Origin of the sequence: Archaeoglobus fulgidus DSM 4304 (assembly GCF_000008665.1) — an archaeon.
GTDB classification, from domain to species: Archaea; Halobacteriota; Archaeoglobi; order Archaeoglobales; family Archaeoglobaceae; genus Archaeoglobus; species Archaeoglobus fulgidus.
Genome location: NC_000917.1, coordinates 1,263,620 through 1,321,290, shown reverse-complemented (window position 1 = coordinate 1,321,290; position 57,671 = coordinate 1,263,620). Strand labels below are relative to the sequence as shown.

The following is a 57,671-nucleotide window of genomic DNA, read 5'->3' as shown; positions in this document are numbered from 1 at the left end:
CCACAGGCTGAGGGAGGTTTACAAGCTTTCCGACTATAGGGGATTCCATTTCTTCTCGAACACCTTCCTCTTCCTCGGCCTCGCCTACTTCCTGAGATTCGTTGTTCTCCTGCTCTCCGCATCGGGAGTAATGTTTGAGGAAATCAGTCTGGAAGGATTGAGGGGGATTATGGCCTTCAGCATGGCCTTTCTCGCTTACTCAGGATCAGCTGCCATCCTTTACACAATTTACAGCCTTCTCTGGAGGTGGCTGGAGAGGTTTCCGGGCGAGGTTGTGATAAACGGAGTTGCTCTGGTCATCGCCCTGACTTCGCTCCTTTCAAGGATGCCCCTCGTCTTCCTGATTTCACAGCTTGCGCTTGTTTTCCTGCTTGTTGCTGCGATATTCGTTAATTACAGCCATTTCCGACATGAGAGCAGGTCGAAGAGAGCTTATCCCCTCTACATCCTGCTTTTCGTCTTCTGGCTGCTCAACATCTCCCTGACCTTCAGATTCCTGCCATTGGAGTTCAGATTTGCCATCTACACTCTCTCAGTTGCGGTAATCCTCATAATCGCATACAGAGTGCTCAGAAAGCTCTGAGGTGGTCAAATGACGAGGAGAGACAGGCTGGAAATCATATACGACATTCTCTCAATCATAAGGAAGCACGGCAACTCCATCCTCCCTACACCTTTGCTGCGATTCTCAAACCTCTCAACGCAGAACTTCAACCGCTACATGGACGAATTGGTTAAGAAAGGGCTTGTCAGGGAGATTCAGGACGAAAGCGGGAGGAGGTATTACTCCCTCACCGATAAAGGCTTCAGGTTTCTGGAGAAGTATCAGAAGATAAGGGAGTTCATAGAGGAGTTCGGGCTTTGATAGGCTTTAAAGCAGGTTTATCCTGCCTGAGAGATAAATCCAGCGAACTGAAAATAAAGCAAGCCACGGCCGGGATTTGAACCCGGGACCTCGTGCTTACCAAGCACGCGCTCTTCCTGCTGAGCTACCGTGGCCTGAAATGCTTTAACCAAAAAGTGAATTAAAAGCTTTCGCTATCGTAAAAACCCGCCTCACTGTAGGGTGTGGTCATAACACGCCTTATCCTCTTTGCAATTTTCTTCCCAACCTTCGGCACCTTCGCCAGCTCCTCCTCGTCTGCCGTTGCAATGTTCTCTATCGTCTGGAAGTAATCCAGAAGATTTCTGGCTATTACGTTACCAACGTTCGAGATTGCCGAAACTATGTATTCCTGCTCGTCTTTAAGCGTTCTTTTTGTTTTTGCGGTGTGCTCCACAACTCCCCTCTTCCTTTCCTCCTGCTCCCTCCTCGCCATTGCGAAGATCAGCTCTGCTGTTTCCCTAGCATTGCTGCTCCTCAACACCGGAATTCCGAAGTCGATAATCAGCGATGCAATGGCCCCTCTCACAGCATTGGGATGCACACCTCCCCTGTAGAAGTTCTCGCCCTCGATGATTATTACCGGCCTGCTGTACGCAGACTTTAACCTTGCGACCTGTGAAAAGAGCCTTTCCTTCTGAATAATGCTGTTCAGGAAGTCCTCCACCGTTTTCCTCTCCACCGCGACTCTGTCGCTCACAACGTAATCCGCGACCTCGAGATTTCTTATTTCGATCTTCGCTCCAATCTCCCTCAGGTGCTTCACGACTTCCGACCTAAGCTCCCTTGAATCCACAATGACCTTTATTCCAGTCTCCTCTGGCAGAACGTAATCCCCAATGCTCCTCTGCTTTCTGTCGATTATTCTCTTTATCTCAAGTATTTTGTCGTACATCTTTCTTTCCTTCTTCATGCTGGAGTAGTAGTAGGCCTCGTCCCTAGTTCCCTTCGTAACCAGAACGACGATTCTGCCCTCTCTCCCCCTTCCCGTCCTTCCTTTCCTCTGAATTGCCCTGATTTCTGACGGCACCGCTTCGTAGAAAACCACCAAGTCGGTAGATGGGATGTCGAGCCCCTCCTCTCCCACTGACGTTGCGACGAGAACCTTGTACACCCCTCTCCTAAACTTGTCAATGGTTTCTATCTGCTCCTTTTGCCTCATTCCCTTGTCGTTGTCTCTGCTCGCCTGTCCAACGAACTTAGCAACGGGGAAGAGTGGTGAGAGCTCGTTTACAAGCATCTCTGCAGAATCTCTGTAGTTTGTGAACACTATAACCCTCGAATCGGGATTTTTCTCAAACTGCTCTTTGAGGATTTCCTTCAGCTTTTCGAGCTTTGGATGCTCGACCTTGCATTTCGAAAGAGCTATAACAGCTTTTTTAAAGATTGGATCGCCAACGATACTCTTTGCCGCTTTACTCCCCCCCTTCGACGTCGCCTCCCTTACGAGCTTTCTGAGGTAGCTTTTTACCGCCTTTACCCCCTGAGTTTCTATGAGCTCAACGGCATGCTGGAGCTTCATTATCTCGGCCAGAATCGACAGAGCCTCAAAAATCTCTGAACTCTGACTGCTCGCAGCCTCTGCCTGAAGGGCTTCCTGAAGGGCAAGAAGGTCCCTCTTTGACGAGTTTTCAGGCACCTCTATCCAGAGTTCCCTCAATCTCTTGAATCTGATTTTTATGCACTCCTTAAGCCTCTCCTTTACTTCCTTCATCTCCTCCGGAATGTCCACCTTTATCCATTCAATCCTCTTCTTTCCAACGTAAGGTGCAACGTCACTGTCCCACTCCGTTCTAACTTCAATGGCTTCTATGCCGAGGTTCTGGATTACCTCCATTATTCTCTCCGGATCGCTTCCCGGAGAGGCTGTCATTGCGAGAATTAGCGGCTTTTTGGCCGTTCTGAGGTACTCTTTGGCGATGAAAACGTACGCGTAGTTTCCAACAGCTCTGTGAGCCTCGTCAAAAACAACGAGTATAACATCCTCAAGGCTTATTCTGCCTGCGAGAAGGTCATTTTCAACAACTTGGGGAGTTGAAACCACAATTCTTGCCTTTTCCCACAACTCCTTCCTTTTTTCTGGAGGAACTTCGCCGCTGAGAGACACTATTTCCTCAACTTTGAGCACCCTCTTCAGAAACCTCGCATGCTGCTCAACCAAAGGCTTGGTAGGTGCGAGGAAAAGCACCTTACCATCTTCGTTCAGCAATCTTGAGGCGATAACAAGCGCGGCAATCGTGGTTTTCCCCAATCCCGTTGGAATCACAACCAGCGTGTTTTTGGTCAGGGCGGTAGCTGCTATCGATATCTGATACATTCTCCTTTCAATCGTATTCTCCTTTATCAACGGATGCGTTACGTACTCCACAGAACCTGTTTATTCTGGTAAATAAAAACATACCTTAAATCCCACAAATTTAGAAAAAAGATATATAGTATCAGCACACATAAACTAACAATGGACGCGAGGGACATCGTGCTGTCGGTCATTAGTGTGTTCTCGGCAGCGGCACTTGTGTACAGGTGGCTTTCACTTTACGACCGTGTCGACATGACCGTGATTTTCTTTGCCACATTGCTCATAGCATCATTAACTTTACTCCTGATCAGCATAGAACTGAGAATGCAAAGGATTATGGACGAGTTCAAAAGTGTGAAAAGAACTATAGCCGTAAATTCTGACGACCTCGAAGGAAGAATAGAGAGACTTTTCATAGAAAAAGTGAGAGACCTGGAGGATAAGCTGGAGTCCATAGAGAGGAGAATGTACAGATAAATCCGCCAAGCTCAATTTTTTACCGCTTAGTAGTTACCATCACCAACAGCAATCTTTAAATACAAATTTGAACCTACTCCTTATCAAGCCAGGGTGGCAGAGGGGCTATGCGGCGGACTGCAGATCCGCTTTACCCCGGTTCGAATCCGGGCCCTGGCTCTCTTTATTTGGTATAACTCCATACCACTATCGGATTATCGTCTCTTGTTAAATTCTGACAGCTTAACCTGTTTTGATCAGGATCTCTACCCAACTGAGGACAAGGACATCAGGGTCATTCAGTGCTGCTGAAGGTGAAAATTGCAAAAATACCGGGCATCAGCACGAAGACGCTCTACGGGAGGCTCAGAAGTGAGAGAGGCTGCCGAGCACTTTTTCAGGTCAAGTCCTCAAAGACTCTCCGAAGGCTCGAAGGAGTCCTGACAGACTTCGGCGGGTTCGCTCTGCAGAAGCTTGAGGAGATCGTGTGCGGATACCGAAGGAGATTCGAAAAATGATGGAGAAGATGAAAGACGTAAACTGGCAGGAGGAAATACGAAAGATAATAATAGAGAGGGTTCGCAGAGAGGCGAAGAAAAGGCTGCTCGAGGAAACGAGGAAGCTGAGGATGGAGATGAAGAGCTCAAAGATTGCCGAGATGATAAGGGAGGACAGAGATGCCAGATAAAATCGTTGTCGTGTTTAAAATCGACAAGCGGGAGAGAGTTTACGATCGGGTTTAGCACCAAGCATTAGCCTCCTCAGCACCCTGCAACGTTACGATACATGCCCGCTTAACCAGCTTCTTGATTTCTTGGTGCATCTCTCCTGGACTCTCACTATAACGGTCCAAGAAAAAGAACACATACTGGACTACATTGATCTCATTTCACTCAGGATATTGCAAGGTCTTCAAAATTGTGTTAAGACATTTTCATAATTGGACGAAATTACCACTGCTCTCAGCCACAAATTTCGACAAGCGCTTTGAGGAACTCATAAACTAGGGACTTTAAAGAAACTCTTGCAATGACTAGAAAAAGCGTGCAAAGAAGATGTATGCTTCTACCAACAGGGCACTACATCCTTTTAGCTACTCGAGGAGATTGAGATGGTTTACGAGGAAGGTTTTAGCTTGGAGGAAAGGAGCTGAAATGTGCTGAAGAAGAAATCAGAAAGATGAAGTCGAAAAAGTAAACTTAAAAGTAATCAAAAATCAAAGAGAAAGATTTAAGTAAGTTCATTTCTATGATATGTCACGGAATAGTCGCGTCGGAGGGTTTTAGTTGGGCAAGAAGAAATCATCTAAAAAACATAAGAAATTCAAGAAGACTAAACCTTTCAAACCGAAGAAGAAGCCTAAGACTAAATACAGGAAAAAGAGGAGGTCGAACTGGCTTCCTGTTCTTTCGCTCTCTGCTGCTGTTGGATCTAGCTATCTGAGGTATCAGTTAAATCTTGGGTATCTGGTAGGTGTTAGCGCCATCTTTTGGACGATCTTCATGCTTTCGCTCTACACGAGACTCTTAAGGCGTATAAACAGAATAGATTTGAGAGATGACTTAAATCTCTGGGGCTTGAGGATTGCTGGAGGGTTGATGATAGGTGTTGGTCTGCTCTTTGGTGTATTCATGGCTTCAGTGAGCGCAGTTTTCGGTGAGCCCTTTATGCTTGGTATCTCGATCTTGATCGTGGGTCTAGTAATACCTGGGGCCTTCGCACTCTTCAGAAGTACGAGGAGGTATCCGATAGTTCATATTGGGTTTCTGAAGTAAGATTTTAATCTGGAGGAGAAGGAGGGGAGGTAGACTTATGAAATTCAGAACTCTTTTCAACCTCTTAACTGCTTGCATTCTCCTCTTTGCTGATGTTCGTGCTGACACATTTCAGGTTGATTACAAAATTTACGAGAGCAATCAGGGGTGTGGTGGAAAGTCGAAATACGTCGTGGAATTCCATGTGCTCTACCCTACTGAAAAAAGAGTTGGCTTGCTCCTTCTTTCATACATCTGGGCGGGAAACGAGGCTATCACTCCTTGTGAGCCATCAAGCTGGAGAGATTTGGTAGAAGTGTCGCCAAACCAAGCGGGAACTTCGAAGTTCTACTATGAAAAATTGCCAGAATCGGGAAACATTTACCTTAAAATCTCATCTGGAAAAGAGGAACAGAAGTACCTCTTTCCATTTGCTCTTCAGGGGGCAACAACAATAACAGCAACCGCATCACAGGCACCTGCAACCTCACATCAAGTAGATCTTGCCACCCAAATTAACTCTGCTGTTTACAGTCTTTACATCCAGTTAGGTCTTCGAAAATTTATTCCATATGAGCACTTTCGTGTTGTCCTCATCTTGGTTCCAATACTCATCGTAGCAATCTCTTACTGGGTTAAAAAGAGGAGTAAAAAGAGATTAATTGAAGTAGAAGGTGTAGAAATCGAGGGACCTTATAAAAAATCCATAACCAAGCTCTTTGCAAACTGCCATAAGTGTGGTAAGAGAGAGTATCTGCCTTATCAATGCAATTATTGTGGTAATTACTTTTGTGGAGAACACATTCTTCCGCCAAAGCATGATTGTCCTGGAGAGAAGGAATGGAGAAGCAAAGCCCCTCTTCCTCCAGGAGTTGTTTGGGAGTATAGGAGTGATGGAACTACTTATCGGAAGTATTAAACGATGCGCTATAGGCATTTTTGCCGTACAAAATCCAATTCTGTATACAATAGAATATTTATAAATTTGTAAATTTGATAAAATTGACGACACTATTGACCCCATCTTATCTGAGGAAGCTTTAAAAGGAAGGTTGCTGCGAAGAAAGGATGAAGTACAGACCCCTCTGGTGGCTGATAATGATTGTGAAGTGACCGGGTCTTTGCTCATCCTTAGCCTTGAACCTGCTCGAAATCGCGTCTATGATAATCTTTGAATAGTTAGCAAACCCTCGTCCCGGGCTCAACCTCCTTCTCAGGGGTCAGCAGCACTGCTTTTCCATCCTTCTCAGCAGCGAGAATCATTCCTCTGCTCTCAACGCCCATGAACTTTGCCGGCTTTAGGTTCGCAAGCACCACGACAAGCTTCCCCTCAAGCTCTTCCGGAGTGTAGTCCTCTGCAATTCCAGACACTATTTGCCTCTGCTCGTCGCCTATGTCAATAATGAGCTTGATGAGCTTCTTGCTCTTTTTCACCTTCTCGGCCTTCAAAACTCTACCAATGCGGATGTCAAGTTTCTGGAAGTCCTCTATGCTTATTTCCTCCTTCTGCTCCATTTTCTCTCCCTCTCCCCTGAACCTCTTCTCCATCACCTTCTGCAGCTTCTCGATAACCTCATCCTCCACCTTGGCGAAGGGCACCTCAGGTTTGCTGAGCTTCATGACTTCATCAACTTTGTAAGCGTCGCTTAATCTTACATTCTCCAAATCAAGGCCTATTGCTTTTGCCATCCTCTCCATGCTTTCCGGCATTACCGGATATGCGAATATTATGAGAGCTTTGGCAAGCTGAAGGCACGAAGCAACAGCCCTTCTTGCTGCCTCCTTGTCAGTCTTTATTAGCTCCCACGGCTTGGCGTTCTGGAAGTAAACGTTTCCGTAAGTGGCAAGCTCCATGAAGGCATCACTCGCAGCTTTAAACTCCCACTCCTCAAGGGCTGAGAGAATTTTTTGCTCGGTCTCCCTGATTTTCTCCAGAACTTCCTCGTCAACGCCCTCCATCCTTACTTCGCCAAAGTTTTTCCACGCAAACAGCAGCACTCTGTAGAGGAAGTTTCCGAGAGTGGCGATAACCTCGTTGTTGACCTTCTCCCTGAAGACCTCCCATGAGAAGTTCAGGTCCTTCTGGTGGCTGGTGTAGTTTACAATGTAGTATCTCAGATAATCAGGGCTCAGGCCCGACTTCAGGTAGTCCTCCTCCACCCAGACAACGTAGCCCCTCGACTTCGAGAAGGTTTTGCCCTCAACCTTGACCATCCCGCTCGCCACCACCGCTGAAGGCAATGCGTAGTCAGCTCCTTTCAGCATCGCAGGCCAGAAAATGCAGTGGTGGTAAACGATGTCGAGGCCTATAAAGTGGATAATCTCAGCATCGCCATCAATCCATATTTTCCGCCAGTCACATCCCTTTTCCTCACAAGCCTTCTCAGTAAAGCTGATGTAGCCTATGGGGGCATCAACCCAGACGTAAACCACCAGATTCGGCTCGCCCGGAAACCTTACCCCCCACTCAAGGTTTCTGGTTATGCACCAGTCCCTCAGGTTCTTAACCCAATTTCTGGCGTAGTTCAGAGCATTCTCAGTGCCCTTCAGTTTGGACAGATAATCCTCCAGAAAGTCCTGAAACTCGGTCAGCTTGAAAAAGTAGTGCCTCTGGCTCCTGAACTCGGCCTTGCTGCCGCAAATCTTACACCTCGGCTCCTTAATCTCCCCCGGCTCCAGATGCCTTCCACACCCCTGATCACACTCATCTCCCCTTGCCAATGCACCGCAGTACGGGCAGATTCCTTCAACGTAGCGGTCAGGCAGAAATCTCTGGCATTTGGGGCAGTAGGCAAGCTGAATCTCCTTGGGGTAAACATAGCCCTTTTCGATTAGCCTTTTCACGATCTCAGTGGTGCGGTGGTGGTGGTAATCGCTGTCCGTTCTGCCGTAGAAGTCAAATTTTATGTTCAAAGCGTCAAAAATCTTGATGAAGTGCTCGTGATATATATCCACAAGTTCCTTTGGCGATAAACCCTGCTGCTCGGCATTCACAACAATCGGCGTGCCGTGACAGTCGCTCCCGCAAACGAAAACAACCTCTTCTCCCGACATTCTGAGATATCGGACGTAAACGTCAGCGGGAACGTACGTCCTGAGGTGCCCGACATGAGCCTTGCCGTTAGCGTAAGGTAAGCCGCAGGTGACGAGCTTCATGGAGGGAAAAGGTTGCGAGGGGTAAATAACGTTTTACCTAAACCGCCTTAAACCTCACCTCAAAAATGGTCCCGCTCGGCTCGTTGTCGTAAACGCTTATTGCCCCGCCAAGTATGTCGGTGAGCTTTTTGACGATGAAAAGACCAATCCCAGTTCCACCTGTCGTGAAGCCCTCCTCAAAAATCCTCTGCTTTATGTGGTCCGGTATTCCCTTCCCGGTGTCGGCCACTCTCAGAACTCCCCATCTACCATCCTTCTTCACCTCCACCCTCACCTCCCCACCTGAGTGCTGAATTGCATTCTGGATGAGGTTGAAGGCAATCGTTCTGAGGCTCTCGTTGGCCATTACTGTTACTTCCTCACCCTCAAACTCCACTCCAAAGTTCTCTGCAACCTCCCTGACCAGTTCGTCCATCTTCGTCGGTCTTAGCTCCTCAAGAGCGGATTCGAGGCCAGCAACCTCTCTGATGAGTTTGACAATGTGGTCTACTCTCGCAAGAGCCTTATTTGAAAGCTCATCCTCTCTCTCCTCCAGAACAGCCCTTACAAGGACGAGAGCGTTGGCGATGTCGTGCCTCAAAATTTTGTTGAGAAGTCGGAGGTAGTCCTCGCGCATTCTCAGCCTCTCGTTGAGCTCGTGGATGGAAGTTGTGTCAACCACCGTAGCCGCTACCGCCGGCCTCCCTTTGTAGGTGATTCTGCTGGGCCTTGCCGTGAGCCATCTCACCTCTCCCCTTTTTGTTATTATCCTCCAGCTGTATACGTCCACATCCCTTTTTCCCGATTCTCTCTCGATGTACTTCGCATAAACCCCTTCCCTGTCCTCCGGATGAATTATGAAAAACGGGCTTCTCCCCACAACTTCATCCTTTGTGTAGCCGGTGAACTCCTCGAAGGCCCTGTTTACGTAGACCATTTTTCCTCCCTGAATGATGTAAACGGGAGTCAGTGAATCCTCTATCAGCGTTCTGTAGAACTCCTCACTCTCTCTCAGCTTCTGCTCCAGATCCTTCACTCTCGTTATATCAATCCAGTTCCCGAGAACGTACTTTTTGCCGTTAACCTCAATCGGGCGTGCAAATCCCCATGCCCACCTTACCTTTCCATCCTTTCTAACGTAGCGCGTTTCGTAAAAGACCTCCTCCCCCGAAAGGGCCCTTTTAGTTGAGTCGATTAAAACCCGTACATCATCATCGTGGGCCAGATTCAGAACGCTCATACCAATTAGCTCATCTTTGGAGTATTTCGTGGCTCTAACAACCATCTCGTTAACGTAAGATATTCTGAACTTTTCATCGTGTATGTAAATACCGGAAAGAGACTTCTCCGCAACTTCCTCAAAGTTTATCCGCATAGGCTATTGCCTATCTTTGTAAATAAAAGCATTTGGCCGATTATTCAGATGCAATCCATTCCAAAAAACTGCCGCCAGCAAATACGCTTTACAGGTAACCAAAACAAAAATTAAAAATTAGAACTCAGGCATTTCGGGCATTCCACCCTCTCCGCCTCCACCCTTCTCCTTCTCAAGTCCCTTGGCAGCGATGATGTCGTCGATTCTCAGAATCATCACCGCAACCTCAGTGGCGGAGCCGATGGCCTGGGTCTTGACTCTCAGAGGCTCGAAGACGCCCCTCTCCTTCATGTCCACGACTTTTCCGGTGTCAACGTCAACTCCTGCATATTTCTGTCCCTTCTCGTGGGCTGCCTTGAGCTCCACAAGAACGTCAATCGGGTCGAGACCAGCGTTCTCTGCCAGAGTCCTCGGGATGATTTCGAGGGCTGTTGCGAAGGCCTCAACTGCCAGCTGCTCCCTGCCGCCGAGTGAAGGAGCCCACTCCCTTAGCTTCAGGCTTACCTCGATTTCTGGAGCGCCAGCGCCAACAACAACCTTGCCGTCCTCAACTGCGCAGGCAACTGCCCTCACCGCATCCTCAATACCTCTTGCAATCTCCTCAACGACGTGCTCTGTTCCACCCCTCACAAGAATCGTGACCGCCTTGGGGTTCTTGCAGCCGGTGACGAAAACCATCTTCTCGTCGCCAACCTTCCTCTCCTCGACGAGTGCAGCCTCACCGAGGTCCTCGCTGCTGATGTCTCTCAGGTCTGTCAGAACCTTCGCTCCGGTTGCCTTGGCCAGCTTCTCCATGTCGCTCTTCTTCACTCTCCTCACAGCAAGCACGCCAGCCTTTGCGAGGTAGTACTGGGCAAGGTCATCGATACCTTTCTGGCAGAAGACCACGTTGGCTCCGGCGTTGACAATCTTGTCAACCATTTCCTTCAGCATTGCCTCCTCCTGCTCGATGAACTTCTGGAGCTTCTCCGGGTCGGTGATTCTGATCTTGGCGTCAATCTCAGTCTCCTTAACCTCCAGAGCTGAGTCGAGCAGCAGAATCTTGGCGTTCTCAACTCTCTTCGGCATTCCCGGATGGACAACCTCTTTGTCAAGGACGATGCCATCTACCAGCTCAGTCTCCTCAATGCTTCCTCCCTGCCTCTTCTCAATCTTGATATAGTCCGTGTTGACCTCAACTTGGCCATTTGACTCCTCTGCAATCATCTTAACCGCATTTACTGCAATCTCGGCAAGCTTGTCAATTGCCACCTCTGCACCCTTGCCAGTCATTGCAGTTGTGGCAATCTTCTTCAAAATCTCATCATCATCCTTGCTGATTGGGATTGCAATCTCATTCAGAATTTCAAGAGCTTTTTCTGCAGCATACCTGTAACCGTTTGCGATTATTGCAGGATGAATCTCCTGATCAAGAAGCTCCTCAGCCCTCTTCAGCAGCTCTCCGGCAAGAACTACTGCAGTTGTGGTGCCATCACCAACCTCATTGTCCTGGGTCTTTGCCACCTCGATAATCATCTTCGCTGCCGGGTGTTCAACATCAATCTCCTTCAGAATTGTCACACCATCGTTTGTAATGACCACATCTCCAAGGCTGTCAACGAGCATTTTGTCCATTCCCTTTGGGCCAAGAGTGCTCCTCACTGCCTCAGCAATAACGCGAGCGGCCATTATGTTCATTCTCTGGGCATCTCTGCCCACAGTCCTCTGGGTACCTTCCCTCAATATCAGCACAGGTTGACCCTGTAACGTTGCCATTTCACATCACCTCCTATTGCAGAAATTGGTGGATTGGTATTTCTATATAAGCTTTTCTATCACGAATTTAAATTGCAAGCATTTGTTATCAAAAATATCCTCCAACGGTCACTTCAAATCCCATAGCTTCGAGAGCTTCGGAAAAAGCTAATGCGATGCTTCTCGCCTCATCGCCGATTTCGGGCATCAACCACTCCCTGCCCAGCCATCTGTACTTGTCCTTAGCCAAGGAATGGAAGGGCAGGAGGTCAATCCTTCTGCAGCCGAGCTTTGCCAGAATCTCAATGTAGCTATCGAAGTCCTCGCTAAAATTGTAGCCCGGAACAACCGGAATTCTCACGACCACATTGTTGCCAGCATCAAGAAGATTCTTCAAATTCTGCAGAATATGTTCATTGCCAACTCCGCAAAACCTTCTGTGCCTCTCGCTGCTGTAGTCCTTCAGGTCGTAAAGGAAGAGGTCGGCAAATTCCATCGAAGTTTCAATGACCTTCCAGTCGGTAAAGCCCGAGGTGTCCACTGCTGCGCTTATCCCCCTGTTCCTGCACTCCTCAAGCAGAGAGAGGAGGAAGTCGGGCTGAAAGTATGGCTCCCCGCCGGAAAAGGTCACCCCACCGCCCGAATTTTTGTAAAAAACTCTGTCTCTCTCGACAATTTCCATCACATGGCTTGCAGTGACATCCATGCCGTAAATTTCGAGAGCCCCTGAAGGGCAGGCTTCAACGCATTTGCCGCATCCATCGCACTTCTCTCTCAGCACTGAAATGCCCTCACTTGCTTCAATCGCACTCCTTTCGCACGATTTAAGGCATTCGTGGTAGCCGAGACATCTCTCTTTCCTGTAGCCAACTTCCAAGCTGAAGCTTTGCGACTCCGGGTTGTGGCACCAGATGCACCGAAGGGGACAGCCTTTGAGAAAGACCGTAGTCCTTATGCCCGGCCCGTCGTGGATGGAGAACCTCTGTATTCTGAAAATTCTCCCCTCTAAATCCTGCATGATATTCTCCTTATTACTTCCTCCTGCACAGGCCTTGACAGCTCAACAAAGTAAGCGCTCCAGCCTGCAACCCTCACCAGCAGCCACCTGTACTTTTCCGGCTCCTGCTGCGCTTTTCTCAGCAAATCCTCCTTCAGGATGTTGAACTGAACGTGCATCACGCCAAGCTCCATCGAGCTTTTAATCAGAGCCTCTATAACTGCATCTCCCTTCTCTCCCAGCACGTCGCTGCTTAGGTTTATCGTCAGAGACGCACCGTTGGGAAGATTCTCGTAGCTCAGTTTGGATGCCGAGTTTATCACAGCCGTAACCCCTTCCCTGTCCATTCCCGTTGATGGACTTACTCCCGGATTCAGCGGCTCTCCGCTTTTTCTTCCCGATGGTAGGGCGGAGGTGAAGAAGCCGAACCCGACGTTAGTCGTCATGGGGTAGCAACCTGCAGCAAACTTTCCGCCTCTGAAGTTCCTGTGCCTGTTTACCTCCTCACAGTACCATTCCAGAACCATTTTTGTGTACTTATCTGCAGCATCATCGTCATTTCCGTATTTAGGACTCTGAAGAAGGAGTTTGTGCAGCTTTTCGTAGCCGACAAAGTTTTTCCTACACGCCTCAACAATATCATCCATTGAGTAACCGGCGTTCAAAGCCCCCTCAATGGCTACAAGCGAATCTCCAACGTCAGCAATGCCAACAGCCTGTATTCCCGTGAAGTTGTACCTCGCCCCTCCTCTCGAGACATCAACTCCCTTTTCAAAGCAGTCCTCAACGCAGAGAGAGAGCAGAGGAGTTGGCTTAACCTCCGCGTTCGCATAGCTGAGAACATTGCTCCCTCTAACAACCAGCTTTACGATGTGTGAAACCTGCTCCCTCAACTTTTCCAGCAAGTCTTCCAAGAATTTTGGTTTTTCGGTTTTGGCACCAAATTCGTAGCCGAACTGCAAGTCCACCCCCTCGTTCAGAGCGTACTCCAGCGCCTTTGCGACGTTTATCAGCGCCGCATCGCTGGAAGTGAAGCTGTTGCCAAAGGGCGCAATTTCCACACAGCCATCGGTGGTGTAGTTCAGTGCGTCTCTATCGTCCACTTCAGCGTTTTTCAGGGCTTTAACGGCAGCATCATCAAAGAAGAGGGCGAGGTTGTTGCAGCCTGAGGAAATCGCCTCGGCCAGCCTCTTGAGAAAGCTTTCCGGAGATCCCTTGTTTATCCTCACGTGAACATTGGGCTGTCTGAGCCTCAGCCTGTCCGTAACCTCAAGCATCAAGTAAGTTAGCTCGTTCGTCGCATCATTTCCGTAGATGTCGCAGCCCCCGATCGTTACGGCCTGGTTTGTCGCCTGACCGCTGAAATACTGCTCAAGCAGGGAGTCAAATGCTGGAACGATTTCATTGGTCTTTATCCAGAGATTGGCTAAGATGTCAAAGGCCAGCTCTCTGTTTATCCTGCCCTCCCCAATGTCTTTCTTGAAAAAGGGGTAAAGGTACTGGTCTATCCTTCCCATCGAGATTGCCTGCTCGTAATTTTCCTGATGCAGAGCGCTTTGAACAAGCCAGACAAACTGAACGGCCTCCCAGAAGGTTTCAGGTTTTTCTGCGGGCACTTTTCTGCAAATTTCAGCAATCTTCAAAAGCTCCTCTCTCCTCTCTCCATCCTCACTTTCCGCAAGCTCCTCAGCGAGCTTGGAGTACCTCAGACCGTAATTGATAACAGCCTCGGAAACGATCTTTGCAGCCTGATAAAATGAGTACTTTTCTCCTTCATAAACACCACTCTCTTCAAGGGCTCTAATTCTTCTCTCGCTTTCCTCCAAAAACCACCTGAACCCCCTCCTCAGAAGGTAGGGATAGTTCACGGCAACATGGGAAATTCCCGCTATTTCCGTGAGAACGAAGACCGAGCCCGTGTATAGAATTTGCATTATGTCCGGCATGAGGGGAAAGGCAAAGGCCTCAATCGTTTTTCTCTGCCAGTAAGGAGCAATCTCCTCTCTGAGAACCTTTGCGTCTTCTTCATCAACCATCAGCCTGTTCGTTTCCCTATTCGGCAAAGAATCAAGCTCGTTTATGATTCTGAGCCCAACACCTTCGGGAAAGATTATTGCTCCGGGAGGATTGGGCAGCATGGTTCCAACAATCAGCTCGGAGTCGAGAATCTGGATTGGAATGTTTTCAAGAACGTGCTTGAGGGCTTTAGCCTGCCTTATAATCATCGGCTCTCCTTCGGTCTGCTTCATCGACTCGGTGTAGAGCCTGCAGCGCTCCACGCTCAGCCTCGCAGGTTTGCTAACTTTTTTAATGAGCTTTTCAATTCTGTCCATGCACATCCTTAAAAACCTAATTAAAAAAGATTACGATTTTTACAGCCTGCCCCTGTAGAATTTCGTTGCAGGACAGCCTAAGCATCTGTTTGATTCATACCTGTAGCAGTCGCCGCAGAATACTCCGCAAGGGGCATCCTCTCTCTCCTTCTCCGCAACAACCTTTATGTCGAGATAGCTGTCGTAGAAGATCTCCTGGATTGGGAAAATGTCGTACCTCCTGATACCCGGCTGAGACCTGAGAGAGCACTTCTCCAAAGTTATGCTCTCCAGCGAGTGGTAATCTTCGGCATAGATTAACGCGAACAGGTTGTAGCTGCCTGTTGTGACGAAAAACTTGATTATTCTGGGACAATCCCTGAATTTTTCGATAATCTTTCGTAACGCATCAGAGCTTTCAACCTCCATCGCAACGACGGCAGTTATTATACCTAGCTCCTCAACGTTCAGCAGGGGAGTGAGCTTAATTTTACCCTTCTCCAGCTTGTCAAGCCTCTTTTTCACACCCATTGCAGACATTCCCATTTTTTCGGCTATCTGGGAGAGTGTAGCTTTTCCGTTTTGCTGAAGGATTGAGATGATTTTTCTATCCTTTTCGTCCATGGTTGGATTGTAACACTTTCATTGTAAATAAAGTTTACCTTATAAACTGACGTTGGAGAGCATGCAGTATGGATAAAGACAGCTACTTCAATTACAAAGAAAAGACTGTCATTATTACTTTTTAAGCAAAAACAACTTTCCTTCGTGAATTCTGGTTCTTGCCTCCACGCAAATGACTTCTTTAAAGTTCGTGTCCAAAACCCACCTGTTCACTCTTAAAAATTCCTCAAAAGCATCTTCTTTCGTCAAGCCTTCAGCCCATCCAAGGACCTGTAAATTATCCACATCTGGATAAATCCCTTCACAACTGGAGTACGTCATCCCATCGGGTGTCAGAAAAATAAAGAACCTCTTTTTCACACCACCACCTCCAAACGGAGTAACTCAAGAAGTTTTTCGAAAGCATACTCCCCTTCAACATCCAGATCATCGAAACGATAATTAACAAAAACGACTCCATCCGCATTTGCTTTTCTGGGAAAATCTCTTGCCACCAGCACTCCACCTACTGCTTCTCTACCGTATTCGCTCATATACTCTAAAAGCTGTCTTATGTCCTTTCGTTGCGCCTTTCCCGTTTTAACTTCGACTAGAATGTACCTGTTTGATGCTGTTGGATGCCTAAGTTTTATGAAAATATCCACGTATCCTTCAGGAAGGGCTTTCTCCCCCAGTACCTCAAATTCTGAAGCGTTCTGCAACATACCAAAGCGCTCCAAAATTTCCCCCAATATGGTGTTGGGGATTTTCTTCCGAACCAAAGATTGCAGTATTATCTCTCTGAAATAAAACTTCTCCGGTATAGTTTCATTTTCCTTCTTGAACACTATTTTCGGCTCAAAAGTTTCCGCCTCCAAGTGTAAACTTTCATTTTCCCCCTCGTAGGGCATTCCCATCTGGGAAATATTATAGAACGTGATTGAGTCTGCATGAAAGTGTGTTTTTCTGTATCCACCCCTCAGAAGCAAATTCTCGGCGACGTAGGAAAACTCAGGCCTAACCATGGGCTCATCCAAAAGGCGCTCTTGTGAGAGAAAAAGCCTGAAAGGAAAGTAGTAGGTTTTACCAGACATCTTGAAAGTAACAGGAGGCCACGGAGGTAATTTTTCAGCGTTTTTGTAAGCCTTCTTTTCCACCACTTTGTATAAGTTCCTGACCCTCGCACCATAGAGAAATGAAACGTAATCTCCGACATCAATGTCGAAAAACGTCCAGAGTCCGTTTATGCTGTTTGTGAACCCCGCCATAGCATGCTTAATGCACAGCTCAAGGTTTCGACGATTTGAGACTGAAACCAAAAAATAATCTGGTTTTTTTTGTTTATCGCTCTCACCACCCATTCTGCTCCACCTTCGAAGTAATTGGATTTTTCCCTCTTAAAAACTTTCACCAGTACACACTCAATGCTCAAACACACGAAAAGCAAGCAACCAAAACTGAAATATAAACCTTCAACAATTATTTCAACAATGGACTACATATTCGAAGAGGTAAGAATAAAAAGAAGTAACGCTCCCAGGTTCGTTCTCAACGGCGAGGAGGTTGACATCTGGGATAAGGAGCTTATAGACTACCACTCGAAGAGCGTTTCCGAATACGTGAGGGAGAAGCTCCTCGAATTTGAGAAAAGAGGTCTCGACCCATTTGAAGAAATAATAGGAAAGGAGAAGGAGAAGGAAATGGTCAAAACAGCCCTGATGAGCGGGTCGAACATCCTTTTCAAGGGGAAAAAGGGTTACGGGAAAACAACCTTCTCAAAGGCAATTTCAAAGCTTTTACCCGACAAAATCCTCGCCATCAAGGGGTGCAGAATTCACGACGACCCGACGCAGCCGACGTGCTTCTCCTGCAAGAAAAAGCTCTTGGAAGAGGATGAGGTTGAGCTCGTTTTCGTCCCGAAGAAGTGGATAAGGATCGCCGGAGACCCAATGATGACGACGAGGCAGCTCATCGGCGGAATCAGCCTTCAGAAAATAAAGGAGGGCTACGAGCTCGACCACCCGGAAGTCTTCACTCCCGGAAGGATTCTCAAGGCACACAGGGGCATCGCATACTTCGACGAGCTCGGTTCAATCCCCTCAGCTCTCCAAACTCTCCTCCACGAGCTTCTCGAGGAGAGGCAGGTCACCACACCCGAAGGAGACATAGTCCCCATGAAAATCGACACGCTCGTCATAGCATCAACTAACCCTGCAAACTACAAGGGAGTTTCGGACATTAAGGAGCCACTCCTCGACAGGATGGAGCAGATAGACATCGGCCCTCCCGAGAGCATAGAGCACGAGATAGCGATAGGGCTGAGAAACATGGCCTTGGATGGCTCAATAATTCCAGAGTGGCATCTCAAGATAATCGCCTCTGCCGTCAGATGCATGAGGAGCAGCAACTGCAGATACTCGGCAAGAATTGAGGTTGAGCCGAGCTGCAGGGCAACAATAAAGGCTTTTGATCACGTTGCCGCCTCAGCCATGCGAAATGGCCGGAAAGCGGTGATGTTCGCGGACTATGGAAGAGATTTCGCCAATCTCAGCCTTGCTTTAAAGAGCAGGTTTGAGGTGGATTACGAGGAAGAGCTTAGCAAGGACGAAGTGGTGAGGGAGGTTGTCAATGATGCAATCGATACCGTCTGCGGGGAAATCTACGCCGCAATACCGAGAAGCATATTCGGCGGAATGATGGAGGAGCTATCTGAAATTGGGGAGATTAACGTTTACTCCGAGAACGGAATTGAAAAATACAAGAATCTGTGGGCTTTTGTGTCATCAATCTGCAGGAGAAGGGAGGAGGTTAGCTCAGCACTTGAAATCACGCTTGAATCAGTAGCGAGATGTACGGGCTTGCTGGAGAGAAGAGAGGTTGGAGTTTATGAGTACCTCGCCTACGACAGATAAGCCCGAATGCGGGCTGTGCCAGAGGAGCGAGGGCGGGCTGGAGAAGATAGCCGAAGACCTGCTTTACTCTATTTTCAATCCCTACCACAGAGACTCGGGAGATTTTGACGTCACCGAGCTAATCAAAAAGCACCTGAAGCCTGAGATGGCAAAGGACTTCGAAATGTACTCCTCCGTTTTCAAGGACCTCATGAAGACCTTCGGATTCATGAGCAACCACTGGGTGGAAAAAAACCAGGAGATTAAAGAGGCAAAGCAGAAGGCGTGGGAAGAGCTGAAAGACATGCTAAAAAAGGGCGATATCAGCAAAGATGAGCTCAGCATGAGCCAGGTTGTTGACAACTTCTTCGACGAGGTTGTTGACGAGCTGCAGGAAATGGGATACGTCGAGAAGGTCGAGACCAGGTTTCACAGAAAGATAATTCACTACACCGCCAAAGCTGAGAGCGTTCTGGCTGAGAAAGTTCTCTCTCTGAGCCTTCAAAACCTCGACAAGAGAAGCTACGGAGAGCACGAGACCGAGAAGCTCGGACAGTCGATCTTTTCCAGCGAGAGGATTGTGGACTACGACCCATTCACACACAGCTACGACAACATCGACCTCGTCGAGAGCCTGATTGCCTCCGCGATGAGGGGTGAAATCGAGCTCAACGAAAACGAGATGGTTGCGAGGCAGCCTAAGCACACGGAGAAATGCGTTTACGTGATGCTGATAGACGTGAGCGATTCGATGAGGGGGAGGAAGATCGTTGGGGCGATCGAGGCTGCCCTCTGTCTGAGAAAGGCCATAAGAAGAGCTGGAAGCGGCGATGAGCTGAGGGTGATAGCCTTCAACCACAGGGCGCATGAAATCAAGGAGGGCGAAATTCTCAACCTTGAGGCAAGAGGAAGGACGGACATCGGGCTGGCACTAAAAAGGGCGAGAAAAATACTGAAGGGCAGCTCAGGAACCGGTGTCGTCTTTCTGATTTCAGATGGAGAGCCCACGTCAAGCTACAACCCCTACCTCACACCGTGGAGATGCGCTTTAAAGGAGGCGGAGAAGATGCGCAACGTTGACGCAAGGCTTCAGATCATAATGTTTGGCAAAGAGGGAAGATTCCTCGAGCTATGCAAGAATATGGCCAAACTGAGTGGAAACGCAAACCTTTTCCACTTCTCCGACCCGTTGAACCTGAAAAATTTTGTGGTGAGCCGCTTCCGCTAAGCGAACACTTCCTCCTTAGAATAAACCACAATCCCGTTCTCAGTTATCTCGAACGGATGGATCTTGCTGCTGTGGTTCGTCCCCCTCATTTTGAAGATTTCGATGCTCCTTACTCTCGTGTTCTCTATTCTCGTGTAGTAGAGGACTATCGTCCCCTCCACAACGAAGTTCTCAACTCCGAATCTGCTAATCTTATCTCCACCACCTTCAACGACCTCGCAGGTCAGTATTGAGGTGAGGCCGAGAATTTCCATTGTCGTGGATATCTTCAGTAGCTCAACTCTGAACTTCGCTGGGTCCGAGATCGTAAAGCCGATGGACGTTGTTGAATCCACAACCGCTCTCCTCGCTCCGATCTCGTCCTGAATGGTGATTATCTGGTCAAGGAGAGAGCGGGTATCGAAGGGCCTGACGTCTATGTACCTCTCATCCGATGGCAGGCCGATTTTTGTTGAAGTTGCGTCAACTATTGCAAGCATGTTCTCGTCTTCGTACTTCTCCAAATCCCAGCCGAAGGTCAGAAAGTGCTCTCGAAGGTGCTGGGGTCTTTCTTCTGTTGCAACGAAAACTCCGGGCTCGTTGTACTTCTCTATGCCGTTTACAAGATACTGCATTGCGAAAATTGTTTTGCCGGAACCCGACGGGCCGGAAACAAGGTAACTCCTATCCCTCAACAATCCACCACTGCAAAGTTCATCAAACCCCGGTATCCCAGTGGGCACACGCTCCAGCATAGTTATCACGTCTTTCTATCATAAACCTTAAAGTTTAAATTGTTTACGCATCATCATCTTATCATGAGGAAAGTAACCGTTTCTCTGATAAAAGCGGATGTTGGTAGCGTCGCTGGGCACACAACGGTTCCCGATGAGCTGAAAAAAGCCGCTGAAGAGAATTTGAAAAACGCTGTTGATTCTGGCCTTATTATTGATTTTAGAGTATTCAACGCTGGAGATGACCTCGAACTGCTGATGACCCACGATAAGGGCGTTGACAGCGAAGAGATCCACAGGCTCGCATGGGAGACTTTTGAGAAGGCTGCAGGCATTGCAAAGGAGCTGAAGCTTTACGGTGCGGGACAGGATTTGCTCAAGGATGCCTTCTCGGGCAACGTCAGAGGCTTGGGGCCAGGAGTAGCAGAGATGGAGTTCACAGAAAGAAAGGCGGAGCCAGTAATAGCCTTCATGATGGATAAAACCGAGCCCGGAGCCTTCAACATGCCAATCTTCAGGATGTTCGCTGACCCCTTCAACACCGCTGGTCTGGTTATAGACCCCACAATGCATCAGGGCTTTGTATTCGAGATATGGGATATCAAGGAGAGCAAGAGGGTTTTCATGAGGACTCCTGAGGAGATGTACGACATTCTCGCCCTGATTGGAGGGAAGAGCAGGTTTGTAATCAAGAGAGTCTATCCAAAAGAGGGCGGAAAGCTTCCTGCTGACGAGCCCGTTGCGGTAATCAGCACAGAAAAGCTCTACGAGGTTGCGGGAGAGTATGTTGGTAAGGATGATCCTGTTGCACTGGTGAGGGCTCAGAGCGGGTTGCCTGCAGTTGGAGAGGTTCTTGAGCCCTTCGCCTTCCCCCACCTCGTGAGCGGGTGGATGAGGGGGAGCCACAATGGGCCGATCATGCCAGTGCCCTTCAAATACTCCAAATGCACGCGCTTTGACGGCCCACCTCGCTGTATAGCCGCAGGCTTCCAGCTTGCCAATGGAAAGATTATTGGCCCGGTGGACATGTTCGACGACCCGGCCTTCGACTACACGAGGCAGAAGGCAATGGAGATTGCCGAATACATGCGCCGCCATGGCCCCTTCGAGCCGCACAGACTGCCGAGCGAGGATATGGAGTACACAACCCTCCCCAAAGTTCTTGAAAAGCTGAAGGGGAGGTTCGAAGAAGTCTGATGAAGCACATCTTCTGGCACGGAATGGCCGAGGAGGAGAAAATAGATTACCTACGCAAGTTCAGCGTAGCCGTTGTTGGCAGCAGGATGCTAATGGAAATACTCTGGAGGAGCGGTGTTGGCTGCATCAGGTACATCTCCGACTACGTTTCTCCAGTAGACTCAAGGCTTGACTGCACCATCGACCCCCTTGAGGCAAACAACTACGACGTAGTGCATCCAATGTCTTCAGACTCCTGCGTTATCTCCTACCTTTATCCAGAAAGCGAGTCAGAGCTGAGAAAGCTTCTCAGGGGCATTGACGTGGTTGTTGCGCACAAGAACATCGAGGTGATGGCGGAGATAGCAGAAAAGATAGGTGCGCCTTTCATTCCCGACATCATCACAACTTTTTTGCCGGATGGGGTTAAATTCTGGGAGGTTGAGTATCCGGAGGTGAAGAGAGACCCCATTTCGTACGCTTTGACGTGCAGCATTCAGGCTGGGGAGGTTTTGAGGGTGTTTACAGGCTACCATCTTCCCACAATAGCGCCTGAAGCTTACGTGGTGGATGTCAGAAGTGAGAACTACCTCCGAAAGATTACGCTTAAGGTGAGATGATGGATTACAAGAAGCTGGGACTTAAGGTTGGAATTGAGATTCACCAGCAGCTCGACACAAAGCACAAGCTCTTCTGCCTCTGCCCTACCCTAACGAGGGAGGTTGAGGAGTCTAACTTTGAATTTTTCAGGTATTTGAGGCTGAAGAGGAGCGAAATTGGTGAAGAGGACAGGGCGGCAAAGGAGGAGGTTGAGAGGAGCAGGAGGTTTATTTACAAGTACTATGACACCACATGCCTTGTCGAGGCCGACGAGGAGCCGCCGAGGGAGGTAAACAGAGAGGCTCTGCTTATAGCCATTCAGGTTGCGAAAATGCTGAACATGGAGGTAGTTGATGAAGTGCATGTGATGAGAAAAATTGTCATCGACGGGAGCAACACAACGGGCTTTCAGAGGACGGCTCTGGTGGCATTTGGTGGTTTTCTGGAGGTTGACGGGAAAAGGGTGGGTGTTGCCACCCTCTGCCTTGAAGAGGAAGCGTGCAGGAAAGTTGAGGACGGGGAGGGTTATGCTGTCTACTCCCTCGACAGGCTTGGAATTCCACTGGTTGAGATAGGCACCGAGCCAGACATCGATTCGCCAGAAATGGCAAAGAAGGTTGCAGCGAGGCTCGGGATGATTTTGAGGTCAACGGGAAAGGTTAAGAGGGGCTTGGGGACGATAAGGCAGGATGTAAACATCAGCATAAGGGATGGGGCGAGGGTGGAGATAAAGGGCGTGCAGGAACTCGACATTCTCGACAAGATTGTTGAATACGAGGTTTTGAGGCAGGTCAACCTTCTCAAAATAAGGGAGGAGCTCAAGCAGAGGGGAGCGAGGGTAGAGGAGAAGGTTTTTGATGTCACAGACGTTTTCAGCAACACGAAGTCGAAGATAATCAGAAACAAGACGGTGAAGGCAATTTTGCTGAGAGGTTTTGGAGGAATTGTCGGGAGAGAAATCCAGCCCGGAAGGAGGCTCGGAACGGAGTTCGCAGACATCGCCAAGACCTACGGGCTTGGGGGAGTATTCCACACTGATGAGCTGCCTGCTTACGGGATAAGCGAGGAAGAGGTGAGCAGGCTGAGAGATGCTGTGGGCGCTGAAGACGGCGATGCGGTTGTAATGGCGGCAGGAGATGCGGTGAGAGTTGAGAGGGCCTTGAGAAGGATAATAGAGAGGGCAAAACACTGCCTTGTTGGAGTTCCTGAGGAGACAAGGAAGGCTAACGAGGATGGGACGACCTCTTACCTCCGCCCATTGCCGGGAGCGGCAAGAATGTATCCCGAAACGGATGTGCCTCCCGTCGTTGTGACCGAGGAGATGCTGAACGTGGAGATTCCAGAGCTAATAGAGGAAAGGGCGAGGAGGTACGAGAAGCTCCTGCCAAAGGACCTTGCATGGGAGATTGCAGATTCGCCATATTATAGAGTTTTTGAGGAGTATTCTGAGAAGCTGCAGCCAACGGTTGTTGCGAGGGTGCTTTACCTTGCACCGGCTGCACTGAGGAGAGAAGGAGTAGAAATTGAAAGGCTTGAGGAGAGGCATTACAGGTTAGTTCTCGACATGGTTCTTAGAGGGGACATAGCAAAGGAGGGAGCGGAGGAGGCTTTAAAGCTCCTCTGTCAGAATCCGGAAATGTCTGCTGGGCAGTTGAAGGAGAAAATAGGTGCTGCAGAGGACATCGACGGCTTCATTGCAAAGCTTATTGAGGAAAAGGCCGATTTGATTGCTGAGAGGGGAGAGGGGGCATTTAAGCCTCTCATGGGACTCGTGATGAAAGAGTTCAGGGGCAAGGTCGATGGAAAGGTGGTGGCTGAGAAGCTGAAGAAGGCCCTGAAGAGCGCGCTCTCTCAGTAGTTTTTTAATAACTCATAGTTGAAGGGTATCCGTGGCGATATACGCATTCCCCGAGTTCGACGGAGAAAGCAGAAGAGCGAGCAGAATTTACGCAAGTGCAAGATATCCATCAAGGCAGGAGGGAAACGTCTTCTTCGACTCGGAAGAGGTTCCGAATCTGAAGTATGCGGACGAGATGCCTCTTAAAATCAGAAATTTTTACTCAGTTGTTGCCTTCCGCCCGTCCCACATTTTTCTTTCCAGAGACGTGCTCGGCGGGAGGCCCCTCTACTACGGCAGCGACATGAGCATTTCGTCCTTCAAATCCTACATTGACGGAGAGGTTTACGAGGTGATGCCGGGAGAAGTGGTCAAGATGGACTATACCGGCGAAATTCTGGAAAGGAGAAAGTATGCCTTCGAGGACGTCTTCAGAGTTGGCCGGGAAGACGTTAACGAAATGGCAGACAGAATTCTGAACTCCCTTAGCAGCTACAAGCCGAGAGTTGGGTGCATAGCCTTTTCTGGAGGGGTTGATTCATCCCTGCTCGCCGCTCTTTACGATGCCCCACTCGTTTCTGTAACAGCAAGCGATGCAGAGGAGGAGTGGCTTAAAACCGCCGCAAGAATGCTCGGAAAGGAGATTGAAATACTGAAGGTGGGAGAGAGTGCGATAAGGGAAGTTGTGGATACGGTGAGAAAAACAATAGAGACGGGCGATTTTCTGCAGCTTTCCATAGCCGTTCCGGTTTACCTAACCATGCAGTTCGCCAAATCCCTTGGCTTCACGGAGATCATTTTCGGTCAGGGAGCGGACGAGCTTTTTGGTGGGTACAAAAGGTACGAGGGTCTGAGTGAGCACGAGCTTGAGGACGCCTTGGTGAAGGACTTGAAGTCCATTGGTGAGTCAAATCTCGTGAGGGATTGCAAGCTGGCTTACAAGAACGAGATCAAGCTGGTAACGCCTTACTTGTGCTGGGATGTAATTGATGCGGCCCTGAAAATTCCTCCTGAGTACAAGGTCAGAAGGGAGGGTGGGAAGGTAGTCAGGAAGTACATTCTGAGAAAAATTGCCGAGAAATTCCTTCCGGAGGAGATAGCGTGGAGGGACAAGAAGGCGATTCAGTACTCAACAGGAATAGCGAAAATTCTGAAGAAGTGTCTGTGAACTGCTTCGACGGCTCTTCCTTCTGCGGAAAATGCTGCTACGAGACGGAGATGCCGCTTACAGAAGAGGACATTGCAAGGATAGAAGCTTTGGGCTATTCGCGGAGCGATTTCACGGTTAAAGACGGAGAAATCGTGAGGCTGAGAAACGTAAACGGAAAATGCTTCTTCCTCGATTCCGAAAACAGGTGCAGAATATACCAGCACCGCCCCGAAGGCTGCAGAATCTATCCTGCCGTTTTCGATGGGAGGGATGTCATCGCTGACCGCTTCTGCCCAAAATGGAGGGAGGTTAATGTTGAAAACGTCAGAAAGAGCCTTCTTAAGCTGATTGAGAGGATTTACGGAAAGGAGTTTTTTGAGAAACAATCATAAAGCCAGAGGCGAAGGTTTGGCATGTTCTTCACAGACTGGGAGGGGCCATGGATACTAACGGACTTCGCCCTCGAACTCTGCATGGCGGTGTTCAACAATGCAAGGTTTTTCAGCAACCTCAGCGAGTACGACGACTATTTGGCGTACGAGGTCAGGAGAGAGGGATATGAGGCTGGATACACTCTCAAGCTCCTCACGCCGTTTCTTGCTGCGGCAGGTGTGAAAAACAGAGATGTTGAAAGGATTGCTGAGCTTTCGGCGAAATTCGTGCCCGATGCTGAGAAGGCGATGGCCACGCTGCAGGAAAGGTGGACACCTGTAGTCATCTCAACCTCTTACACGCAATACCTAAGGAGGACGGCGTCAATGATTGGAGTAAGGGGGGAGCTGCACGGTACAGAGGTGGACTTTGACAGCATAGCCGTTCCAGAGGGCTTAAGAGAGGAGCTTCTGAGCATCATTGACGTAATAGCCTCGCTAAGTGGTGAGGAGCTATTCAGAAAACTCGATGAGCTTTTTTCCAGGAGTGAAGTTCGAAAAATTGTTGAATCCGTTAAAGCGGTAGGGGCAGGGGAGAAGGCGAAGATTATGAGGGGTTACTGTGAGTCGAAAGGCATAGACTTTCCCGTGGTCGTGGGGGACAGCATATCAGACTACAAAATGTTTGAGGCTGCGAGGGGCTTAGGAGGAGTGGCCATAGCCTTCAACGGCAACGAGTATGCGCTAAAGCATGCGGATGTTGCGATAATCAGCCCAACCGCCATGAGCGAGGCGAAGGTGATTGAGCTGTTCATGGAAAGGAAGGAGAGGGCGTTTGAAGTGCTTTCAGCAGTAAGCATTCCCGAAACCGAAATATATATAATGGAGAACTCCGATTTTGGCGAAGTTCTCGAAAAGTCGAAGAGGATGAGGGTCAGGCTAAGGGGGCTTGCCGGAGAACTGGGGTAGGTGGTGCGATGAAGGCTGTCGGTATTCTCGGCTCACCGAGAAAGTACGGAAATGCATCCAAAATGCTCGATGCTGCACTGAAGGAGCTCGAAAATAGCGGGTTTGAGGTCGAGAAGGTGCACATTTCCTCGAAAAAAATCAACTACTGCACTGGTTGCGGCACATGCCTGGCAAAGGGGGAGTGCGTGCAGAGAGACGACATGGACGAGTTGAAAAGGCTTGTTGAGGAGAGCGATGCTGTAATCCTTGCCTCTCCTGTTTATTATCTCAACGTAACAGCACAGATGAAGACCTTTATCGACAGAATGCTCCCCTACGGCCACAGGCCGACACTCAAGGGCAAGTACGGGGGGAGCATCGTTGTCTATGCAGGAGTTGGAAAACCCGAAGAGGTTGCGGGCTACATGAACAGGGTGCTAAAGGCTTGGGGGATAGTGCCAGTTGGCTACGCAGTGGGATTCGGCGTGATTCCGGGAGAGGTTGGAGATGAGGACTTGAAGAAGGCTTCCCAGCTCGGCTCTAAAATCGCCGAGGCTTTTGAGAGCAAATACAGAATGGAGCCGAGCGATGAGGATTTGGAGCTTCAAAAACAGCTTTTGACTCTGATAAAGAACTACGGACACCTGATGAAGGCAGACTACGAGTTCTGGAAGGAAAAAGGATTTATTTAATTATTATTTTGTTCCCCTCAAACTTCACAACCTTCCCCAAAAAGGTGTTTATCACGTAAGCGTTGCTCTTCTGATGCATTGTAACCTCGCTTGTGGTGTACTCTGTCCTACCTCTGGCCATCGCCGCAAAGGGCATAACCTGGTCGGCGAGGTGGGCATCAAAAGCCGCGTCCGACATGAGCTCTCTGTAGAGACTCTCCGCAGCCTCCTGGCCAACAACTTCTGCCCTCTTCCCCCTCTCCCCCAGAGCACTACCCCCCTTGTATCCGCTCCACAGAACTATCCCGCTTCCCGTGGATAGCCCCTTAAGCACCTCTGTTCTTATCTCCGCCCTTATCCCCCTCTCCTCCAAGAAGTTCCTGGCGGAGCTTGCCTGCCTCTCTGCAACATGCCCTGGAAGGTTTTGGCAGTGGCTTACGCCCCTCACAATTTCGTCAATCCTTTCGTAAACCACCCCTTTCATCTCCGCTGGCCTTACCGTCAGCCTCACCATTCCCCCGCCTTTGGGGTAGTAGCCCCTTTTCAGAACTTCAAGCTCGCACTCAGCCCCCATCTCCCTCAAAGCCCTCAGGGTAACGTTTTTGAAGTAATCAACAGGCGGGGCCCACGCAACGTCCGTCCCGCCTGTGACGGTGAGAGTGCTATCTCTGTCGGCAAACAGAAGCGGGAGAAGCACTGTCTGGAAGATAAGCGTAACGCTCCCCGCCGTCCCAATATCAACTCTGAAATTTCCTCCCCTCACACTGCCTGGATTGAAAACGATTTCAGTTGAGCCGATGCGAAGCCCCTCCACCTCGGCATTGCTGATGATTTTCGCCGCCTCAATCCCCTTAAGGTGCTGTGCCGCCAGTCCGGGCTTGGGACGGTTGGCCCTGATGTTTCTAATCCTCACAGCCTTTCCTGTAACGCACGAAAGGGCAACGGCCGTTCTAAGTATCTGCCCTCCACCTTCCCCGAAACTCCCGTCTATCTCAATCACAGAGTTTAGTTGGAGTGCAGGCAAAAAAGGTTATTCTTCCTCCTCCCGCTCCTCTTTGTAAGTAACGTACTGTGTGATGATTCCGGTCAGCACAAGCGTAAACCAGAGAAGGTCAAAGTATGCGTTTGAGAATATCGCGTCAAAGACCTTCTTTGGGTCGTTCAGAATGTCGTAAATATGTGTACCTGTTATCCCCATGTGCACGGCTAAGGCGATCGCTGAGGCACCGATGACAGAGGTGATCAGCACAGTTAGCGGCTTCTCAATAAACAGGTTTATCAGCGCGAACAATGCTGCAAGCACGAAGGCGTAAACCTGATACTCCGGGAGAAGATAAACTCCTACGAAGTAACCAAAGGCCGCACCTGTCACAATAAGCCCAAGCTCATCGATGAGGGCGAACAGCAACGCTCCCACAATAGCCGATGCAAGTATAACTATAAGGGCATTTTCGTAGTAGTTTATAGTGATGTAGATGCCCACAAGCTGACCGATAAAAAGTCCTATCACTGCAGAGTAAACTCTGAAAATCTTGTATCCGATAAAGCAGAGTATCAGGCCTATAACAACCAGAGATGTCAGAACCGCAGCCTGACTGGTGAGCAGTTCTGCAAGTTCGATTGGTTGCATGGCATCAGTACAACTGTAAGTTTATAAACTTTGGCAAATCACATTCACGCTTTCCCTCTGGATTCTCCATGTATGATTGCGGATGCTACTAAATGGGATATTCGAACGGGTTCGGGCATGTTTCCCTTGATCAGAGATGCTTTAACAAGCTTTTCAGCTTCTGAAGGTGTCAGGCCAGCGGTTTGAATGTAAATATCTCCAATTCTGTGAATTTCACCCGCAACCTCGACAATCTTCCTTCTTAGCTCATAATTTTCGAGATTCCTCATTGCGGAATCGAACTCCTCCATGTCGGGCTTTCTGCGCATTACGACAACAACCGGGATTTTAGTTTCTCTGTAAACCCGCTGAATGTCAACGAGGTTGAAGCCACCAAGCGTTATTCCCGGCAGAAAAATGCACTTGATTTGCTCCCTGAACTTCGACCTTCTCACCATTGAAATCAGCTTGTCCGTAGCATCAAGCCCGTCTATATCTATTTCAGTGTAAAGGAAGCCCTCCACGTAACCGCCACAGGTAACGCATCCTACAACGCAGCATTTTCTGTCGTCAAAGCTGTCATCGATGCCAAGAAACCTCCACTTTTTCATAAAGCTTATTGGCAATGTGCATTATTAAGCCTATGGATGACGTCGTTAAGTTCATTCACGAGGTTGGTTCGCTCAAGCTGACTCCGAGATCGGGCTGGCTGAAGCTCGGTATAAGGCTGCCGGAAAGCGTCGCGGAGCACAGCTTCAGAGCGGCAATCATAGCCTTCATCCTCGCATTAAAAAGCGGTGAGAGCGTCGAGAAGGCCTGCAAGGCAGCAACCGCCGCCCTTTTCCACGACCTGCACGAGGCGAGGACGATGGACTTGCACAAAATAGCCCGGCGATACGTTAGCTGCGATGAAGAAGGAGCAAGGGAGGAGCAGCTCTCCTGGATGGAATCCAAGCCCGATTTTTCGGACGTTGAAGTTTACGTTAGCGATGCGGACAAGCTTGAGCTTGCGTTTCAGGGAGTAGAGTACTCGCAGCAGGTAAGCTACGCGATAAGGTTTGCCGAGAACGTGGAGCTCAAAACTGATGCAGCGAAGGAGATTTACAGAGTGCTCATGGAGAGGAAAAATCCGGTATGGTGGAGATGAAGTTTCTGACCGACAGAATGCTCGGAAGGCTGACGCGGTGGCTGAGAATCTCAGGCTACGATACTGTAAGCGTTTCCGAGCTTGAATTTGATGAAGAGGAAGATGAGTTCATGCTGAGGAACTTGAGGGATAGGATTCTGCTCACCAAGGATAGGGAGCTCTACAGAAAAAGCGTTAAGGAGGGGAGAAAAGCCATTCTGATAAGGTCTGACTCCTTAGAGGGGCAGATGAGGGAGCTGATGGAGAGAGGTGTGAAGTTCCAGATTGTCATGGACAGGTGCAGCCTCTGCAACACTCCGCTGAGAAAGCCGAGCAGGGAGGAGGCAATGGAGGTCATTGAGAGGGAAAAGCTGTCCGAAGACATGCTCGAATTTGAACTCTGGTACTGCGAGAAGTGCAGAAAGCTCTACTGGATGGGGGGACACTGGAAGAACATGACGAGGTTCTTAAGAAAATTTGAAAGTTAATTACCTTCCTTTCCTCTCCTTGGATTTCGGCCTCAGTCCCTTGTAGCCGCACTTCCTGCAAACCCTGGCCTTCATTGGGTTCCGAGCGTTGCATCTCATGCAGATTTTCACGTTGAAAAGCCTTGCTTCCGCCTCCGGGAATCGTGCCATGTTTCATGCAGCGTTTAGCGTTATTTAAACTTTATTGGAGAAAGGTTTATGAGCAGAAAAAATCACGATATATATGTATCTTCTCAAAGTCAGGGTGGACCAGCATCGGTGCTCCCTTGCTGTCGCAACCAAAAGGTGCCCGGTACGGGCTGAAATAATCTCTTACATACTCCTGAATGACGAGGATGCTCTCTTTCTGGTTAAAGTTGTTGACGCCGAAAATGTTACAGACTACATAAAGGAGGTTGAGAGACATCCGAACACGAAGTTTGTTCAGATTCTTGAGAAGACCCCAATAGAGGCGAGCTTTATCGCAGTTGTAAGCGATACAACAGGTATTAAAGCTTTTGAGAGCTCATACTGCTTTATAAAAACTCCGATACTCGTTGAAGACGGAAGCAAGATTTACGAAATCATAGTTCCGAGCACGAGCTACCTTCCGAAGGCGTACGAGAACCTGAACAAGGTTGGAAACTGGAAGGTGATCGAGATAAAAAGCATAGGAGAGAGGAAAGCAGGCCTAACAGAGGCGCAGAGGAGGGCTTTAAAAATCGCCTACGACCTCGGATACTTCTCGGAAAAAAGGGATGTGACAATTAACGACATCGCGATGGCTCTGGGAGTTGCGAAGAGCACTGCACACAAGCACCTTAAAATTGCGATTTCAAAGCTCGTAGAGAGGTACATTCAGGAAAAGGAGCTCGAAAAGTCGGTAGAATTGTTTTAAATGATAATGATTTAATTATGACCCGGTGGACATGTCCGCGATTTTTACCCTACCATTTGTCGTTCAATTCTTTGGAGATGTCCATCCCGCCGGGCTTACATGTACGCCAAAACAGTGATGGTCGATTATGACAATTATACCTCATGGCAGAGGAAGTAATTGAGAAAATGGTTAAGGAAGCCATGGCCGCCCAGTGGGCGGATGTGAATGTGATTAAGGAGAAGAGAGGAAAAGAGTTCGTCATAGACGACGTGAAGCCCTACGTAGATGCAGTAAACCAGATGAAGGCAGTTGGAAATCAAAGCAAGGCAGTTATAAGGCTGCATGTTGACAGCGTAAACGCGCACTACGAAATTCTTAGGAGTCTCACGAAGACAGTAAGGCCAGAGGACGACCCCTTCGTGGAGCACTACCAGACCCCAGCCATCATGGAGATTCTGTATGAGGAGGACGAGAGCTTTAGGAAGAGCGTTGAAAAGTTCATCGAGGGAATTGAGAAAGCCGAGGCTCTGATTGGTCTTGAGGTGGTTAGGAGATACGGAGGCTTTTACGGCCCGACTTGTGTTGTTGACTTTGCCCTTATTCCGGGAAGCACGAGCAACATCGTGAACAGGATTTTGAAGACGGTTGACATTCCCAAGGAGCACGCTCAGGCAATTCTTGCCTCAAAATCATGGGGCATGAACACTTCCTACGGCTTTGGTGAGGTGTTTGCGAAGGAGATTGAAAACGGTGCAACGCTGAGCGATGCCATTAAGAAGGAAATTGAGATGATAAAGCTCGTATACGACCAGCCAACTGAGGCACAGGCCAAGCTTATGGACGAGCACGGCCACCAGAGCTTTGACGTGAGAAAGTACATGTCTGAGTACAAGAGCAGAATGAAGGGGGCGGTAAAGGAGGCAATGGATGACGGCGTGCACTACGGGAACATTGTAACCGTGCCAGCATACTGTGTAGGAGATGCAGCCCACCACATTGCCCAATCAACCTTCAACATGTGCAAGGACGACGTTGTTATGGCAGTCATCGAGGCAACGAGCGCGGTGATGGACTCAACGCTGAATGCAAACCTTGACAAGTTCAAGAGCGAATACCAGCCCCTCAGCGTCGCTACGGGTGCGGGAGCGGTAGCGGTAGAGTACATCCTTGAGCTTGATGGGTTCAACGCACCCATGATTGTTGATTTGCTGACTAAGAGGTTCCACAACTACGTCCAGCTTTACCCGACGAGGGGTGGTGCTGCAGAGCTTCACAACCACGACTTCATGGACATGATTTACAGAGGATGGAAGTATCTCGATAAGGCGAGAAGGGACAGAAATGGTGTTGAAACGAAGCTTGTTCCGAAGGTTGGCGGATTCGAGGTTAACCTCGACCCGATACACGAGAACGAAGTGCTCATGAACCCGCAGCGCTATGCTTATCCGGGATGCGCAATAAGCGTGAGGTTCTCCGCCCTGATGAGGCTCGCAGACTACCCGTGTCTGCTGACGAGCGAGCCCGTCACTGCGACGATGATGACCAACATCATAGCTCTGCACAAGGAGAGTCCAGCATCACCCGCAAGGGTCTGCAAGGACTGCGCAACAGCAGCGCTTGTTGACTTCAGACATGCGTACTGCCAGTGGAAAGAGGCAGTTTAATCTATTTTTTTTATTTTTAGGTGATGAAAATGAAGTGCTACATCTGCAAGGAGCAGGGTAAGGATACTGATGCCGTTGCCATCTGCATAGTCTGCGGGATGGGAGTCTGCATGGAGCATCTTGTGAGAGAAGAGGTTCCTCTCTGGAAGGGAGACTATCCCTTCCCCGCAAGGAAGATGAAGAAGACCGTGCCGAGAATTCTGTGTGTTATCTGCCATGAAGCTTACCAGGAGGAGTGACTATGACTCTTGCCAAGCGCTTTACCGCTGAGGTTGTTGGAACCTTTATCCTTGTCTTCTTTGGCCCTGGTGCGGCAGTAATTACGCTGATGATTGCAAATGGGGCAGATAAGCCCAACGAGTTCAACATCGGCATTGGAGCTCTCGGCGGTCTTGGAGACTGGTTCGCCATAGGAATGGCCTTCGCTCTGGCGATTGCAGCAGTCATCTACTCTCTCGGAAGAATCAGCGGTGCTCACATCAATCCGGCAGTGACGATAGCTCTGTGGAGCATCGGGAGGTTTCCGGGGAGAGAGGTGGTTCCATACATAGTGGCACAGTTTATTGGTGCAGCACTTGGAAGCCTGCTGTTCCTCGCCTGTGTGGGGCCTGCAGCAGCAACGGTTGGAGGCCTGGGAGCGACTGCACCATTTCCGGGAATAGGCTACGGACAGGCGATACTGACGGAAGCTATCGGAACTTTCCTGCTGATGCTGGTTATAATGGGAGTTGCGGTTGACGAGCGCGCCCCTCCGGGATTTGCCGGGCTTGTCATAGGTCTGACGGTTGGAGGAATCATCACGACCATCGGTAACATTACGGGCTCATCGCTCAACCCCGCGAGAACCTTCGGGCCATACCTTGGAGACTCGCTGATGGGGATAAACCTCTGGCAGTACTTCCCGATTTACGTCATCGGGCCGATTGTTGGTGCTGTAGCTGCGGCATGGCTGTACAACTATCTGGCCAAAGAGTAACCTATTTTTTTATAAGTAAGTCCATAAGCCTTAAACCATCCACAAGGCCGAATTTTCCCCTTCTGCAGCTTTTTTCCGTGTAAACCTTAACCTCATCTCTCCCCCTGCCGTATAAAGTAAAGGGGACTGGTTCAGCAACGTGCGTTTTCACCTTAACTGGAGTGGGATGGTCTGGGAGGAGCAGTATTCTTGTCTCATCCAGATCAACTTTGTTCAGCAGCTTTCCAACAATTTTGCTGTCGTAAAGCTCAATCGCCCTAACCTTCAGCTCAGCATCGCCCTCGTGTCCGACCTCATCAATACCCTCTGTGTGCAGTACAACGAAATCATGCTCCTCCAGTGCTCTCGCAGTCTCCCTCACAAGCCCCCTGTAGTTGGTGTCGATGTAGCCGGTAATTCCCTCAACCTGCACGACTTCCATGCCCATGCCCCTTGCTATGCCCTCAAGGAGGTCAACCTCCGTAATCATCGCTCCCCTCAGCCCGTATCTCTGCCCGAAGTTCGGGAAGGATGGCATCCTCCCCCCACCCCACGGCCATATCATGTTGGCCTTATCGGTAATTTCTGGCAAAATCTCTGCCGACCAGCCCATCAACTCTTTAAGAAGCTCTGCAAGCTCTCCACCGGAGGGCAGGTGCTTATCAATCTCCTTACCGGTTATGTCGTGCGGCGGAAAGGTTTTTACGTCATCCCTGAAATCTTTGTTTATAACCAGCAGGTTTCTGTAGCTTTTGCCGGCGTAGAACTTCACGAAGTCGTAGGGCTTTGCCCTGTTAAGCTCCTCAATAACTTTTCTCGCCTCCTCATCGCTTATTCTCCCGCCTGAGTAGTCCACCATCACTCCATCCTCAACCTTCACGAGGTTACAGCGAAAGACAAGCTTCCCCTTCACTCCTCTCGCCAGAGCCTCAATAGGCCCCCTTCCCGTGTAATGCTTTCTCACATCAACTCCCAGAATTGTGAGGTTGGCAACATCGCTTCCCGGCTCAAAGCCGTCCGGGACGGTTTTTGCTATCCCGCAAGCCCCCTCCTTGGCGAGGAAGTCCATGTTCTCAGTCTCAGCAACCTCAAGGGGGGTTCTGCCGTCAAGCTCCTCCACCTCCCAGTCGGCCATTCCGTCCGGAATCAGCAGCAGATACTTCATAGCAGCTCTCCTGTATCAAAAAAAGCTGACAAATCAATCTCGAAGGCTGAGACGGGCATTGTAAGCTCAAAGCCTTCAAGGACCTCAGGATGTACCTCCCCGAAAACTCCAACAGCTTTACCATCAACAACTATCTCGGCCCTCCTGCCGTCGATGAAGGCTTCATCGTCCGACTCCCTTACCTCCCATGTCAAATCAAGCTCCCTCATCACCGCCTGAACGTAGCTCCTGATTTCGGAAAAGTTCGCTCTTGAGTGGGTGATGCATGCTGCCAAATGCAGCCTGTTCTTCGAGTTTACAACAACATCTCCCACCTCAAACACCATCTGGGGCATTTCGTGGTGCTTGTTGTAGGAGAGAAGCTCAAGAAGCTTTGGCAGTAGGGATGTTCGCAGAATTGTGTGCTCAGTCGTGAGTGGGTGCATAACAGGCACGTAGTCCTTCCACGGCTCGCCCTTCCTCCTCATCTTTTCGTACATCACCGCCTCATTGGTTAAGGTGAAGGTTATAACCTCGGTAAATCCAAGGCCAATCATTATTTCCTTTGCGAGGCTCCTGATGTCGTTCCACGGATGAGTTCTGCCGAAGGTGAGCGTTGGAGGGATTTCTGGGGTTATGTTCTCGTATCCGTAGCCTATGGCAACATCCTCAATAACATCCCACTCGTGCATTATGTCCGCCCTGTAGGGAGGGATTCCCACCTTCAGCTTCTCCCCCTCAATTTCGCACGAAAAACGCATCTTTTCGAGGGACTCTTTTATTTCTTCTGCAGATAAGCTCAGACCGAGAAGGGAGTTCACCTCATCAACGTCAACTTCCATGAATCTGACGTCAAGATTTGGCGTAAGCTCAACGTGGTCGGGATAAACGACCTCAACACTTTCAATTCTGCCACCTCTGTCTGCGAGCATGCAGGCAAGTATGGCAATGGCCCTGTCAACGTTCTCGTCGAAGCCTGTAACGTCGATAAATAGGTCTGTAGTCTCTTCGGTCACTCTGGTCTTCTCAGCGTTTATTATCGGAGGGAAGGAGATTACTTCATCCTTAGAGTCAACAATCATGGGATAGCTGTCCTTCCCTTCGAGTATGAAAGCGTATGCCTTTCCCTTGGGATGCTCCTCCAGAATCTCCGCAACCGTCATTTCTCTGTCAAAGTCAAGGGGAACAAAGGAGAAGTTCGCATCAACAGCTTTGTAGCGGAGGGGGAAGTAAACCTTGCTCAAATCATGAACTCCGATGGCCATCTTTCTCCTGTTCCTCCCTATTGTCCAGTGCAGGTCCTCCTGAACCTCCATGAGGCTTCTGATGACCTCATCAGTCATCCTGATGCCCTTAACAACACAGCCAACAATTCTCGGCCTCACCGCAAGAACGCTCTCCTCAACTGTAATCTTCCACTCTCCTTTGACTGCAGAGTAGCTTTTCAGCCCCTTCTCTATGCCGAGGAAGCCCCTCAAAGCCCTCGCAACGCCCTCGACGCTGTACAAATCAGGGCGGTTGGGAAAGAACTCAACATCAACGTGGTCATCCTCAACTCTCTCGATATCGCATCCAAGCATGGGGAGGCGGGAAAGAATGGTATCCCTGTCAGCCCCAACGAGCCTTTCGAGTTCATCCCAGTAAAGCGTGACAACTGGCATTGGATTTTGCTTGAAGTTGAGGTTAAAATTTTTTAGGTTGGGTGATGCGCTAAATACTTCAAGACAGGCCTTTTAGCGGTAAATTTTTATCGGCCCAACCAGAACAACATCAATGGAAAAAAGCATTCAGGATACTATTCACGGTGTAATTAAGCTGGAGGACTGGATGGTTGAGATTGTTGACACTCCTCAGTTCCAGCGTCTGAGGAGAATCAACCAGCTCGGCTTTGCCAACCTCGTTTATCCCGGAGCCAACCACACCAGATTTGAGCACAGTCTCGGCGTGATGCACGTCACAAGGATCCTTCAGGAGAGAATGGGTTTTGATGATGTCGTTGTTGCTGCAGCGCTGCTTCATGATGTTGGCCATGCACCCTTTTCTCACGGGAGCGAGAGACTCCTCGAAAAGTACGCATCCTACAACCACGAGACGATTTCGAAGGTGGTAAGGGGAGAGTTGAAAGATGTGCTGAAAAACCTTGGATTCAGGATTTCGGAGATTGAGGCAATTGTGACTGGAAAGAGAAGATCCGTTGTCAACGGAGAGATTGATGCTGACAGGATGGATTACCTCGTCAGGGATTCTCACTACACGGGTGTTGCATACGGGGTCTTCGACATCTACCGCCTCATTGACAAGATAAAGTTCGATGGCGCTGTTGTCATCGAGCAGGGGGGTGTTAAGGCTGCAGAAAGCCTTCTCATATCAAGGTTTCTCATGTATCCGACGGTTTACTTCCACCACGTTTGCAGAATAGCGAGGAAGATGTACGAGAGGGCGATGGAGAGAATAATCGAGGCCGGCTTTGAGGCCGAGAATCTTCTGGAAATGGATGACGTTGACGCGATGATGCTTCTGAAGGAAAAGGAAAGGGAGACATACGACAGACTGAACAACAGGAGGCTGTTTAAGAGGGCCATTTACGTTTCCCGGAGGTCTCTGGATTTCAGGGAGGTGATGAGGACAAGCGAGAGAAGGGCTGAGAGGGAGGTTGCGGAAATGGCCGGAGTAGATGAGAGGTACGTCATCGTCGACATCCCTCCCGTGGAGGAGATGAGGGAGTCGGGAGTTATGGTGGACACTGAGAGTGGGCTGAAGCCGCTTGAAGAGGTTTCCCCCCTCGTTAAGGCGTTGAAGGATGCGGCGGTAGAAAACTGGAGACTTGGTGTTTACACGGACAGGAGATTCGTTGATAAAGTTGGAAAGGCGGCAGCAGACTATTTTGGTATAGAAAAGGTCGTGCAGAAGTCGCTTGACGAGATTTTTCCGCAGTAGCCAAAGCTTTATCTTGTTAGGCGATTAGTCTATTTATGATTGGATTAATCGGCGGAATGAGCTGGGAGTCGACGGTCGAATACTACCGAATCATGAACGAAATGGTCAAAGAAAAGCTCGGGGGCTGGAACTCCGCCGAAGTACTCCTTTACTCCGTGAACTTTGAGGAAATCGTCAGTTTGCAGAAGGCAGGCGAGTGGGACAGGCTCGGAGAAATTCTTGGAGATATTGCGGTGAAGCTTGAGAATGCCGGAGCTAAGGCAGTTCTAATCTGCACGAACACTATGCACAAGGTTGCTGATGCTGTGGAGAAAAGAATCGGCATTCCGCTGATAAACATAATCGATGTGACTGCTGAAGCTTTGAAGGGGGATGGTGTCAAAAAAGCCGGGCTGCTTGGCACGAAGTTCACGATGGAGGATGGATTTTATCAGGAAAGGATGAAAAAGCACGGGATTGAAGTAATTGTCCCCGAAAAGGAGGAGGACAGAAATGCGATTCACAGCATCATCTTTGACGAACTCTGCCTCGGAATAATAAGGGAGGAGTCGGAGAGAAGGCTTAGAAAAATTGTAGATGAACTTAAGGAGAGGGGTGCTGAGGGAATAATTTTAGGATGCACCGAACTCCCGCTAATCCTCAGGGATGAGGAGTTTTACAACACCACAAAACTGCACGCCGAAGCTGCGGTTCAGCTTCTGCTCGAAGGGTAGAGTATTGGTAGCACAGCAAACTTTTTAACATTCAAAGCAGAATTGCATTATGCAGGAACCGCCAGTGTACCCTCCCCCATACAAACCGCCCGAAATGAAGGTATTCTACTTCCTCGCCTTCGTATTTGGTTTGGTTATCGTCATTTCGCTTTCGATCTACTATTACACCGAAATGCTGTGGTTTGAGTCCGTTGGCTACGAAAACGTCTTCCTAACCTACCTGAAACACTCGCTTGGCTTCTTCTTCCTCGAGTTCATTATTTTCTTTGTTCCCCTGTTCCTCACAAATGTTGCCGTAAGAAAGGTCACACTTGAGTTCCACGGCGAGCCGCTGAAAATCCCCCACCTTGCCGATTTTGGAATTGCATTCTTTGCAGCGCTCACGGTTAAGAACTACTGGAGCAGCATGCTTTTCTACTTTAACTCATCCAATTTTGGAGTAAGCGATCCAATTTTCGGGATAGATGCGGCCTTCTACACCTTCCAGCTTCCGTTTCTGAAGATAGTTATCGGGTCTCTGCTTGCAGCTTTGCTGATTTCTTTGGCCATAGCCGCCTTTGCTTACATGTACGCCTTCAGGTGGGTTAAAAGCCTGGAGGAGTTTAAGGAAATCTTTCCGGGGAGCGGGTTCATGCACTTCTCCGCTCTTCTCTTTGCATCATTCCTTTTGTCCGCTGCTCTGATATACCTCTCAAGGTTCGAGATCGTTCATTCGGAGCACGGCTTGATTAGCGGGGCAAGCTACGTTGACGTAAACATTCTGTCCCCCTCCCTTATGTTTCTCTCTGCAATCGTTCTGCTTTCCGGAATTTTTGCCGCCTACATCGTTGCGAGAAGAAGAGTTGAAAGAGTGTTTCAGATAGTGGGTGTGCTTTTTGTAATCGCCATTTTGCTGACATTCGTTGCCCCCTTCTTCGTTCAGAAGTTCGTCGTTGAGCCGTCCGAGCTGAGCTACGAGGGGAGATATATAGCCTACAGCATAAACTACACTCTCTTCGCCTACAATCTGCATGATGTCAAGCTGCAGAAATTCGATTACTGGGATGTGGTTAACTACAACGACATCCTCGAGGCTAAGGACACGATAGACAACATCAGAATCTGGGACCACAGGCCTATCAGAGACGTTTTCAGGCAGCTGCAGCAGATCAGAACGTACTACGTCATTCAGGACGTTGACGTGGACAGATACAGGATTAACGACAGCTACGTTCAGCTTTTGCTTGCTGCAAGAGAACTGTCAACAGAAAACCTGCCGTCAAGAGCCCAGACGTGGCTGAACAAGCATCTGATTTACACCCACGGTTACGGAATCGTCGCATCGCCCGTCAACAAAGTCTCAAAGGAGGGCTTGCCGGAGTTCTACATCTACGACATTCCGCCTGAGGGCTTAATCAAAATTGAGAGGCCGGAAATCTACTACGGCGAGCTTACAGACGACTACGTGGTGGTGAACACGCTTCAGGAGGAGTTTGACTATCCCAAGGGGGACGTGAACTTCTTCACCAAATATGCTGGCGATGGGGGGATAAAGCTGGATTACTTCAGGAAAGTGCTTTTCTCCTTCAGATTTGGGGACATAAACCTGATTCTCAGTAACTACATCACCGACGAAAGCAGGCTGATGATGCACCGCGATATTGTTGAAAGGGTCTCAACCATAATGCCATTCTTCGTTTACGATGACGACCCTTATGTCGCAGTTATCGACGGCGAAATCTGGTGGATAATCGACGCCTACTCTGTTCTTCAGAACTTCCCTTACTCTGCTGAGGTCAGGGGGTTCAACTACATGCAGAATCCCGTCAAAGTGTTTGTAAACGCCTACAACGGAAGCGTTAGATTCTACGTCGTGCAGGAAGATGCGTACGTGAGAGCACTCGAAAAAGCCTTGCCCGGAGTCTTTTTGAAGGATATGCCGGAGGAGTTCAGGAAGCACATCAGGTATCCGAGGGACTACTTCGAGGTGCAGGCGCACATTTACTCCACCTACCACATGAAGGACGTGACGGCTTTCTACAACAGGGAAGACGTCTGGGCTGTTGCCAAGGAGAAGTACGAGGATGATGTCATAGAGGTTGAACCCTACTACGTTACTCTGGCCATCGAAGATAAGCCGGAGTTCATACTGATGCTCCCCATGACGCCGGTGAACAGGGACAACATGATTGCGTGGATGGCTGCAAGGTGCGATGAGAAGTACGGAGAGCTGATTATATACGAGTTTCCGAAAGGAGAGCTGATTTACGGACCGATGCAGATTGAGGCGAGAATTGACCAGGATTCGGAGCTGTCAAAGCTCTTCACCCTCTGGAACCAGGCAGGTTCGAGGGTGATAAGGGGCAACCTGCTCGTGGTGCCCATAAACCATTCAGTGCTTTACGTGGAGCCTGTGTATCTTAGAGGGGAGTCTGCGAAAATCCCGGAACTCAGGCTGGTTATCGTTGTTCAGGATGAGGAGCTTGCAACGGGAACGAACCTTTACGAAGCTTTGGAGAATCTGTTTAAGGGAGAAAAACCAGCTGAAAAGCCAGCAACACCTGAAAAACCGTCTGAGACTGTGGAGGAGAAGCTGGAGATTCTAAGGGAGTACTACAGCAAGCTCGTCGATGCCGCAAAGAACGGGGACTGGGAAACCTTCGGAGAGATGCTGAAAAAGATTGGAGAGGTGCTGGGATACGAGGGAGAATAGCTGTCCAAATTCAACTGCGGGCTCGGAAAATCTCACGATACTCTGTCACTCAGCTTCAAAGCTTCCCGGATAGTCTATTTCACACTCCATCAGGGCTATTCGTTTTGTCAAGTTATTCTGCTGGCAACGCTTCAAGACTTCGTGGATTCGTTTTCTGCAATATCTCAATATCAAACTCATGAAAAACCTTATTAGCCTCTTGTTATTTATTTGCGTATGGAGTGGTACTGGATAGGATTGCTTATAGTGGTGGTTCTGTTTCTCCTCTCCGCTGTAAGAATAGTCAAGGAGTACGAGAGGGGAGTTATATTCAGGCTCGGAAGGCTTGTGGGGGCGAGGGGGCCGGGACTGTTCTTTATAATCCCGATTCTCGAAAACATGGTTGTCGTTGACCTCAGAACTGTAACGTACGATGTGCCATCGCAGGAGGTTGTTACAAAGGACAACGTGACGGTTAAGGTTAATGCGGTGGTTTACTATAGAGTCGTTGATCCAGCAAAGGCCGTGACGGAGGTTTTTGACTACCAGTACGCCACCGCCCAGCTTGCCCAAACCACGCTCAGAAGCATAATTGGTCAGGCAGAGCTGGATGAGGTGCTTTCGGAGAGGGATAAGCTCAACGTGAAGCTTCAGCAGATTATTGACGAGGAGACGAATCCGTGGGGCATTAAAGTGACCGCTGTGGAGATAAAGGACGTTGAACTGCCAGAGGAGATGCGCAGGATAATGGCGATGCAGGCTGAAGCTGAGAGAGAAAGGAGGTCGAAGATTATAAGGGCTGAGGGTGAGTATCAGGCTGCAATGAAGCTGAGGGAAGCTGCTGACGTGCTTGCCCAGAGTGAAGGGGCGATTTTGCTGAGGTATCTGCAAACTTTAAACGAGATTTCTGCGGAGCAGAACACGACCATCGTGATGCCCATTCCTGTGGAGCTTCTGAAGTTCTTCGTGGAGAAAGCTAAAAGTTAAAAGCCCTTCCTCTTTTTTTGATTCATGAAAATAATTCCGTGTCCGTCTTCTCCGCTGCTGGCGAGGAGGGTTGCTGAAGCCGCAGGAATTGAGATTGGAGGGGCGGTTTTCAAAAAATTTCCCGATGGAGAGCTTTACGTGAGGGTGATGGAGAAAGAAGGGGTGGTTGTGGGAAGCATAAACTCCAATGAAGACCTCATTGCCCTAATCTTCGCCTTGGATGTTCTGGAAAATGCCAAGGCTGTGGTTCCATACATGGGCTACGCAAGGCAGGACAAGGTGTTTCAGGAAGGAGAAGCTGTGAGCATTAAAATTGTGGCTGAGATGCTGGAAAGCAGGGCTGACGAAGTTGTTACTGTAAACATCCACAGCAGCGATGCGGCATCGCACTTCAGCAAGCTGAAGAACCTCGATGCAATGCCCTTGGTTGGTGAGTACTTTGCAGGGAAGGATGTTGTTATGATTTCCCCCGATAAAGGCTCGATGGAGAGAGTAAAGACTGCTGCAAAGCATGCAGGATGTGAGTGGGACTACATGGAGAAGCGCAGGATTGACGCCACAACTGTCGAAATCACTCCCAAGACAATCGACGTTGAGGGAAGAGACGTTGTCATTGTGGACGACATAATCTCCACTGGCGGCACAGTTGCTGAGGCTGCGAGAATTCTTTACGGTCTTGGAGCTAAAAGCGTCAGTGCGGCATGCGTTCACGCAGTTCTGGCTGAGAATGCTGCAATAAAGCTCTTCAATGCCGGAATTAAGGACATCATCGCTACCGACACTGTTGAGTGTGCCTTCAGCAGGATAAGCGTTGCTGAGCTTATAGCGGAGAATATCTGAAAAACTTTTATGCCTACCTGAATTTGGATTGGAGATGAAGAAAAGGGTCGTGGCTACAGGGACTTTCGACATAATCCATCCGGGACACATAACCTTCCTCAGAGAGGCGAAGAAGCTGGGAGATGAGCTCATCGTGATTGTGGCGAGGGAGAAGAATGTCAGACATAAGCCAAAGCCTGTTGTGCCTGAAGAGCAGCGCAGGAGGGTTGTTGAGGCGATAAAGTATGTTGACAAAGCAATTCTCGGCGATGAGGATGACATGTTCAGGCCTATAATGGAGCTGAAGCCCGACGTTATTGTTCTGGGCCACGACCAGCATTTTGATGAGGATTGGCTTAAGGAGGAATTGCGGAAGAGGAATTTGAACTGTGAGGTTGTCAGGATTAGGGTTAAGGAGGATTGCCCGCTTTGCAGTTCGCACAAAATAATTGAGAGGATTTTGGAGAAGTACGGAGGGAGATAATGCTGTTGATGATTCCCGGCCCGGTTCAGCTGCATGAGAGAATTATCAGAGCCATGGCAAGGCAGATGATTGGTCACAGAACGGCAGACTTCAGCGCAATCATGGAGTTCTGCGTTGAGAAGCTTAGGGAGATTTTCGGCACGAAGGGGGACATTTGCCTGATTTCAGGCTCAGGAACAGCAGGAATGGAGGCTGCAATCGCCTCATTCAGCAGGGTTAAGAAGATAGCCACGCTCGAAAACGGAAAGTTTGGGGAGAGGCTTGGAGACATAGCGGAGCGCTACACACAGGTTGAGAGGGTGAAGGTGCCGTGGGGGGAGAGCTTCGAGCTTGATGCTGTTAAGGAGGCTCTGGATAATGGATGCGAGGCTGTTGCCTTCGTCCACAACGAAACCTCCACGGGCATCCTTAACCCTGCAAAGGAGATTGCAAAGCTGGCGAAGGAGTATGACGCTCTTGTTATAATGGATGCGATAACCTCCGCTGGAGGGGATTACGTCAAAATGGATGAGTGGGGTGTGGATGTTGCCATCGTGGGCAGCCAGAAGTGCCTCGGCGCTCCTCCAGGGCTTGCTGCAGTTGCTGTGAGCGAGAAGGCGTGGGATTACTACAACGAGCGCTGCCCCTACTATCTTGACTTAGCTGCCTACAGGAAGAAGCTGAAGGACATGCAGACCCCCTACACTCCAGCAGTTCCGCTCTTCTTCGCCCTCGCCGAGGCGCTGAAGATTATTGATGAAGAAGGGCTGGAAAACAGAATCCAGAGGCACCGCATTCTGAGTGCTGCTGTGAGAAAGTGGGCTGTTGAAGCTGGTTTAGAGCTCTTCCCCAACCTGAACAAATATTCGAGCTACTCGAACACGGTAACTGCAATAAAAATGCCGGAAGGTGTCAGCGACTCCGAGCTTAGAGGCACGCTGAAGAAGGAGTATGGCATCCTCGTAAGCGGTGGACAGGGAGAGCTGAAGGGCAAGATTTTCAGAATCGGAACGATGGGGAACGTTGGGAAGTTCGAGACAGTCTCAACTCTGGCGGCGCTTGAGGACGTGCTGATGAGGAAGAACGCCATTAAGCCGGCACTGCAGTATGCTCAGATATTGCTGAGGGATTTGCAATGAAGATTGGCATTGCAGACACGACCTTCTCAAGGATAAACATGGGGAAGATAGCGATAGACGAGCTGAGGAAGATAAGCAGCATCCCCTACGAGCGCTACACAGTGCCGGGCATAAAGGACTTGCCCATTGCAGCGAAAAAGCTTCTTGAGGAGAAGGGGTGCGATATAGTCATCACTCTCGGCTGGGTTGGAGGGACGCAGAAGGACATGCTGAGCTACATCGTTCTGAGCATGGGACTGGTTATAGTTCAGCTCATGACCAACAAGCACGTCATTGACGTCACAATCCACGAGGATGAGGCGGAGGACGAGAAAACGCTGATGATGGTCGCTGAGAACAGAGTCAGGGAGCATGTCAGGAATGCGGTTGACTTGCTTGTCAATCCGAAGAGGTTGCAGAAGCTTGCGGGAACGGGGCAGAGGCAGGGGTATCCTGACGTGGGGCCGATTTTGAAGTGATTTTTGTTTTTTATTTCATAAAACTCAGCCCAACTTTCAAAGTTTACTTCTTTGCTCCAAAGCTTCAATTGACACCGTATTGATAAATACAAAGCTTTATCCTCCTACTGCTGGCAGCACAAAAATTCGAAATGGCAATTTTGTAAGTTGGTGACAGAATCTGAAAGAAAAATATATCATCACTCCCCCAGCAAAAACGAAGCGTGAAAAGAAGGGCGCCATTAAGCTCCAAGTACCTCATACTTCTGGCCGCTATTGTGGGTGTAATCTCCGGCTTAGGAGCCTTCATCTTTTACTTCCTACTTGACCTATTCACAAAAATTTTCCTTTCCGGATTGGACAGCTTTAATCCGCCTCTCGCCGGAGGAGAAGCTGAGGTAGTAAAGATAGAACTTCATCTGGGGATACTACCTCTGCCTGTTGTTGTTGCTCTTGGAGGACTGCTGAGCGGGTTGATTGTTTACAAATTCGCACCGGAAGCAGAGGGTCACGGCACAGATGCTGTAATAAGAGCCTTTCACAGAGCAAGAGGTGAGATAAGGGCTAGAGTGCCTATCGTTAAAACAATTGCCTCAGCAATCACAATCGGAAGCGGTGGTAGTGCCGGGAGAGAGGGGCCAATAGCTCAGATAGGGGCAGGTTTTGGCTCATTTGTCGGGGAGTTGCTGAGATTGTCCGACAAGGATAGAAGAATTCTGGTTATCTGCGGTGTTGCGGGGGGCATAGGGAGCATTTTCAGAAGCCCGTTCGGAGGGGCAATGTTCGGGATTGAGGTCCTTTACAAGAGGGATAACGAGGTTGAGGCAATCGTTCCCGCGTTTGTGTCGTCCATTGTGGCTTTCATAGTATTCGACGTGATAATGAGCTACTTCGCAAACACACCCTTCGGAGTTCTACCGATTTTCAAAATCCCGCAGGTTACGATTCACTCACCGCTTGAGTTTCCAATTTACGCGATCGTTTCGGTCTTGGCAGCGTTTTTTGGCATTATTTACGTTAAAGTTTTTTACACTGTCCATAACTACTCTAAGAGGGTCAGCATTCCCCCTTACTTCAAGCCGGCGATCGGAGGGTTCTTCACCGGAGTTATAGGGCTGTTTTTACCCGGAGTTCTCGGTATGGGGTACGGTTACGTTCAGATGGCCATCGACGGTAAACTTGCAGTAACGGTAATGCTTCTTTTGATTTTTGGCAAAATCGTTGCCACTTCTCTTACAGTTGGAACCGGTGGTAGCGGGGGAGTCTTTGCTCCTTCTATAGTGATAGGGAGCATGGTTGGCGGATTCGTAGGCTACTCCTTCCACTACCTCTTTCCGAACGTTATTGTTCAGCCAGAAGCCTTCGTTCTGATAGGCATGTCTGCCTTTGTCGCAGCGGTGGCAAAAACACCGATCGCAGCGATTTTAATGGTTCTTGAAATGTGTGGCGGGTACTCGCTCCTTCCAGCTTTAATGACTGCTGCAACTCTTGCGTACTATCTCGCTGGAGATTACTCAATTTATGCTGAGCAAGTAGCAACGAGGGCCGAGAGTCCTGCACACAGGATGGAGATGTCAATCGACGTTCTTGAAAATGTGAGAGTTCAGGATGCGATGGTGTCAGCAGACAAGCTCGTGGTCGTTACGCCCTATCAGAGAGTGAGCGAAGTCCTCGAACTTATTGAGAAAACGGGTCACATGGGTTTTCCGGTAGTGATGGACGGCAGGTTAGTTGGAATGGTTACTTTCGAGGACGTTGAGAGAGTTCCGCTGGAGGAGAGGGACAAAAAGCTTGTCAGGGATATCATGACGAGGGAACTGATTGTCACGTATCCTGACGAAACGCTTGAGGAGGCTTTGATAAAGCTGGTGGACAAAGGAATAGGCAGACTCCCGGTAGTTGACCGCAACGACGAGAAAAAGCTTTTAGGAATTATAACAAGAAGCGACATAATGAAAGCCCACGCAAGAGAGGTTAAGAGGATAGTTTCATGAGGGTCTTGCTCGTCACGGGGAAGCTGGCTGAGGAAATGGTGAGGAAATATGGCAAGGGTGCTGACGTTAAAGTGTACAACATAGACATTGCGGCCTTCATAACCCCCTCTATGCTTGAAAATGAGGATTTCAGCGGTTACGACCTCGTCCTCGTTCCCGGTTTAACCTACAGCCACAACTGGGAGGATTTTGAGAGGAGAAAGGGTGTTAAGGTCAGGCTCGGCCCTATTCACGCTTACGATTTGCAGCACGTTTTAAAGCTAATTGGAAAGGTCGAGTTCTCCCACAAAATTCCCGCGTGCAGGCTCGTGGAGTCTTTGAGGGCTGAGGAAACGCTCAGGGAAATTGACGCTCTTGATGAAGACTGCGCATTTGAAATAGGCGGTGTAAAGGTTGGCGGTAGCAGCAGAATGAAGGTTGTTGCTGAAATAGCGAGCTTCTGCGATTTTGATGATTTGAGGGCGAAAATTGACCATTACACGGAGAGCGGAGCGGACATAATCGACATTGGTGTGCCGCTGGAATTCGATAAGGAGTGGCTGCACAAAACGCTGAAGATTGCCGTTGACCATTCCAAGCTTCCGCTCAGCATCGACACCTTCAGCAGTAAGGCGATAGAGATTGCAGTAAAACACGGAGTTGACATGGTTATGAGCATTTCGATGGACAACCTGAAGGCTCTGGACTTAATTGAAAATCAGGCGGTTGTTGTTGTTGAAAGGGACATTGATGGACTGCTGAATCTCGTTGAGAGGGTCGGGGAGAAGGTGGAGAGGGTCATTGCAGACCCCATCCTTGATCCACCACTGAAAGTTGCTGAATCAATAGGAAGGTATGCGGAGTTCAGAAGGCGTGATGAAAAAACTCCGCTTCTCTTTGGAGCTGGAAATGTTACGGAGCTAAGCGATGCCGATTCCATTGGAATTAACGCCTTGCTGGCGTTCATCGCGGAGGAGCTTAAATGCAACCTGCTGTTCACGACAGAGGCAAGTCCAAAGACTTTTGGCAGTGTTAGGGAGCTCAATATCGCATCCTATCTCGCCAAGGCCGCAAAAATCAGGAACTCCCCACCAAAGGACGCTGGTGTCAGCCTTCTGGCTCTCAAGGAGAAGGTGAGGTACGAGGAAAGGGTGGAGCTTGACGACTTTGTGAGGGCCGAAGAGACAAGAGAGTTCGTGAGAGACCCGCTCGGAGACTTCATAATTCAGGTGGTTGATGGCAAAATCGTTTGCAAGCACGACAGGATGACAATTGTTGGAGAGAAAGCCAAGGAAGTTGCTGACACCGCAATAAAAAACAACCTTCTCTCAAGGCTTGACCACGCAGCCTACCTCGGCAGGGAGCTGATGAAGGCCGAGATTGCAGCTTTGCTTAAAAAGAGCTACATTCAGGACAGGGAGTTGAATTTTGGGTTTTACCAGAAATAGCTTTTTTTGCCATTATAACATTATTGTTAAATAGGAAAATTTATATTGATTAAAGTTGAATTGGCGAAACCAAGCTACGGGCTATTTTTTGCCTATTGCTTGGGATGACAGAGGTGCTGAAAATGAGCACAAATGCTCTGAACACCTGTGATTTTTCTGTAGTTAGCGAAAGGAGTGTTAATTTGAGGATTCTGGGGTTTTTGGGGATATTATTGGTAATGCTTATCATTCCCGTTCATGGAGCAGTTATAGTTGTTCCCGACAACAAGACGATTCAGGAGGTAATTGATTCTGCAAGCGATGGAGACACGGTCGTTGTGAGAGATGGCGTTTACAGCGTTTATCTGAACATCACAAAGAGCATAACCCTCAGGTCGGAAAATGGCACTGCGAACTGCATTCTTGAGGCGAGCACGAATGATGATGTTATTGAAGTGCATGCAGATTTCGTAACCATCACGGGCTTCACGATAAGGAACGGCAACGATGATGGTGTTGACGTAGAGCCACTCAACGGAGACCCGTCCGACCACGTGAATATCTCAAACAATGTTTTTTACAACCTGTATGGCGGGATTCAGATTGAGGATTCGAATTATACTGTTGTTAGGGATAATAACATCACTGCTGTTGAGACTGGTGTTTACATCTACGGAAGTTCATACTTCAACACCATCGTGAACAACACCATCAGAGATGCAACCAGTTACGGAATTAATATGGGTTCGGGAAGGGAGAGCGAGATTTACCTCAACCGTTTCATAAACAACAGCGTAAATGCCCGCGATTGCGGAAGGAACCACTGGAACTCCACGGAGATGCATCAATACGCCTATCAGGGCAATGTGTTCACCAATTATACAGGCAATTACTGGGATGACTATGTTGGAGCAGATTCCAACGGAGATGGGATAGGAGACACACCTTACAACATCTCCAGTGAGTGGTGTGGTGAGGAAGGTGGAGGAGCGGATGGAGGGCGCGGAGGAGGTGGTATACCACTACCAATTGGTGGTTCAGGTTCTGCAAGCCAATCAAAAGACTACTATCCAATGCTCTTCGAAACTCTTCAGCCTCCAGCAATCTCGAATGTGAGAGTTAGTGACGTAACGAACTCAAGTGCCACGATAAGATGGGATGTTAGCTTAGCTGCAAACAACCGTGTTCTGTTCAGCACGAACTCCGACCTTTCATCCCCGCAATGGTCAGCTTGGGACAACAGCACAGACAGTCCCATGATAACTTTAAGCGGGCTATCGGCAGGCACAGCTTACTACTTCTCAGTCTACTCCTTCAGACCTGACAATGCAAGCCTTTATTCAAACAGCTCTATCATGAGCTTCACCACTATCAGAAATCCAAAGACATGGTATGTGGATGATGATGGGCAAAACTGCTCCGCAGACTTCGCAAGCATTCAGGATGCTGTTAATGCTTCAATTGACGGAGACACGATTGTCGTTTGCAATGGCACTTATGTCGAAAACATCGTCGTAAACAGGACTCTGAACATCACTGGGATGGGCAATCCGGTCGTGGAAGCGAATAACAGCGGAAGCGGATTCACGCTTAAGTCGAATGGGAACATTATTCAGGGATTTACAATCAAAAACGCCTCTTATGGGGAGTGCTACGGATATGTAAAGCATGGAGGAATTAAAGTTGGCTACACCACCTACGAGATAACAGGGCTTGGAGACTGCACACAGATAACCGATTTTGAATCTACAGACAATGTCATAAGAAACAACAGGTTCGTCAATGGCGGTGTTGTGCTGGTTAAGGGCTACATAAGCTCCGGCTCGAATCGAAACACGATAACCGGTAATATCTTCGAAAGCTCTATGGTAACCATTGAGCAGTCCAGTTACAACGAAATCTCCTTCAACACCTTCCTGAATCAAACCTCCTACGGCTACATTGTGGTTGAGGGGGCGCAGTATAGAAAGGCATCGCACAACACCATCCACGGAAACCGCTTCGTGAAATACTACCAATCCACAATGCCGGCCATATGGATAAAAAGCTATGCAGATTACACGAACATCTCCGGCAACATCCTTGAAGGATATGGCGGGATTGCTGTAAGCTCCAACGGATGTGTGATCGCAGACAACATCATAAACGGCTTTACGCCAATTCTTGAGGATGACGATGGCATAAAGCTAAATCATGTGAGCAACTGCATTCTTGTGAACAACACTGTAAATCAAAAGTATGCAGGTGTGAAAATTGACACCTCCTCAATGTCGGCATTTTCCACCAATATAACCATGAGGGACAACAGTCTGCTGCAGAACACCTACGACTTTTACTTTGACGCAGGCGAGATTGGTGACTACGAAATCGCCCCAGTTTTTGAGGACTTCAACCACGACATAGACACTTCCAATGTTGTTACCGGAGGGGCGATTTACTTCCTCAAAAATGCTTCTGATCTGGTTTTAGACCACTCTGCCAATCCTCCCGTCGGATTTTTTGCATGCGCCAACTGCAAAAATATCACGCTGAAAAATCTTGGTTTATCCTCCAACTCACACGGAATAATACTCTACAACACCTCTCACTCAGCCATAGAATCCGTTGGGGCATACTACAACCACCTCGCCGGGCTGGCCGCATACTACTCAAGCAACATAACCATCACCAACTCCACCTTCGAGTGGAACGGTGACAGGAACGAGGCAGCGGGAGTATTTCTTGGAAAATCCGAGAATGTGGCGGTTGAGAAGTCGGAAATCAACTCAAACTGGTGCTACGGGATAGAGTTCAGCTACTCCAGCAACAATACTGTAAGAGGGGCAAACATAACAGACAACGGGCCCTACATTGAGTTCTCACCAATTGCAGACGACTGCTACTCAGGAGGGAGCGGAGTCAAGCTTTACGAATCTGAGGGCAACACAATAACCTCCAGCTACATCAAAGCTAAAAAAGTCCCAATACATGGCGCATGGAGGGGAGGACAGAAATACGGCATCCACTCCACCTCATCCTCAGGCAACCTGATTTACAACAACTACTTCTTCAACCACTCCGTCAATGCCTACGACACCGGAAACAACCGATGGAACGTCACCCCAACAGCAGATGAGAACATAATTGGCGGGCCCTATCTTGGGGGCAACTACTGGCACGACTATGCGGGAGAGGATGTTGCAGGTGGAGATGGCTTAGGCGATACTCTTCTGCCATACAATTCCGGCGGTAACATTCAGAACGGGGGAGATTACCACCCCTTAACAAACCCCAACCCGGACTTCAGGGCTCCGGCGATTTACGTTGTTTCTCCAGTGGAGGGCAGAACCTATTCAGCCAACTACGTTTACCTTGAGGTTTACTCCCCCGACCCCGATGTTGACAGGTGGTGGTATAGCCTTAACTCAGGAGCCAACGTAACCTTCACCCCGAACACCACCATCAGCGGATTGAGCAACGGAAACTACAATCTCAGGGTTTACGTCAACGACACTGCTGGGAACCTCAACTCCACCATCGTGAACTTCTCCATCAGCATCTCTTCTGGGGGAGGAGCGGGTGGTGGAGCAGGTGGTGGTGGAGGAGGTGTCAAATCACCCCCACCGCTGGAAGAGGTTGTTGAGCCTGAGTTTGAGATTAAAATCATCAATCCGAAAAACGAGGAGTATGTGGAAAGGGAGCTTGATTTAAACTTCGTCTCCACCGTTCCTCTGGCGAGGGCGTCTTTCATCCTTGATGATGGAAGTGCTGAGAGAATAGACATCCCACTCTTTGCCACCTCTGGAAGCGTTAAGCTCACACGCCTCTCTCTTGGCGAGCACAGAATCATCGTCAACGGAGAGGACTATTACGGCAAGAAGGGCAGAGGGGAGGTCGAGTTCAAAATAGTTCCCTTAGCTCTCGGAGAGGTCAGCATCGCGGGAACAGAAACCACTCCAAGGTTCGTGGAGGATGTTGCCTTCTCCTTCTTTGGCAGAGATTGCGATTACATCCTGCAGTTTGAAGCTAAAGGAGACGCCAGAATTGACGTCCACGTAAACCAGTTCTACAGGGATGGCGTCATGCAGTATAACGACCTTCAGGGAGGAATGGTCTTCTCATTCACTCCAACCCAGTCATACCAGGTTTACGAGGTGCCCATCTCAAACGTCAGTGCGGATGTTGAGAACATAATTTCGTTCATCTCCGAGAACGCTGAGAGTGGGGGCGAGGAAGGCTGGGTTGTGAGGAACGTTACTCTCATACCCAACCAGAACGTCACCTTCCCCCAGATAACCGTTTTCACCTTCGACAGGGCGATTTCAGCGAACGAGACTATGCAAGCTTACTTGAAAGTTGATGGTGCAAGCGAGGGTTACGAGGGCTACGTTTATCTGCTCACACCTCTGGGCAGAAAGCTCTACTATCCCGACTGGAGCGAAGAGGAGAGGCCGATTGATGGCAGGTATCTGAAATTAAGCTACTACGGAAAGCTTCCGTCAACGCTTGATTTTGACGGCATGGAAGAGGGCACTTACCTGCTGGTGGGGAAAATTGTTGACAGCTATGGCAAAAAAGTTTCCGTCTCAACCGAAAAAATCTACCACAGCCAGAAAGTTTCAGTGAAGCTCTACGTTAACAGGGATGTTTTCAGCAGGGGGCAGGAGATTCTGGTTGAGCACATGCTTACGGGTAGCCAGAAGAATGGAACGCTGATGGTCTCGCTGGAAAGCCCGGATGGTGACCGAATATACCTCCCAGTGCTTTCCGAAGAGCCTGAGATTAAAAATTACGCCCCAATTCACTCCGACTACTTCGTTGCACTTAACGAAATTGTCGCAGACTGGACAGAGGGCACATACATCCTGAGGAGCAGCCTTTACAACGAATCAGGAGAGCTTCTGGATGACGACATCACAACCTTCCACGTCTGCTTCAAAGATTCCACTGTGGAGGGGACGTATCTCAGATATACCGATGACACCTCTCCAATCGTGCTTAGCAGAATCAGGCTGATAGACTTCTACACCATGGATTTCGAGGAAATGGAAATCAGCGGAAACCACTACGACTACAGCTTCACAATAAAGCCCGGAAAATACTACCTGACGGGGGAGGCTTACAGCGGAAGCGGGAAGGTTTACCGAATACCGCTAACGCTGATTTCTGCTGATTGTGGCAGAAAGGTTACGAGAAACCTTGAGCTTGAGTTCCTGTATGAAAGGAGCTCTTCCGGGCTTGAGATGTGGGGATTGGAAGGAAGAAATCTGGTGGAGAAAATTTCTGAAAAATACATAAGGCTTGAGGGGATTAGCGCATGCTCCAAGCCGAAGGTCGGTGTTGCCGTAGTTCTGGACGACACTGCGTTGGACATGCTCAGAGATGACATTAAGCTCCTTTACGGGATTGAGGGCTTTGAAGAAGCTGACAAAGCTAAAATCAGCAGTTTTCTGGCGGCAAGAGCGACGGAGTTCGTGAGGAGCACGTCTCCTGAAGTGGAGGTTTACAGCGTCAACGATCTAATTGAGGTTCTGAATCAGGCGGAAACCGCTTTAAGAAATCCCGGCATGCCGGATTACTTCTACGTTATAAAAATTGGTGGGGACATGCATTACTACCACATCACCGCAGACCTGCAGGAGTTTCCCCAGCGCACGATACTTCCTGAAACTTACTACTATGTGACCGAAGTTAGCAATCCTCTGGACAATGTGGGGCTGATAATTCAGAGGACTGGCGATTTAAGGCAGATAATTGACGATTTTGAGATGAAGAGACCAGTTCCGCCGAGAGATCCGAGGATAGAGATCAAGGTTGTCCCTGACTCGGTTTCACCTGATTCGGAAGAGAGCAGAGAGGCCACCATCTACGCAAAGGTTACAGACTGCAGAGGAAAACCTGCGGTCTGGATCAGCGAATCTCTCGGCAACGTGCTGAGGAGGCAGGAGGTTTACTTCCAGAAGGAAACGGAAAGGGGAGTCGTGAGGGCAGATTGGGAAGCTACGAAAGTCTCAACGGAGGGGGAGATTGTTAGCTCCAACCAGTGGGTCATTGGAGATACGAGAACAGCTGGAGAGGGGATCGAGGGGGGGACTGCTGTGGCGAAATACACGCTCAAAGAAGGCATAGAGGCCGGAGAGGATTTGGTTAAAGTTGTAACCTTCGGCAGGGGGATGAAAAAAGCTACTGCTGTCGCGGTAATCAAAATAAATGGTGTGAAGATGGACGTGAAGGCTGAGAGGGAGATACTCCCAAGACACTCAACCTTCGTGGAGGTCAGCCTCTACAGGGAAAACGAAAAGGGGGAGAGAGAGCCCTTAGCCGGAAAATCCATAGTGGTGGGCAGAAATCAGCTTCTTGACGGCAGGCTAACTCCTGCGGGGGTGTTAGATGCCTCCGGAAATCCCGTAACTGATGAAAACGGTGTTGCCAAGCTGAAATATACTGCCGGGGAGAAGGAGGGGCTTGCAAGAATGAGTTTTGAGTATAGAAGCGAACTCGGAGTGGTGAGGGATTCAGCGAGCATAAAGGTGAAAGAAAAGGAATTCACATTATTCATCAAGTGGTCTGCGATTTCGGTGACGAGTTTATCCGGAACTGAGGAGCTATCTCATTCAATGCAAGCCCTGTGCTGCCCTGATGATTCAGAATGTCACTGGGAGACTGATAGCGGAAGTTATTCAAAAACACTGAATGAGGCTCGCGGACACTCTTACTTCTTCACCTCCCAGACTACATGGAAGCAGGGTGGAGAAGATGAGCGGACAACCGCCACATTCATACAATCCAAGTTCTACAACAGCGAAAATAGCGGAGGAGGTAGTAGCAGCTTTTGCGATAATAGTGTGAGTTCGTCATCGAGTTCTCAGGGCTCCTTCTCCGGAACGGTGTCGGCTCATGTTGGAGATGTGAAAACTGAAATGGTTTACGAAACCCCAAGCGGAGATTTGCTTGTTTGCATAGCGCCAGTCCCTCTTAGCTTCAGCATGAAAGGCTCTGACAGCCACACATACAGCAGTGTGAGTACTGTCTCATGGAGCTCTTCGAAGGGGAGCGGTAGCGAGACATACTCTTACAGCGATTCTGGAGGCTGCCAGTATGACGGGAATCCGGAAACCAATCCTACGAATTTGAGAGAGGGCTGCCACGAGGGTAATTTTGCTGAAGTTCAGAATGTGTGGGTAGAAACATACCCGTCTGTAACAGATAAAAACCCCTTCTGGGGATGCATAATCCTTGAGAAAGTTGGAGAGGACAGATGGGAGGAAGTGAGAGGGCAGTATAATGTAAAACGCTCTACTCCCTCATCCACCAGCTACACATGGGATTGTGGATACCGCGAATGCCAGATGACCCGCAGCTACACCGGAAGCCGTGATGTCACCTACGAAGGGAACATTGAAATTCGGGTGGTGAAAAAATGAGGCTTCTTTTCGTCATGCTGATACTGCTTGCAGCAACACCGCAGGTATCGGCTGCAACCCTAAGGGTTTGCGGTCAGTGCGATTTTACAACAATCAGCGATGCAATAGCAGCCTCAACCAACGGCGATACAATTTTAATCGAATCGGGCATTTACAGAGAAAATTTAGTAATACAGAAGTCGCTGAGGATTTTGGGGGATGGCGCAGTTATCGAGCCTGAGTTCAGACATCTTCCAGTAATATCGGTTTTCGGCGTTGACAGCTTCTCCCTTGAGGGTGTGGAAATCAAAAACGGGAGCGTTGGAATGGAGATCAGATTCGTAAACAACCTTTCAATAAAGAAATCCAGCTTTTTTAATAACTTTGAAGGAATTAAAGCCTTCAGTATTGGCAGTGGGAGGCTTGAAGGGCTCTCCTTCAGCGGATTTTTCACTGGGGTGAGCTTGGAGGACTCGTCCTTGGAAATTGAAAACAGCAGTTTTGAGGGCGGAGCAATAGCCATTGCTGCGGAGTCCTCAAGAGGTGTTAAGCTGAGAAATCTTGAAATCAACACAAGTAATGGGATTGAGCTGAACGGAGGGGAGGAAAATCTAATTGAAAATTGCAGGTTCGATGGAGATGCTTTCATCCATGCCATGTCAGAAAGCAGGCTGATTGTGGGCAAAAATGATGTGAGGGGAGTGTATGCTGTTGACGATGCCTCTCTAAGCAACACATACGTTTTTGATGGCGTCAATGTTTCGGGAGAGAACTTCCAGATTTCCGTTGTCAATTTAAAGATGCCCGATGGGTTTGTTCAGTATGGCAGCATCCTGAATGTTACAATCAATCCCAGCATTTACGATGGTAAGGGATCGGTGTATTTTGAGCTTAACTTGGAGGAGTCTGAGGATTTTGAAAAGACCTTAGCTATATACCGCTTTGATGGAGCTCAACTGAAGCTGGCTTCAGATTACTACAACGGCAGTGAGTTCATGCCCCTCAGCTACAGCTCAAACGAGAGTGGAGTTTTCGTTCTCGCTGCAAGCAAAGGTGCCCCTATTCCCCATCCCCATCTTCCCGAAAAGCCCACTCCGGGATTTGAAGCTCTCGCTACAATCATCGCCATTGCCGTAACCATTGCACTGAGGAGGAGAGTTTGAAAAATTACTCCCCTCCTACGATTTTTAACTGTTCTGAAGTATCCTAAAGCTTCGTAAAGCTTTAAATCCATTTTGCGGGCTTTTTTGAACCATAAGAACGAAAGTTTCCTTATAAATTCCGAAACCAACTTAGGGTTGAGGTGGTGAAAATGAGATGGAATTTACTGGGAATGGGAATCTTGATGATACTGCTGGTGTCGGTAGCATCGGCAGCATCACCGTGGCAGCAGGAAAAGCCCCAGGTCGGTGACGGAAAGCCAAGCTTCGAAAATGCGGAGAGAGGATTCCAAAAGGCTAAGGAATGGTTCAACCAGACAAGGCAGAAGATAGAGGAGGCAAGGAAGCAGGCAGAGGAAAAGAGGTTTGAGGCGTGGAAAAAGCACCTGCAGGCATGGGTTGAGATGGCCAAGAGGTGGGTGGAAAGAGTCCAGATGAGAGTCCAAAACATGAACGTTGGAAATGAGACCAAGGAGAGACTGATGAACAAACTCCAGGAAATAGAGAACAGGCTGAACGAAATTGAAGATGAAATAAACGCTTCCCAGAACTACACAGAACTTAGGGAAGTTGCCATGGAAATCA

51 protein-coding genes and 2 tRNA genes (2 of these 53 running past the window's edge) are annotated in these 57,671 nt (G+C 49.0%); 36 read left to right on the top strand and 17 right to left on the bottom strand.

From position 1 onward, the window contains the following. Positions 1-583 carry the 3' portion of a hypothetical protein gene (locus tag AF_RS07375; RefSeq protein WP_010878957.1) on the top strand. 101 nt of this gene lie to the left of the window's left edge, so the window shows 583 of its 684 coding nt (coding positions 102-684); its start codon lies off the left edge, out of view; the stop codon is at positions 581-583. Positions 584-592: 9 nt separating this feature from the next. After that, complete coding sequence (locus tag AF_RS07370; protein WP_010878956.1) at positions 593-865, top strand: archaellum operon transcriptional activator EarA family protein; 273 nt, start codon at positions 593-595, stop codon at positions 863-865. Between the two features lie 61 nt (positions 866-926). Here the strand turns inward: AF_RS07370 and AF_RS07365 are convergent. Together AF_RS07365 and AF_RS07360 are read right to left on the bottom strand one after the other, a co-directional pair. Further along, positions 927-999 (bottom strand) — tRNA-Thr (locus tag AF_RS07365). Positions 1,000-1,025: 26 nt separating this feature from the next. After that, the gene (locus AF_RS07360) at positions 1,026-3,251 is read right to left on the bottom strand and encodes a DEAD/DEAH box helicase (protein WP_010878955.1); all 2,226 of its coding nucleotides are present in this window, start codon (positions 3,249-3,251) and stop codon (positions 1,026-1,028) included. Positions 3,252-3,341: 90 nt separating this feature from the next. Between AF_RS07360 and AF_RS07355 the strand changes: the two genes are divergently transcribed. The 6 genes from AF_RS07355 to AF_RS07335 all read left to right on the top strand — a co-directional run bounded on the left by AF_RS07355 (position 3,342) and on the right by AF_RS07335 (position 6,311). Continuing rightward, entirely contained in the window at positions 3,342-3,659 is a 318-nt protein-coding gene (locus AF_RS07355; RefSeq protein WP_010878954.1) for a hypothetical protein, read from the top strand. 87 nt (positions 3,660-3,746) lie between these two features. Then, a tRNA-Cys gene (locus AF_RS07350) sits at positions 3,747-3,818 on the top strand. Positions 3,819-3,940: 122 nt separating this feature from the next. Continuing rightward, positions 3,941-4,156 (top strand): hypothetical protein, encoded by a 216-nt coding sequence (locus AF_RS07345; RefSeq protein WP_048064395.1) that lies wholly within the window; start codon positions 3,941-3,943, stop codon positions 4,154-4,156. Further along, the gene (locus AF_RS13215; RefSeq protein WP_010878953.1) at positions 4,153-4,326 is read left to right on the top strand and encodes a hypothetical protein; all 174 of its coding nucleotides are present in this window, start codon (positions 4,153-4,155) and stop codon (positions 4,324-4,326) included. Before AF_RS07345 ends, AF_RS13215 begins: the two co-directional genes overlap by 4 nt. Before the next feature lie 598 nt (positions 4,327-4,924). Next, entirely contained in the window at positions 4,925-5,413 is a 489-nt protein-coding gene (locus tag AF_RS07340) for a hypothetical protein (protein WP_048064394.1), read from the top strand. Between the two features lie 37 nt (positions 5,414-5,450). Beyond that, positions 5,451-6,311 (top strand): AN1-type zinc finger domain-containing protein, encoded by an 861-nt coding sequence (locus AF_RS07335; protein WP_010878951.1) that lies wholly within the window; start codon positions 5,451-5,453, stop codon positions 6,309-6,311. A gap of 260 nt (positions 6,312-6,571) precedes the next feature. Here AF_RS07335 and metG read toward each other — a convergent pair whose 3' ends face one another. The 8 genes from metG to AF_RS07295 all read right to left on the bottom strand — a co-directional run bounded on the left by metG (position 6,572) and on the right by AF_RS07295 (position 16,909). Beyond that, entirely contained in the window at positions 6,572-8,548 is a 1,977-nt protein-coding gene (gene metG / locus AF_RS07330) for a methionine--tRNA ligase (RefSeq protein ID WP_010878950.1), read from the bottom strand. 37 nt (positions 8,549-8,585) lie between these two features. Further along, entirely contained in the window at positions 8,586-9,902 is a 1,317-nt protein-coding gene (locus tag AF_RS07325; protein WP_010878949.1) for a PAS domain S-box protein, read from the bottom strand. A 117-nt stretch (positions 9,903-10,019) separates the two neighbouring features. Continuing rightward, entirely contained in the window at positions 10,020-11,657 is a 1,638-nt protein-coding gene (gene thsB, locus AF_RS07320; protein ID WP_010878948.1) for a thermosome subunit beta, read from the bottom strand. A gap of 88 nt (positions 11,658-11,745) precedes the next feature. Continuing rightward, entirely contained in the window at positions 11,746-12,654 is a 909-nt protein-coding gene (locus AF_RS07315; protein WP_010878947.1) for a glycyl-radical enzyme activating protein, read from the bottom strand. Then, positions 12,642-14,966 (bottom strand): glycyl radical protein, encoded by a 2,325-nt coding sequence (locus AF_RS07310; protein WP_148183461.1) that lies wholly within the window; start codon positions 14,964-14,966, stop codon positions 12,642-12,644. The genes AF_RS07315 and AF_RS07310 overlap by 13 nt, the downstream gene beginning before the upstream one ends. 39 nt (positions 14,967-15,005) lie before the next feature. Next, entirely contained in the window at positions 15,006-15,569 is a 564-nt protein-coding gene (locus AF_RS07305) for an Lrp/AsnC family transcriptional regulator (RefSeq protein WP_010878945.1), read from the bottom strand. Between the two features lie 114 nt (positions 15,570-15,683). Next, positions 15,684-15,929: a hypothetical protein gene (locus AF_RS07300; protein ID WP_010878944.1), complete on the bottom strand. Its 246-nt coding sequence runs from the start codon at positions 15,927-15,929 to the stop codon at positions 15,684-15,686. After that, positions 15,926-16,909 (bottom strand): hypothetical protein, encoded by a 984-nt coding sequence (locus tag AF_RS07295; RefSeq protein WP_010878943.1) that lies wholly within the window; start codon positions 16,907-16,909, stop codon positions 15,926-15,928. Before AF_RS07295 ends, AF_RS07300 begins: the two co-directional genes overlap by 4 nt. A 129-nt stretch (positions 16,910-17,038) precedes the next feature. Here AF_RS07295 and AF_RS07290 point away from each other — a divergent pair, with 129 nt between their 5' ends. Both AF_RS07290 and AF_RS07285 read left to right on the top strand, forming a co-directional pair. Next, the gene (locus tag AF_RS07290) at positions 17,039-18,460 is read left to right on the top strand and encodes an ATP-binding protein (protein WP_048064393.1); all 1,422 of its coding nucleotides are present in this window, start codon (positions 17,039-17,041) and stop codon (positions 18,458-18,460) included. Continuing rightward, complete coding sequence (locus AF_RS07285; protein WP_010878941.1) at positions 18,435-19,667, top strand: VWA domain-containing protein; 1,233 nt, start codon at positions 18,435-18,437, stop codon at positions 19,665-19,667. The genes AF_RS07290 and AF_RS07285 overlap by 26 nt, the downstream gene beginning before the upstream one ends. Here the strand turns inward: AF_RS07285 and AF_RS07280 are convergent. Next, on the bottom strand, positions 19,664-20,401 hold the full coding sequence (locus AF_RS07280) for an ATPase domain-containing protein (protein WP_048064392.1): 738 nt from the start codon (positions 20,399-20,401) through the stop codon (positions 19,664-19,666). The genes AF_RS07285 and AF_RS07280 overlap by 4 nt on opposite strands. 63 nt (positions 20,402-20,464) lie before the next feature. Between AF_RS07280 and fbp the strand changes: the two genes are divergently transcribed. The 7 genes from fbp to AF_RS07245 are packed head-to-tail and all read left to right on the top strand — an operon-like array spanning position 20,465 to position 27,154. Next, the gene (gene fbp, locus AF_RS07275) at positions 20,465-21,577 is read left to right on the top strand and encodes a fructose-1,6-bisphosphate aldolase/phosphatase (protein WP_010878939.1); all 1,113 of its coding nucleotides are present in this window, start codon (positions 20,465-20,467) and stop codon (positions 21,575-21,577) included. Continuing rightward, positions 21,577-22,176, top strand: coding sequence for a hypothetical protein (locus AF_RS07270; RefSeq protein WP_010878938.1), 600 nt, complete (start codon positions 21,577-21,579; stop codon positions 22,174-22,176). The genes fbp and AF_RS07270 overlap by 1 nt, the downstream gene beginning before the upstream one ends. Further along, a complete protein-coding gene (gene gatE / locus AF_RS07265; protein WP_010878937.1) occupies positions 22,173-24,014 on the top strand; it encodes a Glu-tRNA(Gln) amidotransferase subunit GatE in 1,842 nt (613 codons plus the stop codon). The genes AF_RS07270 and gatE overlap by 4 nt, the downstream gene beginning before the upstream one ends. 31 nt (positions 24,015-24,045) lie before the next feature. Next, entirely contained in the window at positions 24,046-25,161 is a 1,116-nt protein-coding gene (locus AF_RS07260) for an asparagine synthase C-terminal domain-containing protein (protein WP_010878936.1), read from the top strand. Next, complete coding sequence (locus AF_RS07255; protein WP_231487465.1) at positions 25,158-25,535, top strand: YkgJ family cysteine cluster protein; 378 nt, start codon at positions 25,158-25,160, stop codon at positions 25,533-25,535. Before AF_RS07260 ends, AF_RS07255 begins: the two co-directional genes overlap by 4 nt. A gap of 21 nt (positions 25,536-25,556) precedes the next feature. Continuing rightward, positions 25,557-26,483, top strand: coding sequence for a hypothetical protein (locus AF_RS07250; RefSeq protein ID WP_010878934.1), 927 nt, complete (start codon positions 25,557-25,559; stop codon positions 26,481-26,483). Between the two features lie 8 nt (positions 26,484-26,491). Continuing rightward, on the top strand, positions 26,492-27,154 hold the full coding sequence (locus AF_RS07245) for a flavodoxin family protein (protein ID WP_010878933.1): 663 nt from the start codon (positions 26,492-26,494) through the stop codon (positions 27,152-27,154). Here the strand turns inward: AF_RS07245 and rtcA are convergent. Genes rtcA through AF_RS07230 form a run of 3 tightly spaced genes read right to left on the bottom strand, consistent with a single transcriptional unit; the run spans position 27,147 to position 29,353 of the window. After that, the gene (gene rtcA, locus AF_RS07240) at positions 27,147-28,133 is read right to left on the bottom strand and encodes an RNA 3'-terminal phosphate cyclase (protein ID WP_010878932.1); all 987 of its coding nucleotides are present in this window, start codon (positions 28,131-28,133) and stop codon (positions 27,147-27,149) included. The genes AF_RS07245 and rtcA overlap by 8 nt on opposite strands. Before the next feature lie 30 nt (positions 28,134-28,163). After that, entirely contained in the window at positions 28,164-28,763 is a 600-nt protein-coding gene (locus AF_RS07235) for a DUF4203 domain-containing protein (protein ID WP_010878931.1), read from the bottom strand. A 44-nt stretch (positions 28,764-28,807) separates the two neighbouring features. Next, entirely contained in the window at positions 28,808-29,353 is a 546-nt protein-coding gene (locus tag AF_RS07230) for a DUF99 family protein (RefSeq protein WP_010878930.1), read from the bottom strand. Between the two features lie 32 nt (positions 29,354-29,385). On the opposite strand from AF_RS07230, the gene AF_RS07225 reads away from it, so the two are divergent. Next, positions 29,386-29,889, top strand: a complete 504-nt coding sequence (locus tag AF_RS07225) for an HD domain-containing protein (RefSeq protein ID WP_048064391.1) — start codon at positions 29,386-29,388, stop codon at positions 29,887-29,889. Beyond that, the gene (locus tag AF_RS07220; protein WP_010878928.1) at positions 29,877-30,356 is read left to right on the top strand and encodes a Mut7-C RNAse domain-containing protein; all 480 of its coding nucleotides are present in this window, start codon (positions 29,877-29,879) and stop codon (positions 30,354-30,356) included. Before AF_RS07225 ends, AF_RS07220 begins: the two co-directional genes overlap by 13 nt. Here the strand turns inward: AF_RS07220 and AF_RS07215 are convergent, their stop codons facing one another. Next, the gene (locus AF_RS07215; RefSeq protein WP_010878927.1) at positions 30,357-30,506 is read right to left on the bottom strand and encodes a 50S ribosomal protein L40e; all 150 of its coding nucleotides are present in this window, start codon (positions 30,504-30,506) and stop codon (positions 30,357-30,359) included. Between the two features lie 73 nt (positions 30,507-30,579). Between AF_RS07215 and AF_RS07210 the strand changes: the two genes are divergently transcribed. From AF_RS07210 to AF_RS07195, 4 genes are all read left to right on the top strand, one after another. Then, positions 30,580-31,233, top strand: coding sequence for a helix-turn-helix domain-containing protein (locus tag AF_RS07210; RefSeq protein ID WP_010878926.1), 654 nt, complete (start codon positions 30,580-30,582; stop codon positions 31,231-31,233). A 143-nt stretch (positions 31,234-31,376) separates the two neighbouring features. After that, complete coding sequence (locus AF_RS07205; protein ID WP_010878925.1) at positions 31,377-32,879, top strand: DUF2193 domain-containing protein; 1,503 nt, start codon at positions 31,377-31,379, stop codon at positions 32,877-32,879. Positions 32,880-32,908: 29 nt separating this feature from the next. Then, positions 32,909-33,118, top strand: a complete 210-nt coding sequence (locus AF_RS07200; protein WP_048064700.1) for a DUF2180 family protein — start codon at positions 32,909-32,911, stop codon at positions 33,116-33,118. Between the two features lie 2 nt (positions 33,119-33,120). Next, positions 33,121-33,855: an MIP/aquaporin family protein gene (locus AF_RS07195; protein ID WP_048064390.1), complete on the top strand. Its 735-nt coding sequence runs from the start codon at positions 33,121-33,123 to the stop codon at positions 33,853-33,855. A gap of 1 nt (position 33,856) precedes the next feature. On the opposite strand, the gene AF_RS07190 is transcribed toward AF_RS07195, so the two are convergent. Both AF_RS07190 and pheT read right to left on the bottom strand, forming a co-directional pair. Continuing rightward, positions 33,857-34,999: a cofactor-independent phosphoglycerate mutase gene (locus AF_RS07190; RefSeq protein WP_010878922.1), complete on the bottom strand. Its 1,143-nt coding sequence runs from the start codon at positions 34,997-34,999 to the stop codon at positions 33,857-33,859. Further along, positions 34,996-36,639: a phenylalanine--tRNA ligase subunit beta gene (gene pheT / locus AF_RS07185; RefSeq protein ID WP_010878921.1), complete on the bottom strand. Its 1,644-nt coding sequence runs from the start codon at positions 36,637-36,639 to the stop codon at positions 34,996-34,998. Before pheT ends, AF_RS07190 begins: the two co-directional genes overlap by 4 nt. 112 nt (positions 36,640-36,751) lie before the next feature. On the opposite strand from pheT, the gene AF_RS07180 reads away from it, so the two are divergent. The 13 genes from AF_RS07180 to AF_RS07120 all read left to right on the top strand — a co-directional run. Next, positions 36,752-37,915 (top strand): HD domain-containing protein, encoded by a 1,164-nt coding sequence (locus tag AF_RS07180; RefSeq protein WP_010878920.1) that lies wholly within the window; start codon positions 36,752-36,754, stop codon positions 37,913-37,915. Positions 37,916-37,950: 35 nt separating this feature from the next. Further along, on the top strand, positions 37,951-38,628 hold the full coding sequence (locus AF_RS07175) for an aspartate/glutamate racemase family protein (RefSeq protein ID WP_010878919.1): 678 nt from the start codon (positions 37,951-37,953) through the stop codon (positions 38,626-38,628). A gap of 49 nt (positions 38,629-38,677) precedes the next feature. Further along, positions 38,678-41,320, top strand: a complete 2,643-nt coding sequence (locus tag AF_RS07170) for a UPF0182 family membrane protein (protein ID WP_010878918.1) — start codon at positions 38,678-38,680, stop codon at positions 41,318-41,320. Between the two features lie 216 nt (positions 41,321-41,536). Continuing rightward, positions 41,537-42,286, top strand: coding sequence for a slipin family protein (locus AF_RS07165; RefSeq protein WP_010878917.1), 750 nt, complete (start codon positions 41,537-41,539; stop codon positions 42,284-42,286). A 24-nt stretch (positions 42,287-42,310) separates the two neighbouring features. Next, positions 42,311-43,126: a ribose-phosphate diphosphokinase gene (locus tag AF_RS07160; protein WP_010878916.1), complete on the top strand. Its 816-nt coding sequence runs from the start codon at positions 42,311-42,313 to the stop codon at positions 43,124-43,126. A gap of 34 nt (positions 43,127-43,160) precedes the next feature. Then, on the top strand, positions 43,161-43,589 hold the full coding sequence (locus tag AF_RS07155; RefSeq protein ID WP_048064389.1) for an adenylyltransferase/cytidyltransferase family protein: 429 nt from the start codon (positions 43,161-43,163) through the stop codon (positions 43,587-43,589). Next, positions 43,589-44,707 carry a pyridoxal-phosphate-dependent aminotransferase family protein gene (locus AF_RS07150; protein WP_010878914.1) on the top strand — a complete coding sequence of 373 codons (1,119 nt, stop codon included), beginning with the start codon at positions 43,589-43,591 and terminating at the stop codon, positions 44,705-44,707. The genes AF_RS07155 and AF_RS07150 overlap by 1 nt, the downstream gene beginning before the upstream one ends. Next, positions 44,704-45,165 (top strand): riboflavin synthase, encoded by a 462-nt coding sequence (ribC, locus tag AF_RS07145; protein WP_010878913.1) that lies wholly within the window; start codon positions 44,704-44,706, stop codon positions 45,163-45,165. The genes AF_RS07150 and ribC overlap by 4 nt, the downstream gene beginning before the upstream one ends. A gap of 203 nt (positions 45,166-45,368) precedes the next feature. Beyond that, positions 45,369-47,138, top strand: coding sequence for a chloride channel protein (locus AF_RS07140; protein WP_010878912.1), 1,770 nt, complete (start codon positions 45,369-45,371; stop codon positions 47,136-47,138). Then, a complete protein-coding gene (locus tag AF_RS07135; RefSeq protein ID WP_010878911.1) occupies positions 47,135-48,565 on the top strand; it encodes a dihydropteroate synthase-like protein in 1,431 nt (476 codons plus the stop codon). Before AF_RS07140 ends, AF_RS07135 begins: the two co-directional genes overlap by 4 nt. Positions 48,566-48,687: 122 nt before the next feature. Continuing rightward, the gene (locus tag AF_RS07130; RefSeq protein WP_158296888.1) at positions 48,688-55,947 is read left to right on the top strand and encodes a NosD domain-containing protein; all 7,260 of its coding nucleotides are present in this window, start codon (positions 48,688-48,690) and stop codon (positions 55,945-55,947) included. Beyond that, positions 55,944-57,089 carry a right-handed parallel beta-helix repeat-containing protein gene (locus tag AF_RS07125; protein ID WP_010878909.1) on the top strand — a complete coding sequence of 382 codons (1,146 nt, stop codon included), beginning with the start codon at positions 55,944-55,946 and terminating at the stop codon, positions 57,087-57,089. The genes AF_RS07130 and AF_RS07125 overlap by 4 nt, the downstream gene beginning before the upstream one ends. A 149-nt stretch (positions 57,090-57,238) precedes the next feature. After that, positions 57,239-57,671: the start of a hypothetical protein gene (locus AF_RS07120; RefSeq protein ID WP_148183457.1), read on the top strand. 617 nt of this gene lie beyond the right edge of the window; the window shows 433 of its 1,050 coding nt (coding positions 1-433); the start codon lies at positions 57,239-57,241; its stop codon lies beyond the right edge, outside the window.

Coding starts and splice junctions, on each gene's coding strand:
- AF_RS07370 (WP_010878956.1), top strand. CDS start 593: ATGACGAGGAGAGACAGGCTGGAAATCATATACGACATTCTCTCAATC.
- AF_RS07355 (WP_010878954.1), top strand. CDS start 3,342: ATGGACGCGAGGGACATCGTGCTGTCGGTCATTAGTGTGTTCTCGGCA.
- AF_RS13215 (WP_010878953.1), top strand. CDS start 4,153: ATGATGGAGAAGATGAAAGACGTAAACTGGCAGGAGGAAATACGAAAG.
- AF_RS07335 (WP_010878951.1), top strand. CDS start 5,451: ATGAAATTCAGAACTCTTTTCAACCTCTTAACTGCTTGCATTCTCCTC.
- metG (WP_010878950.1), bottom strand. CDS start 8,548: ATGAAGCTCGTCACCTGCGGCTTACCTTACGCTAACGGCAAGGCTCAT.
- AF_RS07325 (WP_010878949.1), bottom strand. CDS start 9,902: ATGCGGATAAACTTTGAGGAAGTTGCGGAGAAGTCTCTTTCCGGTATT.
- thsB (WP_010878948.1), bottom strand. CDS start 11,657: ATGGCAACGTTACAGGGTCAACCTGTGCTGATATTGAGGGAAGGTACC.
- AF_RS07315 (WP_010878947.1), bottom strand. CDS start 12,654: ATGCAGGATTTAGAGGGGAGAATTTTCAGAATACAGAGGTTCTCCATC.
- AF_RS07310 (WP_148183461.1), bottom strand. CDS start 14,966: ATGGACAGAATTGAAAAGCTCATTAAAAAAGTTAGCAAACCTGCGAGG.
- AF_RS07305 (WP_010878945.1), bottom strand. CDS start 15,569: ATGGACGAAAAGGATAGAAAAATCATCTCAATCCTTCAGCAAAACGGA.
- AF_RS07295 (WP_010878943.1), bottom strand. CDS start 16,909: ATGGGTGGTGAGAGCGATAAACAAAAAAAACCAGATTATTTTTTGGTT.
- AF_RS07290 (WP_048064393.1), top strand. CDS start 17,039: ATGGACTACATATTCGAAGAGGTAAGAATAAAAAGAAGTAACGCTCCC.
- AF_RS07285 (WP_010878941.1), top strand. CDS start 18,435: ATGAGTACCTCGCCTACGACAGATAAGCCCGAATGCGGGCTGTGCCAG.
- AF_RS07280 (WP_048064392.1), bottom strand. CDS start 20,401: ATGCTGGAGCGTGTGCCCACTGGGATACCGGGGTTTGATGAACTTTGC.
- fbp (WP_010878939.1), top strand. CDS start 20,465: ATGAGGAAAGTAACCGTTTCTCTGATAAAAGCGGATGTTGGTAGCGTC.
- AF_RS07270 (WP_010878938.1), top strand. CDS start 21,577: ATGAAGCACATCTTCTGGCACGGAATGGCCGAGGAGGAGAAAATAGAT.
- gatE (WP_010878937.1), top strand. CDS start 22,173: ATGATGGATTACAAGAAGCTGGGACTTAAGGTTGGAATTGAGATTCAC.
- AF_RS07250 (WP_010878934.1), top strand. CDS start 25,557: ATGTTCTTCACAGACTGGGAGGGGCCATGGATACTAACGGACTTCGCC.
- AF_RS07245 (WP_010878933.1), top strand. CDS start 26,492: ATGAAGGCTGTCGGTATTCTCGGCTCACCGAGAAAGTACGGAAATGCA.
- AF_RS07235 (WP_010878931.1), bottom strand. CDS start 28,763: ATGCAACCAATCGAACTTGCAGAACTGCTCACCAGTCAGGCTGCGGTT.
- AF_RS07230 (WP_010878930.1), bottom strand. CDS start 29,353: ATGAAAAAGTGGAGGTTTCTTGGCATCGATGACAGCTTTGACGACAGA.
- AF_RS07225 (WP_048064391.1), top strand. CDS start 29,386: ATGGATGACGTCGTTAAGTTCATTCACGAGGTTGGTTCGCTCAAGCTG.
- AF_RS07220 (WP_010878928.1), top strand. CDS start 29,877: ATGGTGGAGATGAAGTTTCTGACCGACAGAATGCTCGGAAGGCTGACG.
- AF_RS07215 (WP_010878927.1), bottom strand. CDS start 30,506: ATGGCACGATTCCCGGAGGCGGAAGCAAGGCTTTTCAACGTGAAAATC.
- AF_RS07210 (WP_010878926.1), top strand. CDS start 30,580: ATGTATCTTCTCAAAGTCAGGGTGGACCAGCATCGGTGCTCCCTTGCT.
- AF_RS07205 (WP_010878925.1), top strand. CDS start 31,377: ATGGCAGAGGAAGTAATTGAGAAAATGGTTAAGGAAGCCATGGCCGCC.
- AF_RS07200 (WP_048064700.1), top strand. CDS start 32,909: ATGAAGTGCTACATCTGCAAGGAGCAGGGTAAGGATACTGATGCCGTT.
- AF_RS07195 (WP_048064390.1), top strand. CDS start 33,121: ATGACTCTTGCCAAGCGCTTTACCGCTGAGGTTGTTGGAACCTTTATC.
- AF_RS07190 (WP_010878922.1), bottom strand. CDS start 34,999: ATGAAGTATCTGCTGCTGATTCCGGACGGAATGGCCGACTGGGAGGTG.
- pheT (WP_010878921.1), bottom strand. CDS start 36,639: ATGCCAGTTGTCACGCTTTACTGGGATGAACTCGAAAGGCTCGTTGGG.
- AF_RS07180 (WP_010878920.1), top strand. CDS start 36,752: ATGGAAAAAAGCATTCAGGATACTATTCACGGTGTAATTAAGCTGGAG.
- AF_RS07175 (WP_010878919.1), top strand. CDS start 37,951: ATGATTGGATTAATCGGCGGAATGAGCTGGGAGTCGACGGTCGAATAC.
- AF_RS07170 (WP_010878918.1), top strand. CDS start 38,678: ATGCAGGAACCGCCAGTGTACCCTCCCCCATACAAACCGCCCGAAATG.
- AF_RS07165 (WP_010878917.1), top strand. CDS start 41,537: ATGGAGTGGTACTGGATAGGATTGCTTATAGTGGTGGTTCTGTTTCTC.
- AF_RS07160 (WP_010878916.1), top strand. CDS start 42,311: ATGAAAATAATTCCGTGTCCGTCTTCTCCGCTGCTGGCGAGGAGGGTT.
- AF_RS07155 (WP_048064389.1), top strand. CDS start 43,161: ATGAAGAAAAGGGTCGTGGCTACAGGGACTTTCGACATAATCCATCCG.
- AF_RS07150 (WP_010878914.1), top strand. CDS start 43,589: ATGCTGTTGATGATTCCCGGCCCGGTTCAGCTGCATGAGAGAATTATC.
- ribC (WP_010878913.1), top strand. CDS start 44,704: ATGAAGATTGGCATTGCAGACACGACCTTCTCAAGGATAAACATGGGG.
- AF_RS07135 (WP_010878911.1), top strand. CDS start 47,135: ATGAGGGTCTTGCTCGTCACGGGGAAGCTGGCTGAGGAAATGGTGAGG.
- AF_RS07130 (WP_158296888.1), top strand. CDS start 48,688: ATGAGCACAAATGCTCTGAACACCTGTGATTTTTCTGTAGTTAGCGAA.
- AF_RS07125 (WP_010878909.1), top strand. CDS start 55,944: ATGAGGCTTCTTTTCGTCATGCTGATACTGCTTGCAGCAACACCGCAG.